We start from the raw sequence: 55,782 nt of genomic DNA on the forward strand, positions 1-55,782 counted from the left end.
CCCACATCGTGGGCATCGACCTGGGCACCAGCCACACCGTGGTGGCGCATGTGCCCGTGGGCGGTACGGCGGCCGACATCGCCTTGCTGCCCGTGGCGCAGCGTGTCTCGGCCAGCGAGGTCGCGGCCCAGGTGCTGCTGCCCTCGGCGCGCTACCAGGCGGCGCCCGGCGAACTGGGCGATGCCTGGCAGCAGCCTTGGACTGCTCTGGGCGCGGATGCGCAAGCGCCCGCCGTCAACGGCCGCTGGGCGCGTGACCTGGGCGCGGCCGTGCCGTCGCGCCTGGTGGCCAGCGCCAAAAGCTGGCTGTCGCACGCGGGCGTGGACCGCACGGCGGCCATCCTGCCCTGGGGCGCGCCCGAAGAGGTGGCCCGGCTGTCTCCGCTGCAGGCCTCGTCCAGCTACCTGGACCATGTCCGGCAGGCCTGGGACCGCACGCACCCCGGCGCGCCGCTGCGGGACCAGCTGGTCGTGCTGACCGTACCGGCCTCATTCGACGAAGGCGCGCGCGCACTCACGCTGGAGGCCGCGCAGCTGGCCGGCCTGCCTGCGGTGCAATTGCTGGAGGAACCCAAGGCCGCCTTCCACGACTGGCTGGTGCTGCAGGGCGAACGCCTGGCGGCCGAGCTGGCGCACTGCCGCCTGGTGCTGGTGGTGGATGTGGGCGGCGGCACCACCGACCTGACCCTGATCCGCGTGCAGCCCGCTGAAGCTGAAGGCCTGCCCGTGCTGACACGCACGGCCGTGGGCGAGCACCTGATGCTGGGCGGCGACAACATGGACCTGGCGCTGGCCCATCGGCTGGAGCCGCAGTTCGCCCCGCCCGGCGAGCGCCTGCCCGCCGCACGCTTCGCCCAACTGGTGCAGCGCTGCCGCATGGCCAAGGAACAGTTGCTGGCCAGCGAGGCGCCCGAGTCCGTGGCCGTGACCCTGCTGGGCGGCGGATCGAAGCTGCTGGCGCAGACGCGCACGGCCACGCTGCGCCGCGACGAGGTGCGCGAGGCCGTGGTCGAAGGCTTCATGCCGCTGGCCGGCCTGCAGGATCTGCCCACCCGGCGCCAGGGCGCTTTGCGCGGCCTGGGACTCCCATATCCTGCCGATGCGGCGATCACGCGGCACCTGGCGCAGTTCCTCGCGCAGCACGCGGCTGGGGAGTTGCCCGATGCGGTCCTGCTCAATGGTGGCGTCTTCCACGCCCATGCGCTGGCCCAGCGGCTGGTGGCGCAACTGCAGGCCTGGCGCGGCCAGCCGCTGCGCCTGCTGCACAACCCGCATCCCGACTGGGCCGTGGCACGCGGCGCGGCGGCGCATGGCCTGGCCATGCATGTCCAGAGCCGTCCGTCTGAGGATCTGCCGGAATCGGAAGATGCCCGGACTGTGCCCGCCCCGGTACCGCGCATCGGTGGTGGCTCGCCGCGCAGCTACTGGCTGGTCCTGCCCGAGAAGGCGGGTGCCGCACCACAAGGCATCTGCCTGCTGCCGCGCGGCACGGAAGAGGGCGTGCGCATCGTGCTCTCCGGCCGGCGCTTTGGGCTGCGCCTGGGCCAGGCCGTGCGCTTTTCCCTGGTGGCCAACAGCCTGGCCGCCGCGCCTGCGCAGGCCGGCCGCATCGCGGCGCTCGACGGCGAGGGCTGGGTCGAGCTGCCCGCCCTGTCCACCGTGCTGCCTGCGCCCGAGGGCAGGGACAAGGCCCAGGTCGAGGTGCAACTGCAGGCCTGCATGACCGAGGTCGGCACGCTGGAGGTGCGCTGCGTGGCCGTCGACGATGCGCAGCGCCAGTGGCTGCTGCCGTTCAGCGTGCGCGGTGCGCTGGCCGCAGATGCGCAGGACACCGGCGATCGTTCTGCCCGGCAGGGCCGGCTGGCCGACGCCGTGGCCCTGATCGAGCGCATCTTCGGCAGCCAGGCGCAGGAGGTGACGGCCAAGGAGGTCCGCCAGTTGCGCCAGTCGCTGGAGCGACGGCTGGGCCCGCGCGAGGACTGGGACCTGCCGCTGCTGCGCGCACTGTTCGACGCCCTGCTGGCCCGCGCCAGGCGCCGCCGCCGCACGGCCGAGCACGAGCGCGTCTGGCTGAACCTGGCAGGCTGGTGCCTGCGCCCCGGCGTGGGCGCCGAGCTGGACGGCTGGCGCATGCAGCAGGTCTGGCAACTGCATGACCAGGGCCTGGGCCATGGCGGCGAGGCGGCCAACCGCACCGAATGGTGGGTCTTCTGGCGCCGCGTGGCCGCGGGCCTGGATGAGGCCCGGCAGATGGAGCTGCTGGAAGAGGTTGCCGGCCACATGCAAAAGGCCGTGCAGCAGTCCACGCAGCGCAGCCAGGGCAAGTCCGCCCATGGCAGCTACGACGACATGCTGCGCCTGTTCGCCGCCATGGAGGCCGTGCCCTGGCAGTACCGCCAGGAAATGGGCCAGTGGATGCTGCAGCGGCTGAAGCACCCTGGTGAATCCGTGCAGACCTGGTGGGCCATAGGCCGGCTGGCCGCGCGCATGCCGCTGGCGGCCAACGCCCACCGCGTCATGCCGCCCGAGGCCGCGCAGGAGTTCCTGGACGCCACCCTGGCCCAGGACTGGCGCCGCAATGAAACCGCCATATTCGCCGCCGTTCAGATGGCCCGCATGACGGGCGACCGTGCGCTGGACCTGTCCGATGCCCAGCGCGCCCTGGTGCTGGAGCGGTTGCGCGGCGCCGGTGCACCACAGCGCTGGATCGACCTGGTGGAACAGGTCCAGCAGATGGACGCCCAGGATGCGAAGCGCAGCTTTGGGGATAGCCTGCCGCCTGGGCTGGTGCTGGTGGGGTGAGGGCTGTTGCCCCAAGAAGAAGGCCCCGCAGTGCGGGGCCTTCTTCTTGGGGAGGCACTGCAGCAAGTGCAGTGCGCTGTGCTTACTGCGAGTTCCAGACGTAGTAGGCGACACCTTCGTACTTGAAAACGGGATAGCTGGCGATCACGAAATCACGTTCGGCCGCGTTGACGGTGTAGAAATGCGCGCCTGTCTGCAGGTTGAAGAAGCGGAACATGGGCACGGTGCCATTGCCGGCAGCCGTCTGTGCGTACCAGGACGTGCCCTCGCTCTTGAAGCTGGGGTAGGTTGCGATCACGTAGTCACGTTCAGGCTGGCTGATGGTGAAGAAGTGTGCGCCGGAGGCCGTGTTGAAGAAACGGAAGACCGGGTCCAGGCCCTGCTGAGGCTGGGTGGACGCATAGAAGGCCACGTTCTCGTACTGGAAGGCCGGGTAGGTTGCCACCACATAGTCGCGCTCGAAAGCGCTGGCGGTATAGAAGTGAGCGCCGGTCTGGCGGTTGAAGAAGCGGTAGATGGCCGTGCGGGCCTGTCCTGTGCCGGTGTCGACGCCGCCCGTGCCCGTGTCTGCAGCAAGCCACTTCTGCACATTGGGGAAGAGCAGATCAAAGCGCCCATAGATCGAGTTGCCACCTGTGCGCGAGCAGGTCTGGTCGTCGCCTCCATAGAGCGTGCCGACCAGCAGGCCATTCAGGAACAGGCCAGAGCCGCTGCTGCCCGGCTGTGTCAGCCCCTGGTCCCAATTCACGCTGAGGTAGCCGCCATCGCGGTACCGGCAGGTCATGGTGGCATCGCTGGAGGGTTCGCAGGCCAAGGAGCGGTCATAGGTGCCGAAGCTGATCTTCTGCAGGTCGCCACGCGGGTGGTGTATGCCTACCACCTTGGCGCCACTGGTCAGGGCCTGGGTGGACCAGCCGGCAAAGACGGCGCCTGCAGGGGCGGCTTCGTTGAGCCGAAGCAAGCTGCCGTCATAGGTGGCTGTGGCGTACAGCAGGGTGGCGCCGTTGCGCAGCGTGCGCGAGGCCGACGACAGCGTGCGGCTGCCGCACGAGGGCGTGCGATAGAACCACGAAGTCTCCAGCGTGGAGGCCACGGTCTGGGTGCTGATGCAATGGTTGGCCGTGATGAAGTAGGGCGTGCCGGAGCCTGCCTTGTCGTTGATCAGCGTGCCCGAGCACACATAGCCCTGGCCGTTCTGGACATAGAACATGCGCGCCACGGCGTTGCGTTGCGCGCTGTAGGCGTCATAGCAGGTGGAGTCCAGGTGGCATGACAGGGACTCGTTGAGCTGGGCCGAGAACACGTTCTCGCCCTCCAGCGGCAGCGACAGGTTCTCGTACACGTGCATGACGCGCGGAATGGCCAGTCGCAGCGCATCGGCGGGCGTGCCGGGCGGCAGGTCGATCTCCAGGGTGACCTCGTCGCCGCCGCTGTCGGGCGTCCACCAGGTGCGGCCATCGGCGCTGGAATCGCCTGCGTCCTTGTTGGCCTGCAGCAGTTGCAACACGCGCTGGCCCGAAATTTCATAGGCACCGGCGCGGTCGCCCTGCGCATAGATGCGCAGCAGGGCGCTGCCGGGCAACTGCTCGATTTCCACACCCAGGCGAATGCCGTAGGCACCTTCGGAGCGCACGCTGACTGCGGCAATCAGCCCGCCGTCGGCCGAGGTCTGCCATTGCAGTTGTCCGCCCAGGGCCTGGGTGGTGGCGGTCTGGCTGCTGGGGCGCTGTGCGCCCACCTGCAGGGCGCCGCCCACAGCGGCCGAGGCGGCTCGCACATCCTTCCAGGTGCCCAGTTCCACGCGCAGCGGCATGGGGGTGACGGCTGCACGGGAAGCCATGCTGCGTGAAGCCAGGAACTCCCGAGGCGTATCCTGCGGCTGGACGCGCGAGTCCACGCTCATGCGAGGGATGAACTGAGGCACATCGGCGGCGCCCTCCTGCCCCCATGCCAGTCCCAGGCTGCCTGCCAGGGCGAGCGCCAGCGCGACGCTGCGCAAACCCCTGCGCGCAGTGGTGTCGAAAAGATCGGTCATGGGCTCCCTCTCAACGGATTGGTGGATATTGCGAAACCCGGGCATTTTAGGTGTTGTGTGCGTGACAGCCCGGTGACGGCACCGCCGTCCGGCGCTTCCTAGAATGGTCGCTGCGCTGCAGCGGCAGCCGGGTGCGGACACTGCGAGCGCCGTGCCTGCCCCACACATCTGCCCCCTGTCATCTACCAAGGATCTGATCCAGCATGAGCCATTCCTACTCCGACACCCAACTCCTGATCGACGGCCAATGGCAGAACGCCGCCAGCGGCAGGAAGATTCCCGTGCGCAACCCGGCCAGCGGCGAAGTCATCGGCCATGTGGCCCATGCCGACGTGGCCGACCTGGACCGTGCGCTGGCCGCAGCGCAGCGCGGTTTCGAGGTCTGGCGCAATGTCTCCGCCCATGAGCGCGGCGCCGCCATGCGCCGTGCCGCCGCCCTGCTCAAGGAGCGCGCCGACGAGATCGCCGCGCTCCTGACGCAGGAGCAGGGCAAGCCCGTGGCCGAGGCCAAGGGCGAAATCCTGGCCGGCGTGGGCATCATCGAATGGTTTGCCGACGAGGCGCTGCGCGTGTATGGCCGCATCGTGCCCTCGCGCCGCCCCGAGGTGCAGCAGCTGGTGATCAAGGAGCCCGTGGGCCCCGTGGCTGCCTTCACGCCCTGGAACTTCCCCGTCAACCAGATCGTGCGCAAGATCGGCGCGGCGCTGGCCACGGGCTGCTCCTTCCTGTGCAAGGCGCCCGAGGAAACGCCGGCTGCGCCCGCAGCCCTGTTCAAGTGCTTTGTCGATGCCGGCGTGCCGGCCGGCGTGGTGGGCCTGGTGTTCGGTGATCCGGCGCAGATTTCCTCCTACCTGATCGCCCATGCCGTGATCCGCAAGGTCACGTTCACCGGCTCCACCGCAGTGGGCAAGCAGCTGGCGGCGCTGGCAGGCCAGCACATGAAGCGCTCGACCATGGAGCTGGGCGGCCACGCGCCAGTCATCGTGGCCGAGGATGCCGACGTGGCCCTGGCCGTGAAGGCCGCAGGCGCGTCCAAGTTCCGCAACGCGGGCCAGGTCTGCATCTCGCCCACGCGCTTTCTGGTGCACAACAGCGTGCGCGAGGAATTCACGCGCGCCATGGTCGCCCATGCCGAAGCCCTCAAGGTCGGCGATGGCCTGGCACAGGGCACGCAGATGGGCCCGCTGGCCAATCCGCGCCGCGTCACGGCCTTGTCCCATCTGATCGAGGATGCGCAAAAGCAGGGCGCCAAGCTGCTCACGGGCGGTGCCTCGCTGGGCGGCGCGGGCAACTTCTTCGCTCCCACGGTGCTGGGCGACGTGCCGCTGAGCGCCGAGATCTTCAACCAGGAGCCCTTCGGCCCCGTGGCCGCCATCCGCGGCTTTGACGATCTGGGCGAGGCCATTGCCGAGGCCAACCGCCTGTCCTACGGCCTGGCGGCCTATGCGTTCACGCGCTCCATCAAGACGGCACACCAGCTGGCCCAGCAGGTCGAGACCGGCATGCTGTGGATCAACCAGCCGGCCGTGGCCTCGGCCGAGATGCCGTTCGGCGGCGTCAAGGATTCGGGCTATGGCTCCGAGGGCGGCCCCGAGGCGCTGGAGGCCTACCTGGTCGCCAAGGCCGTGTCGATCGCGGCGGTGTAAGACAGGCATCTGCCCCATGGACAAGGCCGTCCCACTCGCGTGGGACGGCCTTTGTTTTCATGGGGCGGCAACGCTCGACGTTGCGACCCCTGGTATGCGGTAGACGACGAGCACGTACTTTGAAAGGCTCTGGCGCTCAACCTCCACGCCACCCAGCCCCTGGGCAATGCGCCGGCTGGCGGTATTGGGCTCGGCCACCGGATAGCGCAAGGACTGTGGCGCAAAGGTCGCTCGGGCCCATGCTGCCAGCGCGGCCACGGCTTCGCGGCCGTAGCCCTGGCCATGCATGTCCTCGCGTATCCAGATGCCGAGTTCGGGCTCGGCATCGCGCGCGCGGTGCAGGCCCAGCAGGCCGGTGAATCGGCCTGACGTGCGCTCGCGCAGCGTGAAGTTGAAGTCCGTGCCGGCCGCGATCTCCTGCAGCCATCCGCGCCAGACAGCCTCGAACTCGGCAGGCGTCGACGCCGGCTCGAAGGACAGGTAGCGCGTCAGCGTGGGCGTGATGCAGGCAAAGGCCTCATCGGCATCGGCGGCAGTGAAGGGGCGCAGCGCCAGGCGCTGTGAGGTGATGGTGGTGTCGCTCCACGACATGGATGCTTTCCTTGCAACAGGGGGACAGAGGGCGTGGGGCGCTGCCGGCCTGGGCTGGCCATTCTGGCATGGGTCCGTGCTTCAGCCGGCGTTGCGGAAGAAGGCTTCGTGCTGCGCGATCTCGTGCGCGGCATGGCGCAGCTGGCGGGCCTGGTCGGGATGGCGTTCGGCCACGCGCTGCGCCAGCGCGCGCAAAAGCGGCGGGCACTGGCCGGGCGCCTGCTGCAGCCGCTGCAGGCGCAGCAGCGCGGCGCGCACGGCGCGGGCGGTGCCGTCGCCCAGGGCCGCTTCCCCGGACAGCTGATGCAGCGCCTGGATGGCGCGGCCCACATGCAGGGCGGCCAGGCCGCACTCCGCTGCCTGCGCACCCAGCTGCCCTCCGGCCTGCTCCGACATGCGCACCAGGCGCAGCAGCCGGTGGTACAGGCGGGCGCGCCAAATGCGGCCATCGCGCGCATGGCCCGGCGTGGCGGCCATGTCCTGCAGCTCGTGGACCATCATGGAGCGCAGGCTTTGCAGCCGGCCCTGCAGCGTGACCGGCAGGATGAAGCGGTAGGCCGCCCAGCCGGCCAGCGGCCCGGACACCACGGCCAGCCCCAGGGCCAGCGCATGGCCGAAGCTGGCCGTCTGCGGGTAGTGGGGCTGCAGCAGGAGCAGCAGCACCATGTTGCAGTCATAGCCCGAGAGCGCGGTGCGCTGGTGCGAGAACAGCAGTGCGCCCACGTAGACAAAGGGCAGCATCAGCCACACCAGGCCCGCCTGGCTGCTGGCGAACGGCCAGACCAGCCACTGGCAGGCCAGGGCCACCAGCATGCCCATGGCCTGGCCCAGGGTCACATGGCGCATGGTGGCCGACGGGTTCTCGAAGCCCGAGAACACGGTCAGCATGATGGACATGCCCAGCAGCATGTAGGCGCCGCCGCTCCAGCCCGTCACCACCCACAGCAGGCCCACGATGGCGATGGCCGCGCTGGCACGCAGCATGGCGCGGCGCGCGCCCAGCCAGTCGCTGTGCAGCACCACGGGCCATTGGCGGGCGCGGTGGCCGGGCGGCAGGGCCACGTCATGGGTGGCGGCCAGGTGGGCCTGCAGCGCAAAGCCCATCGGGGCCAGCATGTCGGCTGCGCCGGGCCAGGCCACGGCGGCCTCGCGTGCGCGCACCAGGGCCGCCGCGGCCTCGTGCAATTGCACGCGGGTCTCCAGCGCCAGGGCGGCTTCGCGCAGCGCCTGCGCTGCAGCCAGGGCCTGCGCCTCGCCAAAGGCCGCAGGCGGCTCCTGTGATGGTGCATCGCGCAGCCACAGCAGGGCCGAGATCTGGGCATTCATGAGCCGGCGCAGCGCGTGCACGGCCTCGCGCGAGCGCTGCGAACCGGCGGCGTGCGGGTCCAGCCCCTCCTCGATCACCGCCATGGCCAGCAGGCGGGCAGCGATCTCCTGCGAGCCCAGGGACGAACGGCCGCGCGCCTGCAGGCTGTCGGCCAGGTCGCGCAGCAGTTGCGCGAACAGCTGGCGCACCTCGGCATTGCCGGGAATGCCGCTGCCCTTGGGCGTGAACAGCCAGCCCACGAGCAGGGCTGCGAATACGCCGGTCAGCGCCGTGAACAGCCGGTCCCAGCCCAGGGCGAAGACCTGGTCGGGGTGGGCAAAGTCCAGCAGCGCGACCATGGCCGCCGAATAGCCGGACAGCATGGTGCCGTAGGCCACGAAGCTGCGCTGCAGATTGCCCACGCCCGCGCACAGGCCCAGCCACACGGCCAGGCCCAGCACCAGCCACAGCAGGTTTCCCTGGGCCAGCAGCACCAGGCCCACGCCCACGGCCGTGCCGGCCACGGTGCCTGCGACCCGGAAAAAGCTTTTTTCGAGCAGTTGCCCGCGCAGCGGCTGGGATGCGGCCCAGGTGGCCATGGCAGCCCACTGCGGATGCTCCAGCCCCAGCTGCCAGGCGGCCAGCAGCGCCAGGCAGGCTGCAAAGGCCGTGCGCAGATGCTGGCGCAGGCGCACGGGGTCGAAGCCCCAGCGGACCGAGGCCTGCAGCAGGCGGCCATAGGCATCGTGGAGGGCGCTCATGGCGCGCCTTCAGTGCGCAGCGCGGCCATGCGCGCCTGGATCTTGGCCATGCCGGCCAGCATGGCCTCGACCTCGGCATCGTCCAGGTCCTGCAGCATGGCCAGCTCGGCCTGCAGCATGGTGGCGCGCACGCGGTCCACGGCGCCGTTGCCTTCGTCCGTCAGGAAGATGCGCTTGCTGCGCCGGTCGCCGGGGTCGGCGCGGCGTTCCACCCAGCCGTGGCCTTCCAGAATGTCGAGCAGGCGCACCAGGCTGGAGCCGTCCAGTCCCACGCGCTCGGCCAGTTCCTTTTGCGTGACGCCGTCGCCCCAGGCGCGCAGGTGGATCAGCGGTGCCCAGGTGGCATCGGTCAGGCCGTCGGCCAGCAGTTGCTCCTCGACCTGGCGGCGCCACTGGCGTACCAGGGTGACCATGAGAAAGCCGAGGCGGGCGCGGGGAGGGGCAGAGGCAAAGGACATGCCTCGATTATCTTTGCAATGCAATTAATTTGCATTGCAAATTAATTGTGTCTGCATTTGATTCAAGGGTATTCCCTTGTTCAGGGGCGGGCAGTCCATGAAAAAGGCCCTGCAAGACGATGCTTTGCAGGGCCGGTCGATGGATGCGGACGGCTTCAAAGCAGGCCGGGCACCCAGCGGTTGAAGAGCAGGCCCGTCACCAGAAGCCATGCGAACAGCAAGGCGGCCAGCAGCAGGGGCTTCGTGCCTGCGGCACGCACGGCGCGGACATGGGTGGTCAGGCCCAGGGCCGCCATGGCCACGGCCAGCAGGGCGTTGTCCAGCTGCACGCCCACCTGCACCACGGCGGCAGGCAGCACACCCAGCGAGTTCACGCCGGCCATGGCGACGAAGCCCAGCGCGAACCAGGGAATGGTGATGCGGCGCGGCTTGCCGTCGCTCACCTGGCTGCTGCGGTTGCCGCGCGCCACCGCCATGGACAGCAGCAGCAGGAAGGGGGCCAGCATCATCACGCGCACCATCTTTGAGATCACGGCCACGTCCGCAGCTTCGGGCGCAATGGCTTCGCCGGCGGCCACGACCTGGGCCACCTCGTGCACGGTGGAGCCCACGTACAGGCCGTACTGCGCAGGCGACATGTCCAGCCAGCCGTGGGCGGCGTTCCAGTGGAACAGCGCGGGATAGAGGAAGGTGCCCACGGTGCCGAAGACCACCACGGTGGCCACGGCCACGGCCACGTCTTCGGCGCGGCCCTTGATCACGGGTTCGGTGGCCAGCACGGCAGCGGCGCCGCAGATGGAGCTGCCCGCGCCGATCAGCACCGTGGTGCGCGCATCCAGCCCGAAGACGCGGCGGCCCAGCCACTGCGCCAGCAAGAAGGTGCTGCCCAGCACCAGGGCATCGACCACCACGCCGGCCATGCCCACATGGCCTATGTCCTGGAAGGTCAGTCGCAGGCCGTAGAGCACGATGCCCGCGCGCAGCAGGCGCTGCTTGGCCAGGCCCACGCCGGCATGGCAACTGGGCGCCAGGCGCGGATAGACGGTGTTGCCGATGACCAGGCCGATGCAGATGGCCAGCGTCAGTGCACTCAGGCCCGAGCCGGCCAGCAGGGGCTGGCGTGCGCCCCAGGTGGCGGCTGCGGCAATGGCGCCGGCCAGCAGCAGGCCGGGCGCAAGCTCGGTCAACTGACGCAGCCAGCCGGACGGATGGGAGGAGCGTGGGAGGGATGTGGTGTTCATGGTGCCTGCGCGCCGCGTCAGGAGCGCGGTGCATGGGAGGCACTTTAGATTTCTTGGCTATATTCGTATAACGAATAGTTTTTGTAGCACCAACCGGGGAAACAGGTTGATGGCTCGTTCAGACTGCACGCCATGCTGCACCTCACCCTGCGCCAACTTGAAATCTTCTGCGCCGTCGCCCAGGCGGGCTCCACCGTGGCCGCGGCCGACGCCGTGGCCCTGTCGCAGTCGGCCACCAGCGCCGCGCTGCAGCAGCTGGAGCAGGCCATGGGCGCCCAGCTGTTCGAGCGCGTGGGCCGGCGGCTGGCGCTCAACGACGCGGGCCGCGCCCTGCTGCCCGAGGCACTGGCGCTGCTGGAGCAGGCCAGGGGCATAGAGCAGGCGTTTTCGGTGCGGGCCGCCAGCCTGCCCGTGCGTCTGCGCGTGGCAGCCAGCACCACCATAGGCACCTATGCGCTGCCGGCCGTGCTCGCGCACCTGGCGCGCAGCCATCCTCACCTGAGCGTGGACCTGCAGATCGCCAACACGCGCGAGGTGGGCCAGGCCGTGGAATCGCTGGACGTGGACCTGGGCCTGATCGAGGGCACCAGCCACTGGCCCGGGCTGGAGGTCGAGCCCTGGATGCGCGACGAACTCGTCATCGTGGCTGCAGCACAGGACCCGCTGGTGCAGGCTGCGGGCCAGCGCCCGCTGGGCGTGGCCGCCTTGCGCGGTGCGCGCTGGCTGCTGCGCGAGCCGGGCTCGGGCACGCGCGAGATGGTGGAGCATGCCTTGCTGCCGCATCTGCACCAGCTGCCGGCCGCCGCCACGCTGGGCAGTTCGGAGGCGATTGCGCGCTGCGTGGCCCAGGGCCTGGGCGTCAGCTGCCTGTCGCGCGTGCTGGTGCAGGCCCTGGTCGCCTCGGGAGAGCTGGCCGTGCTGCCGACCACGCTGCCGCGCATGTGGCGGGATTTCTCGCTGGTGCAGCGGGCGGGCAAGCGCCGCTCGCCGGCGCTGGCGGCCTTTGTGCAGGCCTGCCGCCAACAGGCCCAGGACTGAGGCGGGTTACTTGCCCAGCGGAATCGGCGTGCTGCGCGGCACGGGCACGGCGGTGACGCTGTTTTGCGGCGAGCCTTCGATCACGCGGTCCGAGTAGGTCATGTAGACCAGGGTGTTGCGCTGCGCATCGACCATGCGCACCACGCGCAGGCGCTTGAACAGCAGCGAGATGCGTTCGGTGAACACCTCGTCCTGCTGCTTGAGCGGGGCAGGGATCTGGATGGGGCCGGTCTGCACGCAGCTGATCGAGGCTTCGGCGCGGTCCTCGGCCAGGCCCAGGCCGCCCTTGATGCCGCCGGTCTTGGCGCGCGAGACATAGCAGGTCACGCCCGCCACCTTGGGATCGTCATAGGCATCGACCACGATCTTGTGGTCCGGGCCTATGAACTTGAACACCGTGTCCACCGCGCCGACCTGCTCGGCGCGCGCACCGCAGGCGCCCAGCAGCAGCGTGGCCAGAGCGGCCGTGAGCAAGGCCCGGCCGTTCATGTCAGGCCTCACCCGCCACATGGCGGCGAAGATGCTCCAGAGCTTCCTCGACCTGGTCCACCAGCACCAGGCACAGGTCGCCGGGCGTCAGCCGCGCCAGCGCATGGTCGATGGCGTTGAACTCACCCTGGATCTGGGTCACGTAGTCGGTGCGCGGTGCGCCTTGCAGGCCTTGCTGCAGCAGGGCCAGGACTTCACCGTCGGCGCGGCCGCGCTGGCAGGCATCCTGGTAGAGGATGACGTCGTCGAAGGCCTTGCCCAGGATCTGGGTCTGCTCGGTGATGTCCTGGTCGCGGCGGTCGCCCGCGCCGCTGATGACCACGCTGCGGCGCTGCGCGGGCATGGCGTCCACGGCCTGGACCAGGGCGCGGATGGCGTCGGGGTTGTGGCCGTAGTCGGCGATCAGCGTGGCGCCACGGTAGTCCATGACGTTGAAGCGGCCCGGCGCGTTGTCGCTGTCGTTGACGAAGCCGGCCAGGCCACGGCGGATGGTCTGCCAGGGCATGCCCACGCCCCAGGCGGCGGCGATGGAGGCCATGACGTTCTCCACCTGGAAGCTGATGGTGCCGTTGCGCGTGATGGGGATCTCGCGCAGCGCGATGGTCTCGCGCCACGAGCTTTCGGCCGCGACGATGCTGTCGCCGTCCACATAGACCACGCGGTTGCCCAGGGCACGGTGCGTGGCCATCACGGGGTGGTGGCGGTCGGCCGCGAAATAGATGACCTTGCCCGGCGAGGTGGAGGCCATGGCGGCGACCAGCGGATCGGCCGCGTTGAGCACGGCATAGCCGTCGGTGGCCACGTTCTGCACGATGACGCGCTTGAGCACGGCCACGTCTTCCACCGTGGTGATGTAGTTCAGACCCAGGTGGTCGCCCGCGCCCACGTTGGTGACCACGGCCACCTGGCAGCGGTCGAAGCCCAGGCCTTCGCGCAGGATGCCGCCGCGTGCGCATTCGAGCACGGCCGCATCGGTCTCGGGGTGGGCCAGGGCGTTGCGCGCGCTGCGCGGGCCCGAGCAGTCGCCGCTGTCGATCTGGCGGCCGTTGACGTAGACGCCGTCCGTGTTCGTCATGGCCGTGCGCCAGCCATGCGAGGTGAACAGGTGGGCGATCAGGCGCGTGGTCGTGGTCTTGCCATTGGTGCCGGTGACGGCCACCAGCGGGATGCGGCCGTCCTGGCCCGGCGCGAACAGCTCATCGACCATGGGCACGCCCACGTTGCGGGGCTTGCCGAAGGACGGCGCCAGGTGCATGCGCAGGCCCGGTGCGGCGTTGACTTCGACGATGCCGCCGTTTTGCTCTTCCAGCGGGCGCAGCATGGTCTCGCAGACCACGTCCACGCCACAGATGTGCAGGCCGATGGTCTGGGCGGCCTCCACGGCGCGCGCGGCGATGTCGGGGTGCACGTCGTCCGTCACATCGGTGGCGCTGCCGCCGGTGGACAGGTTGGCGTTGTTGCGCAGCACCACGCGCTGGCCCTGGGCCGGCACGGATTCGGGCGTGAGCCCTTCGGTGGCGATGCGCGCGATGGCGATGTCGTCCAGGCGGATCTTGGTCAGCGCCGTGCCGTGGCCCGAGCCGCGGCGCGGGTCCTGGTTGACGATGTCCACCAGCTCGCGGATGGTGTGCTGGCCGTCGCCCAGCACCTGGGGCGGCTCGCGGCGCGCAGCGGCCACCAGCTGGCCGCCGACCACCAGCAGGCGGAAGTCATGGCCGGGCAGGAAGCGCTCGACCATGATGTCGTCGCCGAATTCCGAGGCGGTGGCGAAGGCGGCCTTGAGCTGCTCGTGCGTGGTGATGTTGACCACCACGCCCTTGCCCTGGTTGCCGTCCTGGGGCTTGACCACCACGGGCAGGCCCACTTCCTGGGCCACGAGCCAAGCTTCTTCCACATCCTTGACGGGGCGGCCCAGCGGCACGGGCACGCCGGCGGCGTGCAGCAGGCGCTTGGTCAGGTCCTTGTCCTGGGCGATGGACTCGGCCACGGCGCTGGTCTGGTCCAGCTCGGCGGCCTGGATGCGGCGCGCCTTGGAGCCCCAGCCCAGCTGTACCAGCGAGCCCGAGGTCAGGCGGCGGATGGGAATGCCACGCGCCACGGCCGCATCGACGATGGAGCCGGTGGAGGGGCCGATGCGCTCGTCCTCGTCGAGTTCGCGCAGCTGGGCCACCACCTTGTCGGCGTCGAAGGGCGTGTCGGCCAGGGCCGACTGCAGCAGCTCGCCGGCCTGTTCCATGGCCAGGCGGCCGACGGCCTCTTCGGTGTACTCCACCACCACCTGGTAGGTGCCGGTCTCCACGGTTTCATGCGTGCGGCTGAAGGTCACCGGGCAGCCGGCCTGGGCCTGCAGCGACAGGGCCGCGACTTCCAGCACCTGGGCCAGCGACAGGCGCTGGTCGGCGCCGTGCGGCTGCAGCGTGCCGATCTTGGGAAAGCGCGCGCGCAGCCGGTCCTCGAAGCCGGGCAGGGCCGAGTAGTCGCACTCGCCGGGCTCGCATTGCACGATGGCTTCGATGGCGGTGCTGCGGGTCCAGAGATTGGGGCCGCGCAGGGCTCGGATGCGGGTGATCTGCATAGTGTCTTCTTTCGGAGGGCAGGCCCGCGTCGCCGGGCCTGCCTGCATGTCATCGTGTGGTCGGGCTCAGGCGGCGGTGGCTGCGGCGGCCGGCGTGTAGTCGAAGGTCTTGATGCCGGCGACGATGAGGTCGGGGGCAATGTCCATGGACCACGCGGCGGCAATGGCGGCCAGCAGGGCCGGCGTGTCCGGGCGCAGGCCGCCGGGCAGGCTCAGTGCGTCCAGCGTGCCCAGCATGCGCTCGGCAGCGCCCGTGGCCAGGATCACCTGGTTGCCGCGCACGAAGACGGCGCGGCCTTCGCTCTCGGAACGGTGGGCCGCGACCACGGGGCTGTCTGCCTGCATCGAATAGAACAGCACCTCGCCGTCGCACAGGCGGGCCAGGTCGGCCACCTGCTCGATGTCGGCATTGAGCACGCCCGCGCCTTCGTCCAGCACCACGTCGATCTGGGTGCGCATCACGCGCGTCATCTGCGACTGCTCGTGCACGTCATGGTCGGGCAACTGCTCGAAGCCGTCCATGTCGGTGACCACGCCGACCAGGCAGCGGTCGTAGGCCAGGCCTTCCTCCAGGATGGAGCGGGCCGTGGTCTGGATGACGGCGGCCTGGGCCAGGCGGTTGGTCAGCAGGCGGTGGGCACCGGCCCAGTTGGCGGTGTTGGTCTTCTGGGTCTGGCGGTTGGACAGGAACATGCCCTCGCTGCTGGCCACGCCCGTGAGCTTGCCCGACAGCTGCAGCAGCCAGCCCACCAGGCGGGCCGTGAAACCGTTGTTGCGCGTGCCGGCAATGCCCACCAGGGGGATGCGGCCTGCGCCCGTGCCCTCTTCGGTGCGCGGGAACAGGTGGTCGGCGATGGCCATGCCCACGGGGCGCGGCGCGCCGCTGGTGGGCTTCAGGTGCATCAGCAGGCCGGGGCCGGCGTTGACTTCGAGGATGGCGCCGCCCTGCTCCTTCATGGGGCGCGAGACGTCCTGCAGGATCATGTCCATGCCCGCGATGTCCAGGCCCACGATCTTGGCGGCCAGCGTGGCCATGTAGGCCACTTCGGGGTGGACCTCATCCGTGCAGTCGATGGCCATGTTGCCGTTGCGCTGCAGCAGCACGCTGGTGCCCTGGGCGGGAATGGTGTCGGGCGTGACGTTCTGGCGCTTGAGTTCCAGCTTCACGGCCGGGGCTTCGAGGTTGATCCAGTCCAGCGGGTATTCCTGCTCGGGGCCGCGGCGCGGGTCCTGGTTGACCACGGCGACCAGTTCGCGCAGCGTGGACTTGCCGTTGCCGGCCACGCTCACGGTCTCGCCACGGCAGGCCGCCACGACCTTGCCGCCCACCACCAGGATGCGGTGCTCGGTGCCGTCGATGAAGCGCTCGACGATCACGTCGGAGCCTTCGGGCTGGGCCAGCGCAAAGGCGGTCTTGATGTCGGCCTCGTCGCGCAGGTCCAGCGTCACGCCACGCGCGTGGTTGCCGTCCGAGGGCTTGACGGTGACGGGAAAGCCGATGTCCTGCGCCACTTCCCAGGCTTCCTCGGGGCTGTTGACGATCTGGCCTTCGGGCACGGGCACACCGCAGGCGGCCAGCAGGCGCTTGGTGAAGTCCTTGTCCTGGGCAATGCCTTCGGCAATGGCGCTGGTCTGGTCGCTCTCGGCGGTCCAGATGCGGCGCTGCGCGGCGCCATAGCCGAGCTGCACGAGGTTGCCGTCATTGAGGCGGATGTGGGGAATGCGGCGCTCGCCGGCGGCATCGACGATGCAGCCCGTGCTCGGGCCCAGGTAGCGGTCGTTGATCTCGGTCTTGATGGCCTTGACGGCGGCCTTCAGGTCGAAGGGCTCGTCGTTGATGGCGGCCATGATCAGCCGGTGGCCGTAGGCCAGGGCCGTGCGCGCCACGGTTTCCTCGGGGCAGCGGAAGACCATGCGGTAGATGCCGCGCTGGGAAATCTCGCGCGTCTGGCCGAACTCGGCCGGCATGCCCGCCAGGTTCAGCAGCTCGATGATGATGTGCTCCAGCACATGGCCGCACCAGGTGCCGCCTTCCAGGCGCTGGATGAAGCCGCCGCGCTCGCCCACGCCGCAGTGGTGCTCGATCAGGTCGGGCAGCCAGGCCGTAAGGCGCTCGTTGAAACCGTCAAGCTTGTTCGAGGGATAGTCCTCCAGCTCACCAAGATCCAGCCAGACCTCCAGCACGGGACGGTAGGTCCAGACGCTGGGTCCACGCAGGTAGGTGGTGCGCAAGAGTTGGATGTCTTTGAATTTCGCCATGTCGATCAACGGGTAAGCGTGAGCGACGACCCGGGTGCGGATCGCCGGAGAATGGGAGAGGATTGTGCGCTCAGAAAGCCCATGCGCAGTGCTGTCAGCCTAAACCAGGGTTGGCGCGTTGAGCAGGGTATGCCGTGCAAAGCGCGGGATATCCACCGGGGAGCTGCGGTTGCCCGCATGACACCAGGAGCCGCCAGGGGCGGGAAAAACAACTCAACATGCAAGAACACCATTCTGTGGACGTTTCGGCCTTCCTTGCCAGCCCCCGCGGGGCTGGGCTGCGAGCCAGGCTCGCTTCCAATGAAAACGTGCTGGCCCTCGTCCCGGTTGACCTGACCCTCGATATGCGCTTCGGCGAAGGCTGGGTTGTGCTGACCAACCAGCGGCTCCTCGCCTGTGATCCTGCAGATCAGCAGTGGAGTGAGTGGGTACTATCCATTGATCAGAATCTGCGCACGCTGGACCACGGCGGCGTGGGCAACCTCGAACTGCACGGCCCTGCGGCGCGGCTGGCGCTGTGGCGCTTCACGCTGCGCCACCAGGCGGCCGTGCTGCGCCTGCTGCAGCAGTTCGACCACGAGCGCGAGCGCCTGGCACGCGGCGAGGACTTCGCCGAGCCCGAGGACGACGTGCCCCGCTGCCCGGCCTGCCAGGCCGAGCTGCCGCCCGAGGCCGACGAATGCCCGGCCTGCGCGCGCCAGCAGGGCCCGCAGACCTCCACCTGGGTGCTGCTGCGCCTGTGGCGCTTTGCCCATCCCTACCGGCACCAGCTGCTGCTGGGCTTTTTGCTGACCCTGGCCTCCACGGGCGCCACCCTGGTGGCGCCTTACCTGACGATTCCCATCGTGGACAAGATCCTGATCCCGTTCCAGAACGGGCAGCAGATCGACAGCAGCCTCGTGGTCTTCTACCTGAGCGGGCTGCTTGCGGCGGCGCTGGTGGCCTGGGGCCTGGGCTGGGCGCGCACCTTCGTGCTGGCCAAGGTCTCCGAGCGCATTGGCTCGGATCTGCGCACCACCACCTACAACCACCTGTTGACGCTGTCGCTGGACTACTACGGCAGCAAGCGCACGGGCGACCTGATGGCGCGCATCGGGGCGGAAACAGATCGCATCAATTTGTTTCTATCCTTGAATGCACTGGATTTCGCCACCGACGTGCTGATGATCGTGATGACCTCGGTCATCCTGTTCTCCATCAATCCGTGGCTGGCCCTGGTCACCCTGGTGCCGCTGCCCTTCATCGCCTGGATGATCCATCTGGTGCGTGACCGCCTGCGCACGGGCTTCGAGAAGATCGACCGCGTCTGGTCCGAAGTGACCAATGTGCTGGCCGACACCATCCCCGGCATCCGCGTGGTCAAGGCCTTCGCCCAGGAAAAGCGCGAGGCCGACCGCTTCGCCCAGGCCAACCTGGTCAACCTGCAGGCCAACGACAAGGTCAACAAGACCTGGTCGCTGTTCACGCCCACGGTGACGCTGCTGACCGAGATCGGCCTGCTGGTGGTCTGGGGCTTCGGCATCTGGCTGGTGGCTGGCGGCCAGATCACGGTCGGTATCCTGACGGCCTTCATCGCCTACATCGGCCGCTTCTACAGCCGCCTGGACTCGATGAGCCGCATCGTCTCGGTCACGCAGAAGGCGGCGGCCGGCGCCAAGCGAATCTTCGACATCCTCGACCACGTGAGCAACGTGCCCGACCCGGTCAACCCGGTCAAGCTGCCGCGCGTGCAGGGCGCCATCACGCTGGACAACCTGAGCTTCCGCTACGGCAGCCGCGCCGTGATCAAGAACCTGGACCTGCAGATTCGTCCGGGTGAAATGATCGGTCTGGTCGGCCACAGCGGCTCGGGCAAGAGCACCCTGGTCAACCTGATCAGCCGTTTCTATGACGTGAGCGAGGGCTCCATCCAGCTCGACGGCGTGGACATCCGCAGGCTCAAGGTCTCGGACTTCCGCAGCAACATCGGTCTGGTGCTGCAGGAGCCCTTCCTGTTCTTCGGCACCATTGCCGAGAACATCGCCTACGGCAAGCCCGATGCCACGCGCGAGGAAATCGTGGCGGCGGCCCGTGCTGCCCACGCCCATGAATTCATCCTGCGCCTGCCGCATGGCTACGACTCCCTGGTGGGCGAGCGCGGCCAGGGCCTGTCGGGCGGCGAGCGCCAGCGCATCTCCATTGCGCGCGCACTGCTGATCGACCCGCGCATCCTGATCCTGGACGAGGCCACCTCGGCCGTGGACACCGAGACCGAGAAGGAAATCCAGAAGGCGCTGGACAACCTGGTGCAGGGCCGCACGACGATTGCCATTGCCCACCGCCTGTCCACGCTGCGCAAGGCCGACCGCCTCGTGGTCATGGACCGGGGCGAGATCGTGGAAGTGGGTCCGCACGACGAGCTGATGGAAAAGCAGGGCGCCTACTGGCGCCTGTACCAGGCCCAGGCGCGGCGCGCCGAAGAGGATGCCCAGGCCGCAGGCCTGACCCTGGCCGCAACCACCATCGAGGAATAAGCCATGTCCAACGCCCAACATTCCGCTGCCGGCGCCGATTTGAGCGGTGTGCGCATGGAGCGCAACGCCCATGGCCGCCTGGTGCTGATCCTGGCCGACGGCACGCGCCACGAATCCGTGGTGCCCGTGCGCGCCTTTCCCATTGCCGCGCCGCTGGAAGGCCTGTCCCTGGTCTCCGTCGATGGCAAGGAGGCGCTGTGGGTGGACCACATGGACCACCTGCCGGCGCAGGCCCGCACGCTGATCGAGGAAGACCTGGCCGTGCGCGAGTTCGTGCCCGTCATCCAGCGCATCCACAAGGTGTCCGGCTTTTCCACGCCCAGCACCTGGGACCTGGAGACCGACCGGGGCCCCGTGCAGCTCGTGCTCAAGGCCGAGGAGGACATCCGGCGCCTGTCGGGCCGCACGCATCTGATGATCACCAGCCAGGACGGCGTGCAGTTCAGCGTGCCCGACAGCACGGCGCTGGACCGCACCTCGCGCAAGCTGCTGGAGCGCTTCCTCTAGCGCCTGGTCGGGGTGAATAAGGGGTTTACCCTTGGTTTGAGGCAGGCCGAAGCGTCTTGCAAAAAAAGCGCTTCAGTTCTTTCAGCTTCTGTCGATGATGAGGCGACGGCGGGAAATTCCCGCCCACAGCACACATCCAGCAAGAGGGTCGAGCCATGCCAATTCCACCTGTTGACCGATCACCCATACCGTGGCGCCCGCAAAGCGCCGATCTGTACTCCACCGGTGCGTCGGGCGCGGTGCCCGTGCGTCCTGTGAACGCCACCAACGCCGTCGAATCCACGGACCGCATCGGCGAGGGCCGGGTGGTGCGCGATCCTGAAAAGCCGTCCGTGGTGGACCAGGAAAACCGCGACTGGACGCTGGCCGAAGAGATCAAGCAGAAGGAAGAGGTCGAGGAGCCGCCCAAGGAGCCGATCTCCAAGCAGCTCATCGAGTTCATCCAGTCCATGTGGCGTGCCAGCGCCATGGCGGTGGAGCAGGCCCAGGAGGTCAGCAAGGCCGACGATGTGGCCCGCAACAAGATGCAGGTGCGCGACGAACCGTTGACCTATTCGGAACCCAAGGTCAAGCGTACCGGCGGTCTTTGAGTGTCAGGGGCGCGGCAAGAAGGCTCAGTCCTTTGAGCCTTCGCCTTCCTTCTTGTCCCTGGCGGCGGGTGCGGCTGCAGCATGCTCGGCTGCCGCACGCTCGGCGGCCTTTGCCTCTTCGGCCTGCGCCTTGGCCTTTGCCTTGTCGCGTTCGGCGCGGTACTTGACGGCAAAGGCCTGCACTTCCGCATAGGAGACGTAGCCGTCCTTGTCGGTGTCGGCCTCGTCGAAGGCCGCCGACAGGCGCGGGAACAGCGCCACTTCGGCACGGCTGAGCTTGCCGTCCTTGTTGAAGTCCAGCATCTTGAATTCACGCTGGGCCTTGATCTCCCCCTTGGTCAGCGGCGCCGGGCTGGCCGTTGCCTGCTCGGTGGCTGCGTTTTCTGCCGCCTGCGCGCGCGCGGCGGGCAGCATGAAGGCGCTGGTCAGCAGCACGACGACGGCGGCCTGCAGCAGCGGTGGCCGGCGCAGCAGGGCAGAGCGGTTCATGACGGGAAAATGCATGGGCTTTATTTGGGCACGGAACCGGCATTTGCAAGCACGGCCGGCCCGCCCTTTGCAATTGTTTACTTCGGCGGATCGGCGTCCGGATTGGAGATGCCGCTGCTCACATGGCCTGCCGGCACATGGCGCGCGGCCGAGTTGACGTGGCCGGTCTGGTCGTCGAAGAAGAAGTCCGGCTCGAACTCGCGCAGGAACGGGCCCTTTTCCAGGCCACCGAGGAACATGGCCTCGTCCACCGCAATGCCCCATTCCAGCAGCGTGCGGATGGCGCGCTCGTGCGCCGGTGCGCTGCGCGCCGTCACCAGGGCCGTGCGAATGCGCATGGTCTGGGACGAGTCCGCCTGCTGCTGCAGCCGGTGCAGCGCCACCAGCAGCGGCTTGAACGGCCCTTCCGCCAGCGGCGTGGCGGCATGGGAGACCTCGTGGCGCAGAAAGGCCGGCAGCCCGCCTTGCTGGTAGACGCGTTCGGCCTCGTCGGAGAACAGCACGGCATCGCCGTCGAAGGCGATGCGCACCTCCTGCGGATAGCGGTCGCCTGCCGGCGTGGAATCGACCATCACGCGTGCGGCAGGAAAGCCGATGGACAGCGCCCTGCGCACATCGACCTCGTTGGCCGAGAGAAACAGGTGGGCGCCCAGCGGCCGCAGGTAGGAAAACGGATCGCGCCCGCGCGTGAACACGCCGCGCTCTATGTGCATGTCGGCCGCCTTGGCAGAGGCAAAGACCCGCATGCCGCTGGCCGGGTCGTTGCGCGAGAGCATCATCACCTCCACGCGCTGCACCTCGGGCGTATTGAAGGCCAGCAGCTTGCGCACCAGCGGGAAGGCGATGCCCGGGCGTGCGGGCTGGTGCACCAGGTCCAGCTGGCGGCGCATGTAGGCCTGCTCGTCACCGGCGTCGAACAGCCGGTTCTCCTCCTCGAAGTCGAACAGCGCCCGCGAGGAGATGGCGACGACCAGCTTGTCTTGCAGGGTCACGGACATGGCTTGGCGCTTTTCGCTATTTGACGAACTGGTTGAGCTGGATGATGGGCATGAGCACGGCCAGCACGATCAGGGCCACGACCATGCCCATGGCCACGATCAGCAGCGGCTCCAGGATGGTGGCCAGGTGCATGGCGCGGCGCTGCACCTCGGTGGACAGCTGGTTGGCCGCGCGCTGCAGCATCACGGGCAGCTGGCCGGTCTGCTCGCCCAGGCGGGCAAACATGGAGATCAGGCCCGGGAAGCGCTTTTTCTGCGCCAGGGCCGAGGCCAGCGGCGCGCCCTCGCGCACCAGGGCCAGCGCGTCCATGGCGTCGGCACGCAGCGCGCGGTTGCCCAGCGTTTCGGCTGCGGCCTGCAAGGCCTTGAGAATGGGCACGCCTGCGCCCGCCAGCATGGCCAGCGTGCCGGCAAAGCGTGCCGCATTGTAGTTGCGCGCCAGCCGGCCGATCAGCGGCAGGCGCAGCCACCAGGCGTCGAAGCGCTCGCGCAGCACGGGGTTCTTCATGGACAGCCGGAATCCCACGGCGCCCAGCACCAGGGCGATCAGCGCGGCCCAGCCATAGCTGCGCACGAAGTCGCTGAGCGCCAGCATGGCCACGGTAAGCCAGGGCAGGGCGCGCTTGGTGCCGGCGAACACGCTGGCCACCTGGGGCACCACGTAGCTGACCAGGAACAGCACGATGACGATGGCCACCAGGGTCACGATGGCCGGGTACAGGGCTGCGCCAATGAGCTTGGACTGCAGGGCCTGGCGCGATTCCAGATCGTCGGCCAGCCGCTCCAGCACCGGGCCCAGGCTGCCGCTGGCCTCGCCGGCGCCGATCACGGCGCAGTAGATGTCGGAGAACTCGCGCGGATGCTGGGCCAGGGCGCGGGCAAAGGTGGAGCCTGCGTTGACCTCGGCGCGCAGCGCGGCCACGAGGTGGTGCTGGCGCGGGTCGTCGGCTTCTTCGGACAGCGCGGCCAGTGCGCGCTCTATGGGCAGGCCTGATCCGACCAGCCCCGCCATCTGGCGCGTCCAAACGGTCAGCCCCGTGGAGCCAAGGACGGGGCGGGTCAGCCAGCGCGAGGCGCCGCCCTGCGGGCCGGACGCGGAACCCGAGGCCACGATCTCCACGGCCATGGGCACCAGGGCCTGGGCCCGCAGCTGGCTGCGCGCGGCACGCGCGTTGTCGGCTTCGATCGTGCCCTTGCGGGTCTGACCTTGTGCATCCAGGGCTTCGAAGGAAAAGGCAGGCATGCGCGGCGGGAGTCGGGAAGGGCTGGGGAAGGGATGGCGTTCAGGAAACGCCAGGCGGCGATCCAACCCCCGATGGTAGCCGCTGCCGGTGACGGCTGGATGGCGAGGCCGCCGCCGCGGTCGGCGGCAGCCCCTGCCTGGCCCTTATGCCGGCTGGGCCGCGAGGTCCGCTTCGTTGAGCTGGATGGAGCGCAGCGAGGCCGGGCGTTCCATCAGCGGCTGGCCGTAGTCGCTGAACTCGGGCAGCGCGGGCAGCAGCTTCATCATCGTGCCCCAGCGCAGGTAGCTGGCCATGAGCACGTCGGCGGCGGTGAACTGGTCGCCGCACAGGTAGCGCCTGCCGGCCACGGCCTGGCGCAGCGTCTGCACCACGTCGTCATAGCGGCCATAGCCGGCGGACATGGCCTGGTCGGCCGTCTGCTGCTCCAGGTGGCCCTGGCTCTTGGCAGTTATCAAGGCGTCGACGGGGCCGGCCAGGAAGAACATCCAGCGGTGGTAGACGCCGCGCAGCGGGCTGTCCACGGCCGGCGCGAGCCTTCGTTCGGGGAAGATGTCGGCCAGATAGGCAAGGATGGCGGCCTGTTCGGTGATCACGGTCTCGCCGTGCACCAGCGCGGGGACCTTGCCCATGGGATTGATGGCCAGGTAGTCGGCAGCCTTCATGGTGCTGCCGTATTCCAACCGCACGGGCTCATAGCGGGCGCCGCATTCCTCCAGCATCCAGCGCGCGATGACGGCGCGCGAGCGGGGGTGGAAGTAAAAGCGCAGCGGCTTGATCGAGTCGTTCATGAAGGCTCCCAGTGGTTTGAATGCATGGCGAGAAGGCCATGGGAGCGACTGTAGGAGGCCATGCTGACAGTTTTTGTCAGCAGTGGTGTCAGCGGACCGTGTAGCCCAGTTGCCGCGACCAGCGTTCGATCAGGCCGCTGCGGTGGTCGGGATAGCGTTCCTGCAGATCGGTGACGGAGCGCACGCGGTCGGCGCGGAAATGGCGGAAGTCCTGGCGCAGTTCGCACCAGGCCGCAAGAATGCGCCGCTGATCGAAGAAAGCCATGGCAAAAGGCCAGATCTGGCGCTCGGTCGGCTGGCCCTTCTCATCCGTGTAGTGCAGCTGCACCCGGTGCTGGCGCCGTATCGCCAGGCGCAGCGCGGTCTGCCAGGGCTCGGTCACGGACTCGTGGCAGATGGGCGGCACCAGCAGGCCGCTGGTGTCCACCTCGATGCGCAGCTCCAGCGGCAGCGCGCTGCGTATGCGGTCCAGCGCGGCGGTGGCGGCCTGAGCGAGCTCGGGGTCGGCCTGGCGGCTGGCCCAGCGCGCGCCCAGCAGCAGGGCTTCCAGCTCATCGGGCGTGAACATCAGCGGCGGCAGCAGAAAGCCGGGCCGCATCTCATAGCCCACACCCGGGTCGCCCGCAATCGCTGCACCCTGCTCGCGCAGGGTGGCAATGTCGCGGTACAGGGTGCGCAGGCTCACGTCCAGCTGCCGGGCCAGCACCGGCCCGGCCTGGGGCAGGCGCGCGCGGCGCAGCAGGTCGATCAGCTGCAGCAGCCGGGCGGAGCGGCTCATGCCTTCAGCGGCCCATGACGCCGGCCGTGATCTCCAGCGAGCGCAGGCGCAGGTCGCGGTCATACACGTCGCTGACCAGGATCAGCTCGTCGGCCTCGGTGTCGGCCTGCAGCTTCTGCAGGCGCGTGCGCACCTTGTCAGGGCCGCCGATGGAGGCCACGGCCAGGAAGTCGCCGATGGCGCGGCGCTCCTGCTCGCCGAGCTGGGCCGCATAGTTCTCGATGGGGCGCGGCAGCAGTCCGCGCCGGCCCGTGATGATGCCCAGCACGCGCTGGTAGGTGCTGCTGGCCAGGTACTCGGCCTCGTCATCAGTGGGCGCGGCGATCACGGGTGCGCCGACGATCACGTAGGGCTTGGCCAGTTGGGCCGACGGCTTGAACAGGCTGCGGTACAGCTGCACGGCCTGGTAGAGCATGCGCGGCGCGAAGTGCGAGGCAAAGGCGTAGGGCAGGCCCAGGTGGGCGGCCAGCTGGGCCGAGAACAGGCTGGAGCCCAGCAGCCAGATCGGCACGTTGGTGCCCGCGCCGGGCGTGGCCACCAGCTTTTGCTCGGGCGTGGCCGGGCCCAGCAGGCGCTGCAGCTCCATCACGTCGCGCGGGAAGTCTTCCTCGGTCTCGACGCGGTCGCGGCGCAGGGCGCGCATGGTGGCGCCATCGGTGCCGGGCGCACGGCCCAGGCCCAGGTCGATGCGGTCCGGGTACAGCTCGGCCAGCGTGCCGAAGGCTTCGGCCACCACCAGCGGGGCATGGTTGGGCAGCATGATGCCGCCCGAGCCCACACGGATCTTCGAGGTGCCGCCTGCGATGTGGCCGATCAGCACGGCCGTGGCCGAGCTGGCGATGCCGGGCATGTTGTGGTGCTCGGCCAGCCAGTAGCGCTCGAATCCCAGTTCCTCGGCCTTGCGGGCCGTGGCCAGCGCAATGTCCAGGGCCTCGGCGACGGTGCCGCCTTCGCGCACGGCCACGAGGTCGAGCATGGACAGACGGACTTCATTGAATGATGTCATGGCAGGTTCCAACTTCCAGTTCACGGTGGGTGGGGGCGGCGCGGGCCTTGCCGCGCCAGGGCATTCCTGGTGCGCGTTCGCGCACTCAGTTTCTTCTGGACATTTCCCGCGCGCAGGTGATGCCCAGCACCACGCACCAGACCAGGGGGAGGATGGCAGCCGCCAGATGGTTCTCGCCCTGCTGGATGGCCAGCCAGGACAGCGGCAGCGCCACCAGCGCCGACAGGCGGATGACGCGGCGCAGCTGGCTGGTGGACAGCCGGGACTTGAACCACCACAGGGCGATGTAGCTGATCAGGCTCAGCGTGGCGACCCACAGGAACAGGTCGCCGCCATAGGGAGCGCTCCAGGCGCGTAGGGATTCCAACATGCCGACCATTGTGGCAAACGGGGATGCCCCGTGCTGCGCAGGGTCGGGCGTGGCCGCCTGCGCCTAGTCGCGCGTGACGCGCAGCACTTCCTCGGGCGTGGTGATGCCCTCGCGCACCAGGCGCTCGCCATCGTCGCGCATCAGGCGCATGCCCGAGGCCAGCGCGGTGTCGCGGATCTCGGCCTCGCTGGCCTGGCGGTGGATCTGCGCGCGGATGGTGTCGTCCACCACCAGCATCTCGAAGATGCCGGTGCGCCCCCGGTAGCCGCTGGGCTCGGTGGTGTCGATCTTGCGCACCAGGCGCTGTGCCAGCACGCCCAGCAGGGAGGACGACAGCAGGAACGGCTCCACGCCCATGTCGATCAGGCGGGTGACGGCGCTGGATGCGTCGTTGGTGTGCAGCGTGGCCAGCACCAGGTGGCCCGTCAGCGAGGCCTGGATGGCGATCTGCGCGGTCTCGAAGTCGCGGATTTCACCGATCATGATCACGTCCGGGTCCTGGCGCAGGATGGCGCGCAGGGCCTTGGCGAAGGTCAGCTCGATCTTGGCGTTGACCTGGGTCTGCCCCACGCCGGCCAGCTCGTACTCGATGGGGTCTTCCACCGTCATGATGTTGCTGTGGCTGGCGTCCATGCGCGACAGCGCCGCGTACAGCGTGGTGGTCTTGCCCGAGCCCGTGGGGCCTGTGACCAGCACGATGCCGTGGGGCTGCGCCGTCATGTGGGTGAACCGCCTCAGCGTCTCGCCCTGCATGCCCACGGCCTCCAGGCTGAGCTTGCTCTCGCTCTTGTCCAGCAGGCGCAGCACGGCGCGCTCGCCATGGGCGCTGGGCAGGGTGGAGACGCGCACGTCGATGGCGCGCGTACCCAGGCGCAGGCTGATGCGGCCGTCCTGGGGCAGCCGCTTTTCGGCGATGTCCAGGTCGGCCATGATCTTCAGGCGCGAGATCAGCGCCGCGTGCAGGGCCCGGTTGGGCTGCACGACCTCGCGCAGGTCGCCGTCCACGCGAAAGCGCACGCTGGAGTGGCGCTCGTAGGGCTCGATGTGGATGTCGCTGGCGCCGTCGCGCGCGGCCTGCGTGAGCAGGGCGTTGAGCATGCGGATGATGGGTGCGTCGTCCGCAGTCTCCAGCAAGTCCTCGACGGCGGGCAGCTCCTGCATCATGCGCGAGAGGTCGGCGTCGGACTCGACCTCGCTGACCACCAGGGCCGCGCTGGACTCGCCCTGCGAATAGGCGGCGCTGATGCGGTGCGCCAGCGTGCCCGCATCCAGCATCTGCCAGCGCTGCACCGCATGCTTGCGCTGGACTTCGGACAGGGCCTGCCAGTCGGGCGAGGGGCCGTGCCAGAGCAGGGGCTCGTGGCCGTCGTCCTCGATCAGCAGCTGGCTGGTGCGCGCAAACGAATAGGGCAGGGGATAGCGCATGGGGCCTTCCTGCCTCAGAGCGCGCCGGGGGCTGCCGGCACGGCGGGAGCGGCGGGCTGCGGCTGGGGGAAGTCGATCAGCTCGGGCTTTGCGCCCGGCACGTTGACGATGGCGGCCGGGTTGGTGAACGAGCCGGGGTCCGGCTGCGGCGTCAGCGTGGGCAGCACGGGCGCGGCGTTGACCGAGCGCAGCAGGGCGCTGGGCTCGGGCTGCAGGCTCTGTTGCTGCGCGCGGATGGCTTCGTAGCGCTCGGAAGAGACCTGATTGGTCGCAGTCGCATCGCGCATCACCACGGGGCGCAGGAAGACCATCAGGTTGGTCTTGTTGCGCTTGCGGTTGGTGTTGCGGAACAGGTTGCCGACCACGGGGATGTCGCCCAGCAGAGGCACCCGGTCCTCGGCCTGGGAGTAGTTGTCGTCGATCAGACCGCCGAGCACGACGATGTTGCCGTCCTCGACCAGCACGTTGGACTCGATGGAGCGCTTGTTGGTGGTCAGGCCGTTGGTGTCCTTGCGCGTGGACTCGTCCACCGAGGAGACTTCCTGGAACACGGCCAGCTTCACCGTGCCGTTCTCGTTGATCTGCGGGCGCACGCGCAGCATCAGACCCACGTCCTTGCGCTCCACCGTGGTGAACGGGTTGACCGTGCCGCCCGTGGAGTTGCTGGCGTAGGAGCCCGTGACCATGGGCACGTTCTGGCCCACGATGATGCGCGCCTCCTCGTTGTCCAGCGTCATCAGGTTGGGCGTGGACAGGATGTTGGCGTCGCCGCTGTTCTGCAGGAAGTTGGCCAGAAAGCCCAGAGTGTCCTTGCCGTTGACGCGCTGCGTGAAGCCGAGGTTGGTGCCCCTCAGGCTGGTCAGCGTGTCGCCCGTGATGGCGCTGCCGTCGAGGCCTCCATCCTTGACCAGGCCGAGCAGGTTCAGGATGTTGGCGCCCGCCACATTGGAGTTCGTGCCCAGGGTGCCGATCACACGGCCGTTGTTGCTGAGCATGGCCTGCCACTGGATGCCGAACTGGGCCAGCCGGTTGTCCTTGATTTCGACGATCAGGCTTTCGATCAGCACCTGGGCGCGGCGGCCGTCGAGCTTGTCGATCACGGCGCGCAGTTGGCGATAGACGGGCGGCGGGGCCGTGATGATCAGCGAATTGGTCGAAGGATCGGCCTGGATCATGCCGCCCGTGGAGGGTTGCTGGGCCACGCCCAGCGCGCCGCCCCCGCCGCCGCTGCCCAGGCCCGAGGACGAGCCCATGCCCATGGATGCCGTGCCGCTGGAGTCCCGCGAGACCACGGGCTGCGAGGTGGGAATGGAGGACATGCCGCCGCCCTGCGGCGTGGTGCCGCCCGCACCGGGCTGGCCGCTGGCCGTGCCCGCGGCCGTGGCCTGGGCGCCTATGGCCGCGCGCAAGGTGGCTGCCAGCGCCACGGCGTCGGCGTTCTTCAGATAGACCACATGGATGTTGCCCTGGTCGCCGCCGCCGTTCATGGCGGGCTGGTCCAGCCGCGCGATCAGCGAGCGCACCTGGGCCAGGCGTGCGGGGTTGGCCGCGCGCAGCACGATGGAGTTGCTGCGCGGCTCGGCCATCAGCGAGGTCTTGAAGGCGTTGTCGCTCTGGCCCGGAATATTGGCGCCGCCGGCGGTCACGGTGAGGCCGCCGGGGCTGGCCGTGCCGCCTTCGATCAGGCGCGAGACCAGGGCCACCATGTCGGTGGCCACGGCATGGCGCAGGGGAATGATTTCGACATCGGTGGCGTTGGACACATCCATGGTCGCCACGATGCGCGAGATGCGCTGCAGGTTGTCTGCGTAGTCGGTGATGACCAGTGAGTTGTTGCCCGGGTTGACGTTGATGGTGTTGTTGGGGCTGATCAGCGGGCGCAGCACGGGCACCAGGTTGGCCGCGTTCTCGTAGTTGAGCTTGAAGATCTGGGTGACGATCTGGCTGCCCGCGCTGCTGCGGCTCGCGCCCACGGCCACTTCGCTGGCCTGCAGCTTGGCGTCGGCCTCGGGGATGACCTTGTACAGGCCGGCCGATTCGACAATGGTGAAGCCCTGCAGGCGCAGCGCGGCCAGGAACTGCTGGTAGGCGGTGGCAGGCGGCACGGGCCTGTCGGTCAGCAGCGTGATCTGGCCCTTGACGCGCGGATCGACCACCACGTTGCGATTGGTGATGGCGCCGATGGCGCGCGAGACGGCCTCGATGTCGGCGCCCGAGAAATTCAGTGTCACAGGCTCGCCGGGGCGCAGGCTGGGCGTGGTGCCGGCCGGTGCATTGGTCTGCTGGGCCTGGGCGGTGCCAGCGGTGCAGGCCAGCATGGCGCTGACGGCCAGCGTGTGCAGGGTGTTGCGCCAGAACGGGGTCGTGTGCTGCTGAGTCATGGATCAACCAAAGGAAATGATGGACCGGGGCCCCTGGCGCCGTCCCAGAATGTTGAGCAGGTTGGACAGCGCGGTTTCGCGCTCCGGGCTGGCCGAGGCCTCGCCCTGGAAATGCAGCCGCTGGCCCACCCATTGGCCCTGGCCGCTCAGGCGCAGGTCACCGGTCAGGGTACTGAGCTGCAGTTGCGGGCTGTCGCCCCCGAGGATGTCCAGCCGGTAGCTGCCCAGCGGGCGCAGCGGTGACAGGCGTGAGGATACGGCCAGCGCCTCCAGGCGCGTGCTGCCTTCGCTGCGCCAGCGGCCCGATTGCCACAGCAGCTGCAGTTGCAGGGCCTGCGTGGCCAGCCGCAGCTGGCCTTGCAGGTCCACCGTGTTCCATGGCGTGCCCAGGCCGGACAGCAGGGAGGCGGGCCAGCGCGTGTCGCTGTCATGCACCACGGCGCTCAGGCCCTGCCAGCGGGGCAGCAGGTCAAGCACCACGGGCGTGGGTGTGCAGCATTCGCTGCGCAGTTGTATGCGGGCGCCGTCCAGGCGCGGGCGCAGCGTCCATTCCAGCCGTGTGGGCAGGGCTGTGCGGTCGCGGCTGCCGGCGCCTCCGGTGAAGACCAGGGAGGCCGAGCCATTCCACAGCGTGCCGCGCGGCTGCTGCAGCAGCACCTGGCCCTGCGTGGCCGAATCCACGCCGCGCGCCAGCCAGGCGGCGGGCGCCCAGACGACGGTGGTGGCCACCAGGCCGCACAGGGCACCGGCCAGCGCCCAGCCGCGCGGTGCGCGCAGGGCCGGCTGGGTGCGGGGCTTGCGTTGCATGCTCAAGGCGCCCGCGACGGATCGACGGGCAGGTCCAGCACCAGGCTGCCGTCCCAGCGCACGGCATCGGCAGCGCCTGCGCCTGCTGCGCCGGAGGCGGCGGCAGTGCTTGCAGATGCACTGCGGGCCAGCTTCATCTCGGCCGGAACGGCGTGGGTGTTGCTGCGGACCTGGGCCAGCCAGCGCGCCAGTGCGGCGGCGGGTGCGGCCTTGAGCGTGATCTGTGCGCGGTCGCCCATCCAGTTCAATTGGGCGGAGGCGCCCAGTTCGGCGGACAGCGAGCTTTGCAGCAGCGCCTTGGCATCGCCGACCACGGGGCGTGCGTTGCCGCGCAGCTGCTCGGCCTCGGCCTGCAGCAGCTGCATCTGGCGCAACTGGCGGTCGGCCTGGGCATGGCGTTCGGGCGCGGTGCGCAGGCTGTGCAGGGCGGGGGCCAGGGCCACCCACCACAGCAGGGCCAGTGCCACCACGCCACCGGCCAGCAGGGTCATGTTCTGTTCACGCGGCGCCAGGGCATTCCAGCGCGCGCGCAGGGGTGCCAGGCTTTGGCGGGATGCGCGCATGTTCATGGCCGGGCCTCCTGGGCAAGCAGCAGGTCGGCGCCGTCGCGCTGCAGTCGCAGGCCGCTGCCGGCCAGATGTTGTTGTGCCTGCTCCAGTGCCTCGGCCTCCAGGGAGACGCCCTTGAGGCGCAGCTGCCGGTCCTGGTAGTCCATGGCCTGGGGCAACTGTCCAGCGGGCAGGGCCCGGGATGCGGCGGCCAGCAGGGGCTCCAGGTCGCCCTGAGTCAGCGCGCCGGCGGTCTGGCGCAGCGTGGCGACTTCGCGCTGCATTTGAACGGGCGCGTCGACGATGACGGGCACGCGGGGGAAGCTGGTGGCCAGCGTGGAGCGCACCTGGACCTGCTTGGCTGCGATGGCGCGGTTCTCGGTCCAGGCCCAGGCATTGAGGCCCACTACCTGGGCCAGCAGGGCGAGCACGGCGCCCCAGCGCGCGGCCTTCCATTGCGGCGCGCGCAGAAAGCTTTGCCAGCCGTCGAGCATGCGCCGCCGTGTGCGGCTGCCGCCGCCCAGGTCGAGGTCGAACTGGGCCAGATCCCAGCTTTGTGCGCGGGCCGCCAGGCCGCGCTGGGCGTCCGTCAGCAGGCTGACGGGGCGCTGCAGGGCCTCGGCGGCGCGGGCCAGCGCCGGGTCGGCCTGGATCGGGGTGTCGGGGGGCAGGGCCTGAAGCAGGGCTGCCAGCATGGCAGGGTCGGCACTGTCGGTGCGCAGCGGCAGGCAGGCCAGCGAGTCCATGCCCTGCGGGGCGGTGCTCAGCCCGGTGGCCAGCAGCCAGGCCGATTCGGGTGAGCCCACGGCCCAGAGCTGGGGCGTGGCCTGGGGCGGACATTCCGGCACGATGCGGCCCACGGGCCGCCCTGCGGATTCCAGGGCCTGAAGGTGGGCATGGAGCCAGGCCTTGTTGCAGGCGGCAACCCAGCAGGGCTCGCCTGCGCGTGCCTGCGGCTGCAGGGCCAGGTGCAATTGGGAGGGCTCGTCGAGCAGACGCTCTTCCAGCAGCCCGTCGAGCACGGCGCGCAGGCGCACATGTCCACGCCGGCTTCCCGTAGGCACGCCATGGGGGAGGCTGACCAGATGCCAGGACAAGGTCTGGTGCGGCACCACGGCAACCGTCTGGCCGGTGCGGCCAGGATCGGGCAGCAGGCCTGCGGCGGCGTGGCCATGCCGGTCGGCGCGCAGGCCGTCACTGCTGAGTGCGTAGGCGTATTCGCCAGCGGGGCCCGCAGGCAGATGAAGAATCAAGGTGCTCATGGGCGGAAGCGGGCATTGTAGGGGGCGAGTGTGACAGCCATCTGTCATGGCGCGGGAGCTTCGGGCAATCCCCAGTCCCCCCTCTCACGCCAGATGGTAGTGACTGTCATGTTGTTGCGACGCAACATGGAGCGTTCGCTGGCCACGATCTCGCCCAGGCGCATGCGGCCACGCGCCTCGAAGAAGCTGGTGGCCACCGACAGGTTCTGTCCTTCGAATTTCTGCGGCAGGCCCAGCGCGTTGGAGGCATCGGCCAGGCTGCGCAGCGGGCGCGATGCGCGCAACTGCACCAGCTGGCTGGCCTGGGACCAGGTCAGGTCCTCCACGCTGGCCCAGATGACTTCGGCGCTGGCGGTGTTGAGGTTGACGGGCGTGTTCTCGGGCAGCAGGGTGATGTAGGGCTCCAGGCGCGCGACGACCTCGGGCGGCAGGCCCAGCCAGCCGAACTGGCGCAGCGTGCGCGGCATCAGTAACTGCGCGCCCTCGCCAGGGGTGGCGGCTGCGCGCAGGGCCTGGACGATCTGCGTGGCATAGGCAGGGGGCAGGTTCAGGCGCTCCAGCAGGCGGGACAGCGGGCGCAGGGTTTCGGGCTTGTCGGGGGCGCTCAGCAGGTTGCGCAGGTTCAGGCGCGACTGCAGGTCGATGATCTGGCCCGAGAGAAAGGCGTCCTGCATGTCGGCCATGCCGTCATCGACCTGGCTGACGTTGTTCTGCGCCGCCAGGAAGGTGGACAGGCGCGCCTCCTGCAGCGGCACGGCCCAGGGTTCGGCCAGATGGTCCACCTGCAGGCTGGTGCGCGCATCCTCGGCCAGCACCACGCGCGACCAGTCCAGCGCACCCAGCAGGATCCAGGCGGCCTGCATGCGGTTGCGCTCGGCGGTCTCGACCTCCACGCTGCGCCACTGCTGCCACAGCGCGGTGGCGGCGAACGTGGCCACCAGGGTCACCGTGAGCATGGCGGCCAGCAGGGCCACGCCACGGTGGCGGCGGCGGCCGGGCAGGGGGCGGGGTGCGCGCATCATGATCGGCTGTTGGAGCGCAAGGGGTTGACCCAGTCCATGGTGACGCGGCCAGGAATGGCGCTGTCGGGCGGCAGGGTCAGTTCGACGCGGATGCCGTCGGGAATCGTGGGCAGCTGCGCGCTGCCGTTGGTGCCGCCGGACGGCGGGTTGACCGTGCCCGTGCCGTTGTCCGAGCCGCTGGACTGCGGATTGCTCCAGGCGTTGTCGCGGTAGTAGTACAGGCGCCATTGGTCCAGGGGCGTCAGCACGGTTTCGCGCCGGCGCTGGTCGTCCGAGGGGTTGCGCCCCCATTGCGATCCCTGGTTCCAGGCATCGCGCCACTGTGCGCGCGTGCGCAGCGGCGGCGACTGCCAGCGCAGCCACTGGTCGCGCCCTGCCGTCTGGCGGCGCGCCCAGGCGACGACCACGGCGCCGTCGTCCACGGCGGCGCTGCTCTTGCGGGTCATGCGCAGCACCTGGCCGTCCCAGTCGATGACCTGCGTGTTTTCAAGCGGCATCAGCGCTTCGAGGTCGGCATTCCATTGGGCGATGACGGTCTGCAGCACCATCTGCTGCTCGTTGCGGGCGCGAATGGTCTCCTGCGAGCGCACCATGCTGTCCAGCCCGCGCCAGCTCACCAGGGCCAGCAGGGCCATGACGGCGATGGCCACCATCAGCTCCACCAGGGTGAAGCCGTGCGTGCGGGAAGGGTGGCGCAAGCGCATTCAGAAGCGTCCCACGATGGTGGATACGCGCAGCACGGGGTGCTCTGCCGTGACCACCAGGGCATCGACACGGCGGAAGCTGGGATTGGGCGTGGGCCGCACGCTGAGCCGGACCTGCAGTTGCCGGCCGCCCTGCTCGCAAGTCAGGCTGTTGTCGCCCACGGGCGGCATCTGGCGCGACAGGCGCATGCGCACCAGCTCGTTTTGCGCGCACAGCTGGGCCAGCAGCACCTCGGACTGGCGCTCGGCATTGAGTGTCAGGGCCGATGTGGCCTGCAGACCGGCCATGAGCGCAATGCCCACGATGCCCAGGGCCACCAGCACCTCGATCAGCGTGAAGCCGCGTGCCGGGCGCCTGGGGGCACCGTGCTTTCGGCTCAGTCCGTGGAGGGCTGTCATGGCAGGGACTGCACGGCAAAGGGCCGCAGTCCATCCGTGGCCACGCGCAGCGGCGGGCTGGTGGAGTCGCGCAGCGTCAGCGTGACGGACTGGGGCGGAATCAGTGGCTCGGGGCCCAGCACCAGCGGCGTGGCCGGCTGCGCCTGCACACCGGGCTGCAGCCATTGGGAAGGCAATTGCGCGCTGGCCGGCAGTCCTTCGAAACGAAAGCCCTGCGGCATGGGCCGCCAGCGCACGGGCACGCCGTTGGCACGGGCCTGGGCGCGGGCCGACTCCAGCAGCGCGGCCAGGCGTTCGGCCTCGCGCTCCAGCTGTGCCTGTCCGCTGTCGCGCAGCGACAGGCTCACGCCTGCGGCGGCAATCGCCATGATGCTGATGACGACCATCAGCTCCAGCAGGGTGAAGCCGCGCGAAGGGGTGGACAGGGAGGTGGGAACGGTCTGGCGGGGCATGAGAGCAGGCAGGCCCGCCGGGAGTGCGGGCCTGTGGTGCGGTGCGGCGCGGCCCCTGCGGGCCGTCGCCCGGGCCATCGACTTATTGCCAGCTGCCGATGTCGGCATCCTTGCCCTCTCCGCCGGCCTGGCCGTCGGCGCCAAAGGACATGATGTCGATGGGGCCCTTGATGCCAGGATTCAGGTACTGGTAGGGGCGGCCCCAGGGATCGTTGGGCAGCTTTTCCAGGTAGGGCTTCCAGTTGTTGGGCAGCGGTCCGCTCGTGGGGCGGACGATCAGGGCCTGCAGGCCCTGCTCCGCCGTGGGGTAGCGCTGGTTGTCCAGGCGATAGAGCTTGAGCGCCTGGGAGATGTTGGTGATGTCGGTGCGTGCAGCCGTGACGCGGGCATCGTCGGCGCGGTCCAGCACATTGGGCACGATCAGGGCCGCCAGCACGCCGATGATGACCAGGACCACCATCAGCTCGATCAGCGTGAAGCCGCGCTGGACGGCAGTGCGCAGGGCAGGCAACGGATGGCGGGGAAGGCTGGTCATGGAACGGTGCAGCAAATTGGACATATCGCTCCATCATAATCGCGCGATGGTGACACTTTCATTGAACCGCGGCCAGGCCCGGACCTGGCATGTCAAGGCGGCCACATTCGTGCTCTGGCTGCTGGCTGCCGGCGTCGTGGCTTTCTGGGCCATGCGCCTGGGCAACGGCGGCTCGGGAGCGCCCGTGCCACCTGCGCCCGCCGAGCCCTTGCAGGTCGATGCGCCCGCGCTGGCGCAGGCGCTGGGAGGCGTGGCAGCCGCGCAGGGCGCCGTCGCCCCCGCTGCAGCGCCTGTGGTCTCGCGCTATGCGCTGGTCGGTGTGCTGGCCGGGCGCGACAGCGGCGGCGGCGCGGCGGTCATCGCCGTGGGCAACCAGCCGGCCAAGCCCTTCCGCGTGGGGCGCGCCGTGGAAGACGGCGTGGTGCTGCAGTCGGTGTCGGGCCGCGAGGCGCGCCTAGGGCCCAGGGTCGATGGCCCGGCTTCCATCACGCTGCAGATTCCCCTGCCCGACAAGCGCTGATCCCGGTCAACGCGGCAACGGCAGGTCCAGCACCAGCCAGCCGCCAAAGTCAGGCGCGGGCAGCGTCCATTGGGCCGCCCGGGGCAGGGCGCTGCCTTCGCGCATCAGCCATTGCACGCAGCGCGCCACGCCGGCATGGGTGATCCAGACGGTGTCGCGTGCGGTGCCATCGCCCACCGAACCCCTGCTCGCCTGCTGCAAGGCCTCATCCACCCTGCGCAGCATGGTCGACAGGGACTCTCCCCGGCCCGGCGCGTGCCCGGCAAGGTCTGCCGCCCAGGCATCGATGGCGCCGCGGTCCAGCGCATCCCAGGGCTGGCCTTCCCACTCGCCGAAATCCATCTCCAGCAGGCGGCTGTCCGCCGCCGATGCCAGGCCGGGCCGCAGTGCCTGCAGGGCCCGGGCCAATTGACGGCATCGGCGCAGGGGCGAATGCACCAGCTGGCAATCCGCAGGCAGGGCGAGATGCAGGGCCTGCGCCGCATCGGCCGTGGCCTGGGCGTCGGCTTGCATGTCGAGTCGGCCATAGCAGATGCCGGGCGCCACCAGGGGGCGAGCATGGCGTACCAGCCAAAGGCGTGGCGCCGGGTTGGCGCAGACGGAGTTCATGGCACGCGCACCAGTACGGCGGCGGCTCCCAGCAGCATGGCCAGTTCACAAACCTGCTGGGCAGCGCCCAGGCAATCTCCCGTCATGCCGCCCAGCCGGCGGCGCAGCCAGCGCACCATGGCGGCCGTGGCCAGGGCTCCGGGCAGAACCAGGCCGATGACGAGCGGCAGGCCCGCCAGCCAGCCTGTCAGCGCCAGGGCGGGCAGGCACCAGAGGATTGCCGCGACCAGGCCCCTGGCAGCCAATGGCCGACCCGCGGCGTGCAAGGCCTTGGAGTGGGCGGCCTGGCCCACATAGGGAAGGCATTGCATGAGGGCCAGCGGCGCCATGCGCGACAGCACATGGATGCTGCACAGCAGCAAGGCCGCCCATTGCACGCGGATGTCGACCAGCAGCGCGACCAGGGATAGCTTGGCCAGCAGCGCCATCACCAGGGCCATGGCACCGTAGGCGCCCAGGCGCGAATCCTTCATGATTTCCAGCGCGCGCTCGGGCGGGACAAAGCCGCCCAGGCCGTCGGCCACATCGGCCAATCCGTCTTCGTGCAGTCCCCCGGTCAGCCACAGCGTGGCCACGGTGGAAAGAACGGCGGCAACCAGCGGCATCCAGGGGCTGGGTGCCAGCAGCCAGCCCGTTGCCATCAGGCACGCTGCGCCCCATGCGCCCACCAGCCAGCCGACGCCGGGCAGATGGGCAACGCTGGCGTGCTGCAGCTGGGGGCTCCAGCCAGCCCAGGCGGCCAGCCGCCCCGTGACCGGGATGCGGCTGAAGAACTGGACGGCCAGGACAAAGTGGCGAAGCGGCTGCATGGGCGTGTCAGTGCCGGCCAGCCAGGTCCGTCACTTGAGGAAAAGCTGGTAGGCCGGGTTGGCGGTTTCCTCGACCCAGGGGTAGCCAAGATTGCTCAGGAAGGCGTCGAATTTCTTGCCATCCTTGGCGGGCACCTGCATGCCGACCAGGATGCGGCCGTAGTCGGCGCCCTGGTTGCGGTAGTGGAACAGCGAGATGTTCCAGGTCGGCGCCATCAGGCTGAGGAACTTGAACAATGCGCCGGGGCGCTCGGGGAAGACAAAGCGCAGCAGGCGTTCTTCCTGCGCCAGCGGCGAATGGCCGCCGACCATGTGGCGCAGATGCTCCTTGGCCATGTCGTCGAAGGTCAGGTCCAGCGCCTCGAAGCCCTGCTTCTCGAAGTTCCTGGCGATCTTCTCGGACTCGCCGCGTGCCGCCGTGGTCAGGCCCACGAAGACGTGGGCCTTGTTCTCGTGGCTGATGCGGTAGTTGAATTCGGTCACGTTGCGCGGGCCGCCGGGCAGCTTGCCCACGGCTTCGCAAAAGCGCTTGAAGCTGCCGCGCTCCTCGGGGATGGTCACGGCGAAAAGGGCCTCGCGCTCCTCGCCCACCTCGGCCCGCTCGGCCACGAAGCGCAGCCGGTCGAAGTTCATGTTGGCGCCGCACAGGATGGCGGCATAGGTCTCGCCCTTGGTCTTGTGCTTGGCAACGTACTGCTTGATGGCCGCCACGGCCAGGGCGCCGGACGGCTCGACGATGGAGCGCGTGTCCACGAAGATGTCCTTGATCGCGGCGCAGACGGCGTCGGTATCGACCACCACGTAGTCGTCCACCAGGCCCTGGGCGATGCGGAAGGTTTCCTCGCCCACCAGCTTGACGGCCGTGCCGTCGGCGAACAGGCCCACGTCGGCCAGCTCCACGCGGTGGCCGGCGCGCACGGACTGCAGCATGGCGTCCGAATCCTTGGTGTGCACGCCGATCACCTTCACGTCGGGGCGCACGGCCTTGATGTAGTTGGCCACGCCCGAGATCAGGCCGCCGCCGCCGATGGCGACAAAGACTGCGTCCAGGCGCGGGCTGCCCAGCTTTTGCAGCTGGCTCAGCATTTCCATGGCAATCGTGCCCTGGCCGGCGATCACGTAGGGATCGTCGAAGGGGTGCACAAAGGTCAGGCCCTTTTCCTTTTGCAGCTTGACGGCGTGCTTGTAGGCGTCGGAATAGCTTTCGCCGGCCAGTTCCACCTCGCCGCCCAGCGCCTGCACCGCATCGATCTTGACCTGGGGCGTGGTGGTCGGCATCACGATCACGGCACGGCAGCCGAGCTTGCGTGCGCCCAGGGCCACGCCTTGCGCATGGTTGCCGGCCGAGGCGCAGATCACGCCCTTTTCCAGCTGCTCGGCCGACAGGTGCGCCATCTTGTTATAGGCGCCGCGCAGTTTGAAGCTGAACACCGGCTGCTGGTCCTCGCGCTTGAGCAGCACCTTGTTGTGCAGGCGGCGGCTCAGCGCCTTGGCGGGCTCCAGGTCCGACTCCACGGCCACGTCATAGACGCGCGCGGTAAGGATCTTGGTCAGGTAGTCGGCAGGGGTCAGGGGGTGGTTCATCGTCGGCGAAAGGCTGGAGAGCAGCAGGCCGGGAGGCGGCCCGTCGGTGTCAGGCGGCCATCATAGGCGCTTGTGAATCATGCTGCAGTGCAGCGTCCTGCACAGGCCGGGAGCGACGAAACCAAAAAAAAGCCCCAGGCTGTAAAGCCGGGGGCTGAATCCACCAATAGAGGAGGTGGAGGAGACAACTGGTGCGATGCAGAGCGAAGTTGGTTCACAATCTGCAGTCCATCTGGAGGGGTGTCCGGGTTAACCCTTCAGATAACGCTTGGGTGCATTGTATGCACGGCAGGTGCTGCGTTGCAACAAAATCAGGGTTTTTGTGTAGTTGATGCAAAATAGCAACAGTTTTTTGAGGACGCAACAATGGAATGCACAGTGAGTTGGACAGGCGGCACGACCGGCATGCGCTCGGGCATGGGCTTCGTGGCGGAAACGGGCAGCGGCCACGTGGTCAATATGGATGGGGCGCCGGATGCGGCCAACCCCGCCAACGGAGGGCAGAACCAGGCACCCCGCCCCATGGAGATGCTGCTGGCCGGCGCCGGTGGCTGCACGGCCTATGACGTGGTGCTGATCCTCAAGCGCGGCAGGCATGCCGTCAAAGGCTGCAGCGTCAAGCTCACCTCGGAGCGCGCCGATGCGGACCCCAAGGTGTTCACCAAGATCCACATGCAGTTCACCGTCAGCGGTACGGGCCTGCCCACGGGGGCGGTGGAGCGCGCCATCGCCATGAGCCATGACAAATACTGCTCGGCCACCATCATGCTGGGCAAGACGGCCGAGATCACCACGGGATTCGACATCGTCGAGGCCTGATGCCGCCGATGGCTGGGCTTGCGCCTCGGCGCCCCTCCTGAAATGAAGAAAGCGGGCAAGGCCCGCTTTTTTTGGATGGAATGCTGCTTCAGATGTTTCCGAAGGTTCAGATGCGGTGGGCGGTTGTCGTCATCACCTTGGCTGCCAGGCGCATCAAGGCGCGGGCGGGAGGCGGCAATTGCAGGGCTCCGGCTTCGCGCGCAGCGGCGGCATGGCGTTCCTCGTCATCCTTCATGCGGGCCACCACGGCCAGCGAGGCGCGGTCTTCCTCGGGCAACAGGCCCAGATGGCTTTCCAGATGGGCGGACACCTGCTCCTCCGTCTCCACCACAAACCCCAGGCTGGCCGCGTCGCTGATCTTGGCGGCCACCACGCCAATGGCGAAGGCGCCGGCAAACCACAGCGGGTTCAGCAGGCTGGGCCGGTCGCCCAGGGCGTTGAGCCGGTCGCGGGTCCATGCCAGGTGGTCGGTCTCCTCGCGCGCTGCCTCCAGCAGGTGCTCGCGCAGCACCATGTCGCGCGTCACCATGGCCTGGGCGTTGTACAGCGCCTGGGCGCAGACCTCTCCGACGTGATTGACGCGCATCAAGGCGCCCGACAGCCGACGCTGTGCCTCGGTCAGCTCTCCCTCCGCGATGCCGGCGGCCGGGGAGCGTTCGGCGGCGGAAGGCTGTGCAAACAGGGTGCGAAGCGCCGCATCGGCGGCAGTCAGTATCTTGTCCATGGGCGGTCCCTAGAGCGGAAAATCTTGGCAAATTCAGGGTCTGAACGGTACACCAGGACGCCATGCCCTCTCTTTGTGCAAGCGCAACAAGGCCGGCGCGATGTTCGGGTTGGGCCTGATTGTGTTGGCTTGCAGGTTTGTTGCGGCAGTGCAACGAAAAACGGGGGGTAATGCCCGTTTGTGGGTGAATTTCTTTGCATGGGCAGCGGTGGTCTGGTGCAATAGGCCCTAACTTCCCCACCAGGAGGTTGGCGCGGGAAACCGGTGGAGCATCAGGCCAAGCCTCTCTTCCTCACGACCGGCGCCCTTCTAAACCTTGGAGTAACTCGTAATGAAAAAATCTCTGATTGCCCTGGCAGTGCTGGCTGCTTCCGGCGCCGCAATGGCTCAATCCTCCGTGACCCTGTTCGGTATCGTCGACACTGGCGTTGCCTACGTGAACAAGGACGCAGCTGGCGACAGCCGTTACGGCCTGGGCACCAGCGGCGCTTCCACGAGCCGTCTGGGCCTGCGCGGCACGGAAGACCTGGGTGGTGGTCTGAAGGCTGGCTTCTGGCTGGAAGGCGAAATCTTCGGTGACGATGGCAACGCCAGCGGCTTCAACTTCAAGCGTCGTTCGACCGTGAGCCTGTCGGGCAACTTCGGTGAAGTGCGCCTGGGCCGTGACCAAGTCCCGACCTTCCAAAAGCTGACCTCCTACGACCTGTTCAGCGCCACCGGTATCGGCCAATTCATGGGCTTCCGTAACTGGGCAGCTGGCCAAGGCGCCGACGACAACGGCATCCGCGCTAACAACCTGATCTCGTACTACACCCCCAACTTCGGCGGTTTCAACGCCGGCTTTGGCTACGCTTTCGACGAAAAGCAAACCATCGGTACTGCTGACAGCGTCGGCCGTTACATCGGCGGTTACGTTGCATACGACAACGGCCCCCTGAGCGCCAGCCTGGGCCTGGCCCAGCAAAAGACTGCCGTTGGCGGCCTGGCTACCGACCGTGACGAAATCACCCTGGGTGCTTCGTACAACTTCGGCGTTGCCAAGCTGAGCGGCCTGCTGCAACAGACCAAGTTCAAGCGTGACATCGGCGGCGACATCAAGACCAACTCCTACATGCTGGGCGCTTCGGCTCCCGTCGGCGGCGTGGGCGAAGTCAAGCTGCAATACGCTCTGTACGACCAAAAGGCCATCGACTCCAAGGCTCACCAGATCACTCTGGGCTACGTCCACAACCTGTCCAAGCGCACCGCTCTGTACGGCAACCTGGCATTCCTGAAGAACAAGGATGCTTCGACCCTGGGCCTGCAAGCCAAGGGCGTGTACGCTGGTGGCGTGCAAGCTGGCGAAAGCCAGACTGGCGTGCAAGTCGGCATCCGCCACGCTTTCTAATGAACGGCTGGCGTAAGCCAGTTGCCATTTGAAGCAAAAAAGAGCCAGTCTTCGGACTGGCTCTTTTGTTTTGTGCTAGGGAAAGACCTGTGTTGTGCTTGTGCCAACGGTGACGAGGCGGGAAAAGCGTTTCTAGAATGAAATTTCCACCAACCAATCGTTAACAAGAGAGAGACAACACAATGAATTCTTCATTCGTGAAAAAGAGCGTGGCACTGGCGGTGTTGGCAGCAACGGCACCCTTGGCAGCATTCGCCCAGCAAAGCAGCGTGCAGCTGTACGGCATCGTCGATGCCGGCGTGCGCCACACCACCAATGAAGGCCCGACCAAGAGCGGCAAGACCCAGATGATCGGCGGCGGCATGTCGCAAAGCCGCTGGGGCATCAACATCACCGAGGACCTGGGCGGCGGTCTGGCAGCCATTGCCAACCTGGAAGCCCGTTTCCTCACCGACACCGGCGAGCAGGCTGCAGCCAGCTACTTCCAGCAATCCTGGGTGGGCCTGCGCAGCAAGAGCTTCGGCCAGATCACCCTGGGTCGTCAGTACAACATGCTGTTCGACCTGGTGACCTCCACCTATGCCTCCTTCCCGTACTCGCCGTACATGGAGGCCTACAAGCCTGAAATCGGCATGTCCATGGGCGCGCGCGCCAGCAACATGGTCAAGTACCTGGCCGAGTTCGGCCCCGTGCGCGGTGCCCTGCAGTATTCGTTCGACGAGAACAACACCTTCGACAAGGTCGGCACCGGCGTGGCCCCTGGTGGCGCCATCAAGACGGCCGGCGGCTATCTGCGTTATTCGCAAAGCGGCATCTCCGCAGGCGCCGGCTACCTGGGCACCACGCTGCCGGCCGGCACCAAGGTCGATGCCTATACCCTGGGCGGCTCGTACCGTGTGGGTCCCTGGTACGTCAACCTGGGCTACGGCCTGAACAAGCGCAAGGACGCATTCCCGGCGGCAACCGCAGGCGGTGGATTCGACCAGGCCATCCTCAATTCCTTCTGGACGGGCTCGTCCAACGGCGGCTTCGTGGCCGGCGACGCCAACAAGCGCCAGATGTACAAGATGGGCTTCGGCTACCAGATCACGCCCCAGATCAATGTGGGCGCGCATTACTACCATGCCAAGCAGTCGGGCTCGGGCACGGGTAATTTCAATGGCAAGGCAGACTTCCTGGTGGCGGTGGTCGACTACGCCTTCTCCAAGCGTACCGATGCCTATGTGGCCCTGGACCACACCAAGACCAGCGGTGGCTCGGGCGTGATGCTGGACGCCAATGGCGCCACCAAGCGCACGGGCTTCACCGTCGGCCTGCGCCATCGCTTCTGAGCACGCAGCGTCTGCGCAACGAAAGGCCTCCTTCGGGAGGCCTTTTTGTTTCCTGTCGATGGGCTGACGGTGGGCGGGCGCGATTTCCTGCGTTAAGGTAATGCGCAGGCCAACGAAGCGAAAGAACCAAGGCTATGGAAGCCACTCGATACAAGGCAGGCGGTCGGGCCTTTGCCCAGATCGCCCAGTACCACCCGGAGCTGACGGCGCTGCGCCGCGAGCTGCATGCGCATCCGGAGCTGGGATTCGAGGAGCGCTTCACGGCGGCGCGCGTCAAGGAGGCCTTGCGCCAGTGCGGTGTGGACGAGATCCATGAGGGCCTGGGCACCACGGGCCTGGTGGCCGTGATCCGCGGGCAGGGCCACAGTTCGGGCGCCATGGTTGGCCTGCGTGCCGACATGGACGCACTGCCCATGGTCGAGCACAACGAATTTCCCTGGAAGTCCGGCAAGCAGGGGCTGATGCACGGCTGCGGGCATGACGGCCATACGACCATGCTGGTGGGCGCCGCCCGCTACCTGGCCGCGACGCGGCGCTTCGATGGCTCGGCCGTGCTGGTCTTTCAGCCCGCCGAGGAAGGGCGCGGCGGCGCACGGGCCATGATTGCCGATGGTCTTTTCGACCGCTTTCCGATGCAGGCCGTGTATGCCATGCACAACTGGCCCGCCATGCGTGCGGGCACGGTGGGCATCAACATGGGCGCGATGATGGCGGCTGCCGACCGCATCACCATCGAGATCACGGGGCGCGGCGGCCATGGTGCGCATCCCTACCAGACGGTGGACGTAGTGCTGGCGGCTGCGCACATCACCACGGCGGTGCAGAGCATCGTCTCGCGCAATGTGCGCGCCATCGACAGTGCCGTCATCAGCCTGTGCGCCGTGCAGGCCGGGGACCTGGGCGCCTTCAGCGTGATGCCGGGCACGGCAACGCTGGTGGGAACCGTGCGGACCTTCGACCCCGCCGTGCAGGACCGTGTCGAGCAGCGCCTGCAGGAGTTGTGCAGCGCGGTGGCGCTGGGGCTGGGTGCCACGGCCAAGGTCAACTACGAGCGCATCTATCCCGCCACCATCAACTCCCCCACGGAAGCCGCCTTTGCTGCCGATGTGGCCCAGTCGCTGGTGGGGGTGGAGAACCTGGACCGGCAGCTGGAGCCCAGCATGGGGGCCGAGGACTTTTCGTTCATGCTGCAGCACAAGCCCGGTGCCTACCTGCGCCTGGGGCAATCCACGGGCGCCCAGCCCGGGGTGCCGCTGCACAGCAGCCGGTATGACTTCAACGACGAAGTGCTGCCGCTGGGCGCTGCCCTGCACGCCAGCCTGATCGAGCAGGCCATGCCGCTGCATTCGCAGGACGTATAGCGCAGGCGGAGCGGGTCAACGGGCCTGGCTCTCGGGCGCAAGAAGGTGGGCCTGCACCGTTTTCAGAATTTCGTCGGACAAGGCTGGATTGGCTGCGACCGTGGCGCGTGCCAGGACCAGGGCGCCCACCATGCTGCTGAGCATGGCCATGGCCTGGGCGCGCTGTGTGGCATCGGGTGCCTGATCGTCGCCAAGTGTGCCTATCACGCGCGCAAATCTGCCGATGTTGCGTTCCACCCCTTCGGCGAACACCGCTGAAAGATCACCGCCTGCCCGGGCCACGTCCACGGCCAGCGCGGCAGCGGGGCAGCCCTCGCCGGGGCTGTCGCGGTGCTGCGGCGACAGATAGGACTGCACGCGCGCGGCAAGGCTGTCGGCCTGTTCACCCTGCAGGCCGTCCAGCGGCGCGATGGACCAGTCGAAGGCGCGTGCGCAGGCCTCGCGCACCAGCGCATCCTTGGATTCGAAGTGGCGATAGAGCCCGCCGTGCGTGAGCCCCGCGCCGCGCGTCACCTCGGCCACGCCGACGCCGTCCAGCCCGTGCTCGCGGTACAGCCGTGCGGCGGCTTCGAGGATGTCCTGCCGGTTCTGCGCGGCCTGGGCTTTCGTGACTTTCATGTGCGCTGTCCAATGATTGTGGTCGTTATCAAAACACGTTTATGATGACGGTCATCATCATAAATCAGCCCCTGCCATGGCCTGTGCGCCATGTTCTGCAGGGGCTGTGCACTCTACAGGGAAGAACCGATGAATGCCTGTTCACTTCTGCGCAGCCTGTTGCCTGGGCCCGCTCCGACCTCCGCACGGTGTGCCGGGAGCGGCTCATGAATACGGCCCATACGGCGCATACGTCCCAGACGTCCCAGACGTCCCATACGGCGGCCCACCTGCCTCGCCGCGTGGTCATCACGGGCATGGGCATGGTCTCGCCGCTGGGGCGGGGCACTGAATTGGCCTGGCGCCGGCTGCTGTCCGGCGCATCGGGCCTGAGCCGGCTGCCCGAGGATCTGGCGCCCGATGTGCCGGGCCAGGTGGCAGGCCAGGTGCCCGACCTGGCCCGGGACCCGGAAGGCGGCTGGGACATCGATGCCGTGGTCTCACCCAAGGACCAGCGCAAGATGGACCGCTTCATTCCGCTGGCGCTGGACGCTTCGGACCAGGCCCTGGCCCAGGCCGGCTGGCAGCCGACCAGCGAGCAGGAACGCACGCGCACGGCCTGCATCATTGCCTCGGGCATCGGCGGCTTTGGCGCCATTGCCCAGGCCGTGCGCACCACGGACAGCCGGGGGGTGTCGCGTCTGTCGCCCTTCACCGTGCCGTCTTTTCTGGTCAATCTCGCGGCCGGGCATGTGTCGATACGGCATGGACTCAAGGGCCCGCTGGGTGCGCCGGTCACGGCCTGCGCGGCCAGCGTTCAGGCGGTGGGCGACGGCCTGCGCATGATCCGTTCGGGCGAGGCCGATGTGGCGCTGTGCGGCGGCGCCGAGGCAGCCATCGACCGCGTGAGCCTGGGTGCGTTCGCGGCGGCCAAGGCCCTTTCCACGGGATACAACGACCGCCCCGAAGAGGCCTCGCGCCCCTTCGACACAGGCCGCGACGGCTTTGTCATGGGCGAGGGCGCGGGCGCCCTGGTGCTGGAGGGGCTGGACCACGCCCTGGCGCGCGGCGCCGTGCCGCTGGCCGAAGTGGTGGGCTACGGCACCAGCGCCGATGCCTATCACATCACCTCGGGGCCGGAAGATGGCGACGGCGCGCGCCGCAGCATGGCTCAAGCGCTGGCCATGGCCGGACTGTCGCCGGATCAGTTGCAGTACCTCAATGCCCACGCCACCTCCACGCCCGTGGGCGACCGCGGCGAGCTGGCGGCCATGCGCTCCCTGTTTGGCGAGGGCAGCGGCGTGGCGATCAGCTCCACCAAGTCGGCCACGGGCCATCTGCTGGGCGCGGCGGGCGCGGTGGCGGCCATCTTCACGGTGCTGGCGCTGCGCGACCAGATGGCGCCGGCCACGCGCAATCTCGTGGAGCCCGATCCCCTGGCCCAGGGGCTGGACCTGATCGCCGGCGCGGCAAGGCCCTGGGCCATGGAGCATGCCCTGGTCAACGGTTTCGGCTTTGGCGGTGTCAACGCCTCGCTGGTGCTCCGGCGCTGGCAGGGCTGAACGAGGCGGGTGGGCCTGGGGGCCGGTGCTACGTGTAGCGCTTGGCCCGCAGGTTGTTCTTCATCTGCTCCAGCGCAGGCTGCAGGGCCGGGCCGATGCGCAGCGCCACGCAGGTGGCCAGCACGTCGATGACCAGCAGGTGCAGCAGGCGCGACACCATGGGGCTGTAGCGGTCGTAGCCCTCGGGATGGTCGGCGGCCAGATGGATGTGGCAGGCCGAGGCCAGGGGCGAGCCGCTGGCGGTGATGGCAATCGTGGTGGCGCCGTTCTTGCGCGCGATGTCGGCGGCGTCCATCAGGTCGCGCGTGCGGCCCGAGTTGGAGATGATCACCGCGCAATCGCCGGGTCCCAGCAGGGTGGCGCTCATCACCTGCATGTGGCCGTCGCTGGTGGCCAGGCTGGTCACGCCCAGGCGAAAGAACTTGTGCTGTGCATCCTGCGCCACGATGCCCGAATTGCCTGCGCCGTAGAACTCGATGCGCCGCCCCGTCTGCCAGGTCGAGGCGATGGCCTGCGCCGCCTGCTCTATGGCCGTGGTGCTGGCGGCATTGCGGTATTGCAGGAAGGCGGCCACGGCGTTGTCCACCACCTTGACCATCACGTCGCTGGTCTTGTCGTCGGTGTCCACGCTGCGGTGGATGAAGGGCACGCCCTCGCTGACGCTGCCGGCCAGCTTGAGCTTGAAGTCGGCCAGGCCGTCGTAGCCCATGCTGCGGCAAAAGCGCACCACCGTCGGCTTGCTGACATGGGCACGCTCGGCCAGTTCGCGCACCGGCTGCCGTGCGAAGGCCCGAGGATCGGCCAGCACCAGGCGGGCCACGCGTTGTTCGGCGGGAGCAAGCGAGGGCAGCGAGGCGGTGATGCGGTCCAGCATTAGGCGGTGGGCGTTGTTCTGTGGGTAAAGGGAAGCGGTTGCCGCAAGGCAGGTCCAGCGCGCATTTTGCATGAGCGGCAGCCTTCGCTTACTTTCCTGACGCCGATGCAAACCATGCGGGCGCATACACTTGGAGGATTTGCCGGTACAACCGCACCGCCCTGGTGCGATGCCGCCCCTCGCCAGGCTCCCGCCCAAAGGATGTTCCATGAACCAGCTTGATGCGCTTCGACAGTACACGACCGTGGTGGCCGATACCGGCGACTTCCACCAACTGGCCCAGTTCCAGCCGCGGGATGCGACCACCAATCCCTCGCTCATCCTCAAGGCGGTGCAAAAGCCCGAGTACGCACCGCTGATGCGTGCCACCGTGGCCCAGTACAAGGGCCGCAGCCTCGACGAGGTCATGGACCGCATGCTGGTGCGCTTCGGCTGCGAGATCCTGAACACCATTCCGGGCCGTGTCTCCACTGAAGTCGATGCGCGCCTGTCCTTCAATACCTCGGCCACCGTGGCACGTGCCGAGCGCCTGATCGAGCTGTACCAGGCCGAAGGCGTGCACATCGACCGCGTGCTCATCAAGATCGCCTCCACCTGGGAAGGCATCGAGGCGGCGCGCCAGCTGGAGCTGCGCGGCATCCACACCAACCTCACGCTGCTGTTCTCGTTCTGCCAGGCCGTGGCCTGCGGCCAGGCCAAGGTGCAGCTGATCTCTCCCTTCGTGGGCCGCATCTACGACTGGTACAAGAAGCAGGCCGGCGCTCAGTGGGACGAGGCCGCCATGGCCGGCGCCAACGACCCCGGCGTGCGTTCCGTGCGCGCCATCTACGAGCACTACAAGCACTTCGGCATCGCCACCGAGGTCATGGGCGCGAGCTTTCGCAACACGGGCCAGATCGTGGCACTGGCCGGCTGTGACCTGTTGACCATCGCCCCCGAACTGCTGGCCCAGCTGGGCGCCAGCGATGCGCCCCTGTCGCGCGCCCTGGACCCCGAGGCGGCGCGGACCCTGGAGCTCGATCCCGTGCACTACGACGAGGCCGGGTTCCGCCTGGCCCTCAACGAGGACGCCATGGGCACCGAAAAGCTGGCCGAAGGCATTCGCGCCTTTGCTGCCGACACGCGCAAGCTCGAAGCATTGATGCAGCAGGCCGCAGACTGATTGGATGAAGATCTTGCCCGTTCTGTGCAATACCCTGCCGGCATGGCCGGCACTTGAAAGCCATTTCCACGAAGACATCCAGACCCTGGATCTGCGCCAGGCCTTTGCCGCGGACGCGGGCCGGCTGGACGCGCTGAGCCAGCAGGCGCCCCATGTCTTTGCCGACCTGTCCAAGAACCTCTGGACCGAGCGCACCGAAGAGCTGCTGCGCGAGCTGGCGCAGCAGGCCGGCGTGCTGGCCCAGCGCGACGCCATGCTGGCCGGCGAGCCCGTCAACTGCACCGAGGGCCGTGCCGTCATGCACTGGCTGCTGCGCATGCCGCGCGACGGCGGCCAGCTGCGCCACTGCGCCACCGTGCAGCAGTGGCAGCCGGCCATGCACGAGGCGCTGGGCCAGGTGCACGAGACGCTGGACGCCATGCTGGCCCTGGCCGAGCAGGTGCGTGGCGACGAGGGCATCACCGACATCGTGAACATCGGCATCGGCGGCTCGCACCTGGGCCCCGAAGTGGTGGTCAATGCGCTGGAGGACTGGGTCGATGCGGGCAAGAATTTCCATTTCGTCTCCAACGTCGATGGCCATGAGCTCGGCCATGTGCTGCGCCGCGTGCGCCCGCACAGCACGCTGTTCCTGATCGCCTCCAAATCCTTCACCACGGCCGAGACCATGCTCAACGCGCACTCGGCGCGCCGGTGGTTCCTGGAGCAGGGCGGCAGCGAGGACCCGCAGGCCGCGTGCTCCATCGACCGGCACTTCGTGGCGCTCACCACCAATGTGCAGGCCGCAGCCGACTTCGGCATCCGCCGCACGCTGGGTTTCTGGGACTGGGTGGGCGGGCGTTTTTCGCTGTGGTCGGCCATTGGCCTGCCGGTGGCCATCGCCATTGGCGCGGCGCAGTTCCGTGCGCTGCTGGACGGCGCGCATGCCATGGATGCGCATTTCTTTTCCTCGGGCGTGGAGGGCAACCTGCCGCTGCGCCTGGGCCTGCTGGACGTCTGGTACCGCGATTTCTGCGGCTTCTCCAGCCGCTGCATTGCCCCCTACAGCCATGGCCTGCGGCGGCTGACCGCCTACCTGCAGCAGCTGGAGATGGAGAGCAACGGCAAGGGCGTGACGCGCGACGGGCAGACACTGCCCGTGCGCACGGCGCCCGTGATCTGGGGCGAGCCCGGCACCAATGGCCAGCATGCCTTCTTCCAGATGCTGCACCAAGGCCAGGACGTGATTCCCGTGGAGTTCATCGCGCTGCGCGACGGCGGCAAATACCTGGGCGCCCACCACCAGAGCCTGGTCGTCAACGCCATTGCCCAGGCCCAGGCCCTGATGGAGGGGCGCCACGGCGAAGAAGGGGCAGAGCGCCATTGCGCGGGCAACCGGCCCAGCAGCTTCCTGCTGCTGCAGCAGCTGGACCCGGCATCGCTGGGCGCCCTGATCGCGCTGTACGAGCACCGTGTCTTCTCCGCCGGTGCGGTCTGGGGCATCAACAGCTTCGACCAGTGGGGCGTGGAGCTGGGCAAGCACCTGGCGCGCCAGCTGCATGCGCGCCAGGACAGTGGCGACTGGCAGGGCGTCGATGCCTCGACGCAGGGCCTCATGCACCGGCTTGCGGCAGGGTCGGCCGGCTGACCGGGCGCGGCGGGCCTGGGGCCACCGCGGCGCACCAGCAGGGTGCCGGGTCATGTGGGTGGAGCATGACCTTCTTCCATTTCATCGTTATGCACAGGCGCCTGATTGCTCGATAGTTGATGCAATCGCCTTGACGGCGGCCCTGCCTGGAGGCAGCCGGTGACGGCGGCACGGCAGGGTGGAGGCGCAGCGCGCCTTCGGACCTGCAACAACTATCCAAGGAGACCCTCGATGCGATTCGTACTGGCCCATGTGGCGATGGCATGTGTGGTGGCGGCAACTGGCGCTGCCCATGCACAGGAGGCGGCCGGCACGCTGGACAAGATCCAGAGCACAGGCAAGGTGGTGATGGGCGTGCGCGAAAGCTCGGCGCCCATGGCCTATGCCTTCGGCACCACGCAGAAGTACGTGGGCTACCACGTCGAGCTGTGCGAGAAGGTGCTGGCTCAGATCGTGCCCAAGGCCAAGATCGAGTACATGGCCCTGACCTCGCAGAACACCATGCCCCTGGTGCAGAACGGCACCGTGGACATCGGCTGCGGCCCGACCACGAACAACCTCGCGCGCCAAAAGCAGGTGGCCTTTGCCGTGACCACCTATGTGAGCCAGGTGCGCATGGCCGTGCGCGCCGACTCGGGCATCACCTCCTTCAAGCAGCTCGACGGCAAGCCCGTGGCGGCCTCGGCCGGCACGACCGCCGTGCAGCTGCTGCGCAAGTACGGGCGCGACAATGGCGTGAACCTGCCCACCTCGCTGGGCAAGGACCATTTCGAGAGCTTTCTGATGCTCGAATCGGGCCGTGCCGATGCCTTCGTGCTGGACGACAACCTGCTGGCCGGCGTCATCGCCAACTCCAAGAACCCTGCAGGCTTCAAGATCGTGGGCGAGGTGCTGGGCTCCGAGCCCATCGCCATCCTGTTCCGCCGCGATGATCCCGCCTTCAAGAAGGCCGTGGACGACGTGCTGGTGGGCATGATGGCCTCGGGCGAAGTGGCGAAGATCTACGACAAGTGGTTCGTGCAGCCCATTCCGCCCAAGAATGCCCCGCTGAACCTGCCCATGAGCGACCTGCTCAAGCAGCTGCTGCAAAAGCCCAACGACAAGCCGCTGGAATCCTACGCGCAGCAGTGATTGCGGGCTGAGTCCAGCTCCATCACCGCCCGCGCCAGCGCCTGGATGCCGGCATCGATCTGATCGATGGCAATGGAGGACAGGCGCAGCCGGAAAAAGGGGCAGGGCTGGCGCGGCGTCGCAAAGAACGCGCTGCCTGCCTCGATCAGCACGCCGTGGCGGCGCGCCACGGCGGCCAGCGCATCGGCGTCCAGCCACGCCGGTGCCTGCACCCACAGCGATGCGCCGCCCTGGGGCTGGCGGAAGATGAAATCCGGCAGGTGCGCGCGCAGCGAGCGGTCCACCTGCGCCACGCGTTCCAGCATGGCCTGGTTCACGCGGCGCGCATGGGCCTCATGGTGGCCCAGCGACAGGAACAGCGCATAGGCGTGCTGCAGAAAGGCGCTGGGGTGGCGCACCATGGCATGGCGCAGCACGCGCAACTCGTCGATCAGCGCGCGCGGCGCAACGATATAGCCCAGCCGCAGCGCGGGCGACAGGCTCTTGGACAGCGAACCCACATAGATCACACGCCCGCCCTTGTCCAGGCTCTTGAGCGCGGGCATGGGCGTGCCCTGGTAGAGGTTCTCTGCCTCGTAGTCGTCCTCGATGATCACGAAATCGCCCTGCTCGGCGCGGCGCAGCAGCTGCTCGCGCCGCTGCAGGCTCAGCGTCACGGTGGTGGGGCTCTGGTGCGAGGGCGTGACGAACAGATAGTCCAGCGGCGGCAGGCCATCGACCACCACGCCTTCCTCGTCCACGGCCACGGGCACCCAGTGGGGGCGGCGCAGCGAAAAGGTGTTGCGCGCATGCGGGTGGCCCGGCTCCTCGAAGCCCAGGCGCTGCGAGGGGGCCAGCAGCGCGTCGGCCAGCAGGTAGAAGGCCTGCTGCGCGCCCACGGTGACCAGGATCTCTTCCTTGAGCGCGAACACCCCGCGCCGGGGCAGCAGGCGCAGGCGGATCTGCTCGATCAGGTCGGGCACATCGTCGGTCTCGAAGTCCGGCGTCCACTGCGGCAGCTGGGCGCGCGCCAGGCTGCGCGTGCAGCATTCCCGGAAGCCTTCGGTGGGAAACAGCGCGGGATCGTGCATGCCGTAGACGAAGGGGTAGGGGTACTCGCGCCACTGCAGCGGCTTGGACAGCGTGTGCCTGTCCGTCAGCGAGCGCAGCACGCGTGCAGACCAGTCCGGTGCGGGCTCCCCGGGACTTGTCGCAGGCAGGGCCACGGCGCCGTCCACACCAGCCAGGCGCGAATCCCGGGCCACGAACACGCCGCTGCGCGGGCGGGCTTCCAGAAAGCCTTCATCCACGAGCTGCTCGTAGACCGTGGTCACGGTATTGCGCGACACCTCCAGCAGGCGCGACAGCTCGCGCGAGGGCGGCATGGCCGCGCCGGGCGGCAGGCGGCCTTCGAGGATGGGCTGGACCAGGGCCAGGCGCAGGCGGTCCTTCAGGGGAAGGCCGGGCTGCTCGGGCAGCGCGAACAGGCGGGCCCACTGGTGGCGTGGGTCTGTGGCGGAAGGGGTGCTCATGGCGCAACGGAGGCAATCGGGGGGCGTTCTTGGCGCGACCGGGCAGAGGGCGCGCGGTCGGCGCCATGTTGCGGTGCGGGTGCGGGCAAGTAAAGGTTTGGGCCGGCCGACGCGGGTAAACACCGGGCCTCTGGCTCCTACGTTTGGACGGCTGTGGCCCCCGCGGCCCGCGCCCTTGTTGCGTATTCTGGATTGAAGGCAGCGAGCCGCGCGGCCTGGCGATCCAACGAGGGAGACAGTCCATGCACACCATCACTTTCCGACGCCGCGCCCTGGCGGCCCTGGCCCTGGCCGGCGCGCTGGCGGGCCTGGCGGCCACGCCGCTGCAGGCCCAGGAGCCGCAGCGCGGCGGCACCCTGATCGTGGGCAGCACCCAGGTGCCACGGCACCTGAACGGCGCCGTGCAATCGGGCATTGCCACGGCCATGCCTTCCACCCAGCTGTTCGCCAGCCCGCTGCGCTTCGATGACCAGTGGAAGCCCCAGCCCTACCTGGCCGAGTCCTGGAAGCTGGCCGAGGACGGCAAGTCGCTGACCCTGAACCTGCGCAGGAATGCCGTGTTCCATGACGGCAAGCCCATCACCTCGGCCGACGTGGCCTTCTCCATCATGGCCATCAAGGCCAACCATCCGTTCCAGACCATGCTGGGACCCGTGGAGAAGGTGGACACGCCCGACCCCTACACGGCCATCATCCGCATGAGCGCGCCGCATCCGGCCATCCTGCTGGCCATGAACCCGGCGCTGGCGCCCATACTGCCCAGGCACATCTATGGCGATGGTGCCGACCTCAAGACCCATGCGCGCAACAGCGCCGACGTGGTGGGCTCGGGGCCGTTCAAGCTGACCGAGTTCCGCGCGGGCCAGCGCATCGTGATGGAGCGCTTCGACAAGTTCTTCCTGCCCGGCCGGCCCTATCTGGACAAGCTGGTCTTCAACATCGTGCCCGACTCCTCCAGCCTGCTGCTGAGCCTGGAGCGCGGCGACGTGCAGATGGTGCCCTACCTGCAGGCCTCCATCGACCTGAAGCGCCTGTCCACCAATCCCCAGATCACGCTGACCGGCAAGGGCTTCGAGGGCATAGGCTCGATCAACTGGCTGGCCATCAACACCGACAGGAAGCCGCTGGACGATGTGCGCGTGCGCAAGGCCATTGCGCATGCCATCGACAAGAACTTCATCACCAAGGCGCTGATGGGCGGCTTCGCCACCGTGGCCGACGGCCCCATCGTGGCGGCCAGCCCCTTTGCCTCGGCCGACCTGGTGCGCTATCCGCTGGACCTCAAGAAGTCGGCGGCTCTGCTGGACGAGGCCGGCCTCAAGCCCGGGGCCAACGGAGAGCGCTTCAAGATCACCATCGACTACCTGCCGGGCACGGACGAGCAGCAAAAGAACGTGGCCGAGTACGTGCGCGCCCAGCTCAAGAAGGTGGGCATCGCGGTCGAGGTGCGGGCCTCGGCCGACTTCCCGGCCTGGGCCCGGCGCCTGGCCACGCATGACTTCGACCTGTCCATGGACATCGTCTTCAACTGGGGTGATCCGGTCATCGGCGTGCACCGTAGCTACCTGTCCACCAACATCAAGCCCGTGGTCTGGACCAACACCCAGTCCTACCGCAATCCCAAGGTGGACGAGCTGCTGAACACGGCCAGCGGCACGCTGGACACGGCCGAGCGCAAGCAGCTCTATGCGGCCTTCCAGAAGACCGTGACGGACGAGCTGCCGGTGATCTTCATCAACAACTCGCCCTACCACACGGCTGCGCGCAAGAACGTGGGCAACCTGCCGACCACGGTCTGGGGGCCGGCCTCGCCCTACGACGAGATCTTTCTGAAGTAGTCGGGGAGGTGCAGTCCATGGCTTTTCTTCGCACACTCCTCAAGCGGCTGCTGCAGGGCCTGGCGCTGGTGCTGGCCGTGGTGGTGCTGAACTTCATGCTGGTGCATGCGGCGCCCGGCGATCCCGTGGAGACCATTGCCGGCGCCAGCGGCGGCATGGAGCCCGAGCTCATGGCCGAGCTGCGCACACGCTACGGGCTGGACCGGCCGCTGCCCGTGCAGCTGGGCATCTACCTGGCGCGCGTGGCCAGCGGGGATCTGGGCTACTCCTACTTCTTCAACCTGCCGGTGGCGCAGATGATTGCCGAGCGCGTGCCCG

49 protein-coding genes (1 of these 49 only partly in view) are annotated in these 55,782 nt (G+C 68.5%); 17 read left to right on the top strand and 32 right to left on the bottom strand.

Annotated elements, in window-relative coordinates:
* Window positions 1-2,801: Hsp70 family protein (locus BW39_RS12570; RefSeq protein WP_043822056.1), on the top strand; the 2,801-nt coding region annotated here is incomplete at its 5' end.
* 82 nt (window positions 2,802-2,883) lie between these two features.
* On the opposite strand, the gene BW39_RS12575 is transcribed toward BW39_RS12570, so the two are convergent.
* On the bottom strand, window positions 2,884-4,836 hold the full coding sequence (locus tag BW39_RS12575) for a trypsin-like serine protease (RefSeq protein WP_043822058.1): 1,953 nt from the start codon (window positions 4,834-4,836) through the stop codon (window positions 2,884-2,886).
* A gap of 203 nt (window positions 4,837-5,039) precedes the next feature.
* Between BW39_RS12575 and BW39_RS12580 the strand changes: the two genes are divergently transcribed.
* Window positions 5,040-6,482, top strand: coding sequence for an NAD-dependent succinate-semialdehyde dehydrogenase (locus BW39_RS12580; protein WP_043822060.1), 1,443 nt, complete (start codon window positions 5,040-5,042; stop codon window positions 6,480-6,482).
* A gap of 57 nt (window positions 6,483-6,539) precedes the next feature.
* Here the strand turns inward: BW39_RS12580 and BW39_RS12585 are convergent, their stop codons facing one another.
* The 4 genes from BW39_RS12585 to BW39_RS12600 all read right to left on the bottom strand — a co-directional run bounded on the left by BW39_RS12585 (window position 6,540) and on the right by BW39_RS12600 (window position 10,839).
* Window positions 6,540-7,073: a GNAT family N-acetyltransferase gene (locus BW39_RS12585; protein ID WP_043822061.1), complete on the bottom strand. Its 534-nt coding sequence runs from the start codon at window positions 7,071-7,073 to the stop codon at window positions 6,540-6,542.
* Window positions 7,074-7,154: 81 nt separating this feature from the next.
* Entirely contained in the window at window positions 7,155-9,140 is a 1,986-nt protein-coding gene (locus tag BW39_RS12590) for an FUSC family protein (RefSeq protein ID WP_043822063.1), read from the bottom strand.
* The gene (locus BW39_RS12595) at window positions 9,137-9,598 is read right to left on the bottom strand and encodes a MarR family winged helix-turn-helix transcriptional regulator (RefSeq protein WP_012207511.1); all 462 of its coding nucleotides are present in this window, start codon (window positions 9,596-9,598) and stop codon (window positions 9,137-9,139) included. The genes BW39_RS12590 and BW39_RS12595 overlap by 4 nt, the downstream gene beginning before the upstream one ends.
* Before the next feature lie 155 nt (window positions 9,599-9,753).
* On the bottom strand, window positions 9,754-10,839 hold the full coding sequence (locus BW39_RS12600; protein WP_043822064.1) for a YeiH family protein: 1,086 nt from the start codon (window positions 10,837-10,839) through the stop codon (window positions 9,754-9,756).
* Window positions 10,840-10,971: 132 nt separating this feature from the next.
* Between BW39_RS12600 and BW39_RS12605 the strand changes: the two genes are divergently transcribed.
* Complete coding sequence (locus BW39_RS12605; protein WP_043822067.1) at window positions 10,972-11,877, top strand: LysR family transcriptional regulator; 906 nt, start codon at window positions 10,972-10,974, stop codon at window positions 11,875-11,877.
* A 6-nt stretch (window positions 11,878-11,883) separates the two neighbouring features.
* On the opposite strand, the gene BW39_RS12610 is transcribed toward BW39_RS12605, so the two are convergent.
* The 3 genes from BW39_RS12610 to BW39_RS12620 form a co-directional block, all read right to left on the bottom strand.
* Complete coding sequence (locus BW39_RS12610; RefSeq protein ID WP_013800639.1) at window positions 11,884-12,366, bottom strand: CreA family protein; 483 nt, start codon at window positions 12,364-12,366, stop codon at window positions 11,884-11,886.
* 1 nt (window position 12,367) lies between these two features.
* Entirely contained in the window at window positions 12,368-14,941 is a 2,574-nt protein-coding gene (gene cphA / locus BW39_RS12615; protein ID WP_043822069.1) for a cyanophycin synthetase, read from the bottom strand.
* A 66-nt stretch (window positions 14,942-15,007) separates the two neighbouring features.
* Entirely contained in the window at window positions 15,008-17,200 is a 2,193-nt protein-coding gene (locus BW39_RS12620; protein WP_043822328.1) for a cyanophycin synthetase, read from the bottom strand.
* A 218-nt stretch (window positions 17,201-17,418) separates the two neighbouring features.
* On the opposite strand from BW39_RS12620, the gene BW39_RS12625 reads away from it, so the two are divergent.
* The 3 genes from BW39_RS12625 (at window position 17,419) to BW39_RS12635 (ending at window position 20,810) form a co-directional block, all read left to right on the top strand.
* Window positions 17,419-19,713, top strand: a complete 2,295-nt coding sequence (locus BW39_RS12625; RefSeq protein ID WP_013800642.1) for a cyanophycin metabolism-associated ABC transporter — start codon at window positions 17,419-17,421, stop codon at window positions 19,711-19,713.
* A 3-nt stretch (window positions 19,714-19,716) separates the two neighbouring features.
* Complete coding sequence (locus tag BW39_RS12630; protein WP_013800643.1) at window positions 19,717-20,220, top strand: cyanophycin metabolism-associated DUF1854 family protein; 504 nt, start codon at window positions 19,717-19,719, stop codon at window positions 20,218-20,220.
* Between the two features lie 155 nt (window positions 20,221-20,375).
* Complete coding sequence (locus tag BW39_RS12635; RefSeq protein ID WP_012207503.1) at window positions 20,376-20,810, top strand: hypothetical protein; 435 nt, start codon at window positions 20,376-20,378, stop codon at window positions 20,808-20,810.
* Window positions 20,811-20,834: 24 nt separating this feature from the next.
* Here the strand turns inward: BW39_RS12635 and BW39_RS12640 are convergent, their stop codons facing one another.
* From BW39_RS12640 to gspG, 17 genes are all read right to left on the bottom strand, one after another.
* Window positions 20,835-21,314 carry an EF-hand domain-containing protein gene (locus BW39_RS12640; protein WP_043822071.1) on the bottom strand — a complete coding sequence of 160 codons (480 nt, stop codon included), beginning with the start codon at window positions 21,312-21,314 and terminating at the stop codon, window positions 20,835-20,837.
* Window positions 21,315-21,376: 62 nt separating this feature from the next.
* Complete coding sequence (locus BW39_RS12645; protein WP_043822074.1) at window positions 21,377-22,297, bottom strand: 5'-nucleotidase; 921 nt, start codon at window positions 22,295-22,297, stop codon at window positions 21,377-21,379.
* A 16-nt stretch (window positions 22,298-22,313) separates the two neighbouring features.
* A complete protein-coding gene (gene gspF / locus BW39_RS12650) occupies window positions 22,314-23,540 on the bottom strand; it encodes a type II secretion system inner membrane protein GspF (RefSeq protein ID WP_016448742.1) in 1,227 nt (408 codons plus the stop codon).
* Between the two features lie 144 nt (window positions 23,541-23,684).
* Window positions 23,685-24,329: a glutathione S-transferase family protein gene (locus tag BW39_RS12655; RefSeq protein ID WP_043822076.1), complete on the bottom strand. Its 645-nt coding sequence runs from the start codon at window positions 24,327-24,329 to the stop codon at window positions 23,685-23,687.
* A gap of 88 nt (window positions 24,330-24,417) precedes the next feature.
* Window positions 24,418-25,107 (bottom strand): helix-turn-helix transcriptional regulator, encoded by a 690-nt coding sequence (locus BW39_RS12660; RefSeq protein WP_043822078.1) that lies wholly within the window; start codon window positions 25,105-25,107, stop codon window positions 24,418-24,420.
* A 4-nt stretch (window positions 25,108-25,111) separates the two neighbouring features.
* Window positions 25,112-26,113, bottom strand: coding sequence for an LLM class flavin-dependent oxidoreductase (locus BW39_RS12665; protein ID WP_043822080.1), 1,002 nt, complete (start codon window positions 26,111-26,113; stop codon window positions 25,112-25,114).
* An 85-nt stretch (window positions 26,114-26,198) separates the two neighbouring features.
* Complete coding sequence (locus tag BW39_RS12670; RefSeq protein WP_223275171.1) at window positions 26,199-26,483, bottom strand: hypothetical protein; 285 nt, start codon at window positions 26,481-26,483, stop codon at window positions 26,199-26,201.
* A gap of 63 nt (window positions 26,484-26,546) precedes the next feature.
* Window positions 26,547-27,908 carry a GspE/PulE family protein gene (locus tag BW39_RS12675; RefSeq protein WP_013800651.1) on the bottom strand — a complete coding sequence of 454 codons (1,362 nt, stop codon included), beginning with the start codon at window positions 27,906-27,908 and terminating at the stop codon, window positions 26,547-26,549.
* A 14-nt stretch (window positions 27,909-27,922) separates the two neighbouring features.
* Window positions 27,923-30,289 carry a type II secretion system secretin GspD gene (gene gspD / locus BW39_RS12680; RefSeq protein ID WP_043822082.1) on the bottom strand — a complete coding sequence of 789 codons (2,367 nt, stop codon included), beginning with the start codon at window positions 30,287-30,289 and terminating at the stop codon, window positions 27,923-27,925.
* A gap of 3 nt (window positions 30,290-30,292) precedes the next feature.
* On the bottom strand, window positions 30,293-31,096 hold the full coding sequence (gene gspN, locus BW39_RS12685) for a type II secretion system protein N (protein ID WP_012207493.1): 804 nt from the start codon (window positions 31,094-31,096) through the stop codon (window positions 30,293-30,295).
* 2 nt (window positions 31,097-31,098) lie between these two features.
* Window positions 31,099-31,665, bottom strand: a complete 567-nt coding sequence (gene gspM / locus BW39_RS12690; RefSeq protein WP_043822084.1) for a type II secretion system protein GspM — start codon at window positions 31,663-31,665, stop codon at window positions 31,099-31,101.
* Window positions 31,662-32,906, bottom strand: coding sequence for a type II secretion system protein GspL (gene gspL / locus BW39_RS12695; RefSeq protein WP_043822086.1), 1,245 nt, complete (start codon window positions 32,904-32,906; stop codon window positions 31,662-31,664). Before gspL ends, gspM begins: the two co-directional genes overlap by 4 nt.
* A gap of 44 nt (window positions 32,907-32,950) precedes the next feature.
* Window positions 32,951-33,928 carry a type II secretion system minor pseudopilin GspK gene (gene gspK / locus BW39_RS12700; protein ID WP_043822088.1) on the bottom strand — a complete coding sequence of 326 codons (978 nt, stop codon included), beginning with the start codon at window positions 33,926-33,928 and terminating at the stop codon, window positions 32,951-32,953.
* A complete protein-coding gene (locus tag BW39_RS12705; protein WP_043822089.1) occupies window positions 33,925-34,632 on the bottom strand; it encodes a prepilin-type N-terminal cleavage/methylation domain-containing protein in 708 nt (235 codons plus the stop codon). The genes gspK and BW39_RS12705 overlap by 4 nt, the downstream gene beginning before the upstream one ends.
* Window positions 34,633-35,031 carry a type II secretion system minor pseudopilin GspI gene (gene gspI / locus BW39_RS12710; protein ID WP_043822090.1) on the bottom strand — a complete coding sequence of 133 codons (399 nt, stop codon included), beginning with the start codon at window positions 35,029-35,031 and terminating at the stop codon, window positions 34,633-34,635.
* On the bottom strand, window positions 35,028-35,483 hold the full coding sequence (locus BW39_RS29785; protein WP_052155327.1) for a GspH/FimT family pseudopilin: 456 nt from the start codon (window positions 35,481-35,483) through the stop codon (window positions 35,028-35,030). The genes gspI and BW39_RS29785 overlap by 4 nt, the downstream gene beginning before the upstream one ends.
* A gap of 82 nt (window positions 35,484-35,565) precedes the next feature.
* A complete protein-coding gene (gspG, locus tag BW39_RS12715) occupies window positions 35,566-36,042 on the bottom strand; it encodes a type II secretion system major pseudopilin GspG (RefSeq protein WP_043822093.1) in 477 nt (158 codons plus the stop codon).
* Window positions 36,043-36,064: 22 nt separating this feature from the next.
* Here gspG and BW39_RS12720 point away from each other — a divergent pair, with 22 nt between their 5' ends.
* The gene (locus BW39_RS12720) at window positions 36,065-36,538 is read left to right on the top strand and encodes a type II secretion system protein N (RefSeq protein ID WP_043822095.1); all 474 of its coding nucleotides are present in this window, start codon (window positions 36,065-36,067) and stop codon (window positions 36,536-36,538) included.
* Window positions 36,539-36,544: 6 nt separating this feature from the next.
* Here the strand turns inward: BW39_RS12720 and BW39_RS12725 are convergent, their stop codons facing one another.
* From BW39_RS12725 to ilvA, 3 genes are read right to left on the bottom strand one after another with little or no spacing between them, the layout of a single operon-like run.
* Window positions 36,545-37,147 (bottom strand): histidine phosphatase family protein, encoded by a 603-nt coding sequence (locus BW39_RS12725; RefSeq protein WP_043822098.1) that lies wholly within the window; start codon window positions 37,145-37,147, stop codon window positions 36,545-36,547.
* The gene (locus BW39_RS12730) at window positions 37,144-37,956 is read right to left on the bottom strand and encodes an adenosylcobinamide-GDP ribazoletransferase (protein WP_043822100.1); all 813 of its coding nucleotides are present in this window, start codon (window positions 37,954-37,956) and stop codon (window positions 37,144-37,146) included. The genes BW39_RS12725 and BW39_RS12730 overlap by 4 nt, the downstream gene beginning before the upstream one ends.
* A gap of 30 nt (window positions 37,957-37,986) precedes the next feature.
* Window positions 37,987-39,540, bottom strand: a complete 1,554-nt coding sequence (gene ilvA / locus BW39_RS12735; protein WP_013800662.1) for a threonine ammonia-lyase, biosynthetic — start codon at window positions 39,538-39,540, stop codon at window positions 37,987-37,989.
* A 366-nt stretch (window positions 39,541-39,906) separates the two neighbouring features.
* On the opposite strand from ilvA, the gene BW39_RS12740 reads away from it, so the two are divergent.
* Entirely contained in the window at window positions 39,907-40,359 is a 453-nt protein-coding gene (locus BW39_RS12740) for an OsmC family protein (RefSeq protein ID WP_012207481.1), read from the top strand.
* A gap of 106 nt (window positions 40,360-40,465) precedes the next feature.
* Here the strand turns inward: BW39_RS12740 and coq7 are convergent, their stop codons facing one another.
* Window positions 40,466-41,083 carry a 2-polyprenyl-3-methyl-6-methoxy-1,4-benzoquinone monooxygenase gene (gene coq7 / locus BW39_RS12745; RefSeq protein WP_012207480.1) on the bottom strand — a complete coding sequence of 206 codons (618 nt, stop codon included), beginning with the start codon at window positions 41,081-41,083 and terminating at the stop codon, window positions 40,466-40,468.
* A gap of 331 nt (window positions 41,084-41,414) precedes the next feature.
* Here coq7 and BW39_RS12750 point away from each other — a divergent pair, with 331 nt between their 5' ends.
* The 3 genes from BW39_RS12750 to BW39_RS12760 all read left to right on the top strand — a co-directional run bounded on the left by BW39_RS12750 (window position 41,415) and on the right by BW39_RS12760 (window position 45,162).
* Window positions 41,415-42,470, top strand: coding sequence for a porin (locus BW39_RS12750; protein WP_043822102.1), 1,056 nt, complete (start codon window positions 41,415-41,417; stop codon window positions 42,468-42,470).
* Window positions 42,471-42,652: 182 nt separating this feature from the next.
* A complete protein-coding gene (locus tag BW39_RS12755) occupies window positions 42,653-43,801 on the top strand; it encodes a porin (RefSeq protein WP_043822103.1) in 1,149 nt (382 codons plus the stop codon).
* 134 nt (window positions 43,802-43,935) lie between these two features.
* Window positions 43,936-45,162 carry a M20 aminoacylase family protein gene (locus BW39_RS12760; protein ID WP_012207476.1) on the top strand — a complete coding sequence of 409 codons (1,227 nt, stop codon included), beginning with the start codon at window positions 43,936-43,938 and terminating at the stop codon, window positions 45,160-45,162.
* 15 nt (window positions 45,163-45,177) lie between these two features.
* Here the strand turns inward: BW39_RS12760 and BW39_RS12765 are convergent, their stop codons facing one another.
* A complete protein-coding gene (locus tag BW39_RS12765) occupies window positions 45,178-45,780 on the bottom strand; it encodes a TetR/AcrR family transcriptional regulator (protein WP_043822104.1) in 603 nt (200 codons plus the stop codon).
* 206 nt (window positions 45,781-45,986) lie between these two features.
* Between BW39_RS12765 and fabF the strand changes: the two genes are divergently transcribed.
* On the top strand, window positions 45,987-47,321 hold the full coding sequence (gene fabF / locus BW39_RS12770; RefSeq protein WP_081816193.1) for a beta-ketoacyl-ACP synthase II: 1,335 nt from the start codon (window positions 45,987-45,989) through the stop codon (window positions 47,319-47,321).
* 28 nt (window positions 47,322-47,349) lie between these two features.
* Here fabF and BW39_RS12775 read toward each other — a convergent pair whose 3' ends face one another.
* Window positions 47,350-48,195: a MurR/RpiR family transcriptional regulator gene (locus tag BW39_RS12775; RefSeq protein WP_016448717.1), complete on the bottom strand. Its 846-nt coding sequence runs from the start codon at window positions 48,193-48,195 to the stop codon at window positions 47,350-47,352.
* Window positions 48,196-48,403: 208 nt separating this feature from the next.
* Between BW39_RS12775 and tal the strand changes: the two genes are divergently transcribed.
* From tal to BW39_RS12790, 3 genes are all read left to right on the top strand, one after another.
* Window positions 48,404-49,357 carry a transaldolase gene (tal, locus tag BW39_RS12780; RefSeq protein WP_012207472.1) on the top strand — a complete coding sequence of 318 codons (954 nt, stop codon included), beginning with the start codon at window positions 48,404-48,406 and terminating at the stop codon, window positions 49,355-49,357.
* 4 nt (window positions 49,358-49,361) lie between these two features.
* On the top strand, window positions 49,362-50,984 hold the full coding sequence (gene pgi, locus BW39_RS12785; RefSeq protein WP_043822106.1) for a glucose-6-phosphate isomerase: 1,623 nt from the start codon (window positions 49,362-49,364) through the stop codon (window positions 50,982-50,984).
* Window positions 50,985-51,215: 231 nt separating this feature from the next.
* Window positions 51,216-52,115 carry a transporter substrate-binding domain-containing protein gene (locus tag BW39_RS12790; RefSeq protein WP_012207470.1) on the top strand — a complete coding sequence of 300 codons (900 nt, stop codon included), beginning with the start codon at window positions 51,216-51,218 and terminating at the stop codon, window positions 52,113-52,115.
* Here the strand turns inward: BW39_RS12790 and pdxR are convergent.
* Window positions 52,100-53,626: a MocR-like pyridoxine biosynthesis transcription factor PdxR gene (gene pdxR, locus BW39_RS12795; RefSeq protein WP_043822107.1), complete on the bottom strand. Its 1,527-nt coding sequence runs from the start codon at window positions 53,624-53,626 to the stop codon at window positions 52,100-52,102. The two genes, BW39_RS12790 and pdxR, sit on opposite strands and share 16 nt — an antisense overlap.
* A gap of 242 nt (window positions 53,627-53,868) precedes the next feature.
* Here pdxR and BW39_RS12800 point away from each other — a divergent pair, with 242 nt between their 5' ends.
* Both BW39_RS12800 and BW39_RS12805 read left to right on the top strand, forming a co-directional pair.
* Window positions 53,869-55,464, top strand: a complete 1,596-nt coding sequence (locus tag BW39_RS12800; protein ID WP_043822108.1) for an ABC transporter substrate-binding protein — start codon at window positions 53,869-53,871, stop codon at window positions 55,462-55,464.
* Window positions 55,465-55,481: 17 nt separating this feature from the next.
* Window positions 55,482-55,782 carry the beginning of an ABC transporter permease gene (locus BW39_RS12805; protein ID WP_012207467.1) on the top strand. The gene runs 677 nt beyond the window's last position, so only the first 301 of its 978 coding nucleotides appear in the window; it begins with the start codon at window positions 55,482-55,484; its stop codon lies off the right edge, out of view.

The sequence above is a fragment of the Delftia sp. RIT313 genome, from assembly GCF_000632165.1.
In the GTDB taxonomy this organism is placed as follows: domain Bacteria; phylum Pseudomonadota; class Gammaproteobacteria; order Burkholderiales; family Burkholderiaceae_C; genus Comamonas; species Comamonas acidovorans.

What these genes read in the sequence shown, in the direction of transcription:
- BW39_RS12575 (WP_043822058.1), bottom strand. Translation starts at nt 4,836, where the DNA reads ATGACCGATCTTTTCGACACCACTGCGCGCAGGGGTTTGCGCAGCGTC.
- BW39_RS12580 (WP_043822060.1), top strand. Translation starts at nt 5,040, where the DNA reads ATGAGCCATTCCTACTCCGACACCCAACTCCTGATCGACGGCCAATGG.
- BW39_RS12585 (WP_043822061.1), bottom strand. Translation starts at nt 7,073, where the DNA reads ATGTCGTGGAGCGACACCACCATCACCTCACAGCGCCTGGCGCTGCGC.
- BW39_RS12590 (WP_043822063.1), bottom strand. Translation starts at nt 9,140, where the DNA reads ATGAGCGCCCTCCACGATGCCTATGGCCGCCTGCTGCAGGCCTCGGTC.
- BW39_RS12595 (WP_012207511.1), bottom strand. Translation starts at nt 9,598, where the DNA reads ATGTCCTTTGCCTCTGCCCCTCCCCGCGCCCGCCTCGGCTTTCTCATG.
- BW39_RS12600 (WP_043822064.1), bottom strand. Translation starts at nt 10,839, where the DNA reads ATGAACACCACATCCCTCCCACGCTCCTCCCATCCGTCCGGCTGGCTG.
- BW39_RS12605 (WP_043822067.1), top strand. Translation starts at nt 10,972, where the DNA reads ATGCTGCACCTCACCCTGCGCCAACTTGAAATCTTCTGCGCCGTCGCC.
- BW39_RS12610 (WP_013800639.1), bottom strand. Translation starts at nt 12,366, where the DNA reads ATGAACGGCCGGGCCTTGCTCACGGCCGCTCTGGCCACGCTGCTGCTG.
- cphA (WP_043822069.1), bottom strand. Translation starts at nt 14,941, where the DNA reads ATGCAGATCACCCGCATCCGAGCCCTGCGCGGCCCCAATCTCTGGACC.
- BW39_RS12620 (WP_043822328.1), bottom strand. Translation starts at nt 17,200, where the DNA reads ATGGCGAAATTCAAAGACATCCAACTCTTGCGCACCACCTACCTGCGT.
- BW39_RS12625 (WP_013800642.1), top strand. Translation starts at nt 17,419, where the DNA reads ATGCAAGAACACCATTCTGTGGACGTTTCGGCCTTCCTTGCCAGCCCC.
- BW39_RS12630 (WP_013800643.1), top strand. Translation starts at nt 19,717, where the DNA reads ATGTCCAACGCCCAACATTCCGCTGCCGGCGCCGATTTGAGCGGTGTG.
- BW39_RS12635 (WP_012207503.1), top strand. Translation starts at nt 20,376, where the DNA reads ATGCCAATTCCACCTGTTGACCGATCACCCATACCGTGGCGCCCGCAA.
- BW39_RS12640 (WP_043822071.1), bottom strand. Translation starts at nt 21,314, where the DNA reads ATGCATTTTCCCGTCATGAACCGCTCTGCCCTGCTGCGCCGGCCACCG.
- BW39_RS12645 (WP_043822074.1), bottom strand. Translation starts at nt 22,297, where the DNA reads ATGTCCGTGACCCTGCAAGACAAGCTGGTCGTCGCCATCTCCTCGCGG.
- gspF (WP_016448742.1), bottom strand. Translation starts at nt 23,540, where the DNA reads ATGCCTGCCTTTTCCTTCGAAGCCCTGGATGCACAAGGTCAGACCCGC.
- BW39_RS12655 (WP_043822076.1), bottom strand. Translation starts at nt 24,329, where the DNA reads ATGAACGACTCGATCAAGCCGCTGCGCTTTTACTTCCACCCCCGCTCG.
- BW39_RS12660 (WP_043822078.1), bottom strand. Translation starts at nt 25,107, where the DNA reads ATGAGCCGCTCCGCCCGGCTGCTGCAGCTGATCGACCTGCTGCGCCGC.
- BW39_RS12665 (WP_043822080.1), bottom strand. Translation starts at nt 26,113, where the DNA reads ATGACATCATTCAATGAAGTCCGTCTGTCCATGCTCGACCTCGTGGCC.
- BW39_RS12670 (WP_223275171.1), bottom strand. Translation starts at nt 26,483, where the DNA reads ATGTTGGAATCCCTACGCGCCTGGAGCGCTCCCTATGGCGGCGACCTG.
- BW39_RS12675 (WP_013800651.1), bottom strand. Translation starts at nt 27,908, where the DNA reads ATGCGCTATCCCCTGCCCTATTCGTTTGCGCGCACCAGCCAGCTGCTG.
- gspD (WP_043822082.1), bottom strand. Translation starts at nt 30,289, where the DNA reads ATGACTCAGCAGCACACGACCCCGTTCTGGCGCAACACCCTGCACACG.
- gspN (WP_012207493.1), bottom strand. Translation starts at nt 31,096, where the DNA reads ATGCAACGCAAGCCCCGCACCCAGCCGGCCCTGCGCGCACCGCGCGGC.
- gspM (WP_043822084.1), bottom strand. Translation starts at nt 31,665, where the DNA reads ATGAACATGCGCGCATCCCGCCAAAGCCTGGCACCCCTGCGCGCGCGC.
- gspL (WP_043822086.1), bottom strand. Translation starts at nt 32,906, where the DNA reads ATGAGCACCTTGATTCTTCATCTGCCTGCGGGCCCCGCTGGCGAATAC.
- gspK (WP_043822088.1), bottom strand. Translation starts at nt 33,928, where the DNA reads ATGATGCGCGCACCCCGCCCCCTGCCCGGCCGCCGCCGCCACCGTGGC.
- BW39_RS12705 (WP_043822089.1), bottom strand. Translation starts at nt 34,632, where the DNA reads ATGCGCTTGCGCCACCCTTCCCGCACGCACGGCTTCACCCTGGTGGAG.
- gspI (WP_043822090.1), bottom strand. Translation starts at nt 35,031, where the DNA reads ATGACAGCCCTCCACGGACTGAGCCGAAAGCACGGTGCCCCCAGGCGC.
- BW39_RS29785 (WP_052155327.1), bottom strand. Translation starts at nt 35,483, where the DNA reads ATGCCCCGCCAGACCGTTCCCACCTCCCTGTCCACCCCTTCGCGCGGC.
- gspG (WP_043822093.1), bottom strand. Translation starts at nt 36,042, where the DNA reads ATGTCCAATTTGCTGCACCGTTCCATGACCAGCCTTCCCCGCCATCCG.
- BW39_RS12720 (WP_043822095.1), top strand. Translation starts at nt 36,065, where the DNA reads ATGGTGACACTTTCATTGAACCGCGGCCAGGCCCGGACCTGGCATGTC.
- BW39_RS12725 (WP_043822098.1), bottom strand. Translation starts at nt 37,147, where the DNA reads ATGAACTCCGTCTGCGCCAACCCGGCGCCACGCCTTTGGCTGGTACGC.
- BW39_RS12730 (WP_043822100.1), bottom strand. Translation starts at nt 37,956, where the DNA reads ATGCAGCCGCTTCGCCACTTTGTCCTGGCCGTCCAGTTCTTCAGCCGC.
- ilvA (WP_013800662.1), bottom strand. Translation starts at nt 39,540, where the DNA reads ATGAACCACCCCCTGACCCCTGCCGACTACCTGACCAAGATCCTTACC.
- BW39_RS12740 (WP_012207481.1), top strand. Translation starts at nt 39,907, where the DNA reads ATGGAATGCACAGTGAGTTGGACAGGCGGCACGACCGGCATGCGCTCG.
- coq7 (WP_012207480.1), bottom strand. Translation starts at nt 41,083, where the DNA reads ATGGACAAGATACTGACTGCCGCCGATGCGGCGCTTCGCACCCTGTTT.
- BW39_RS12750 (WP_043822102.1), top strand. Translation starts at nt 41,415, where the DNA reads ATGAAAAAATCTCTGATTGCCCTGGCAGTGCTGGCTGCTTCCGGCGCC.
- BW39_RS12755 (WP_043822103.1), top strand. Translation starts at nt 42,653, where the DNA reads ATGAATTCTTCATTCGTGAAAAAGAGCGTGGCACTGGCGGTGTTGGCA.
- BW39_RS12760 (WP_012207476.1), top strand. Translation starts at nt 43,936, where the DNA reads ATGGAAGCCACTCGATACAAGGCAGGCGGTCGGGCCTTTGCCCAGATC.
- BW39_RS12765 (WP_043822104.1), bottom strand. Translation starts at nt 45,780, where the DNA reads ATGAAAGTCACGAAAGCCCAGGCCGCGCAGAACCGGCAGGACATCCTC.
- fabF (WP_081816193.1), top strand. Translation starts at nt 45,987, where the DNA reads ATGAATACGGCCCATACGGCGCATACGTCCCAGACGTCCCAGACGTCC.
- BW39_RS12775 (WP_016448717.1), bottom strand. Translation starts at nt 48,195, where the DNA reads ATGCTGGACCGCATCACCGCCTCGCTGCCCTCGCTTGCTCCCGCCGAA.
- tal (WP_012207472.1), top strand. Translation starts at nt 48,404, where the DNA reads ATGAACCAGCTTGATGCGCTTCGACAGTACACGACCGTGGTGGCCGAT.
- pgi (WP_043822106.1), top strand. Translation starts at nt 49,362, where the DNA reads ATGAAGATCTTGCCCGTTCTGTGCAATACCCTGCCGGCATGGCCGGCA.
- BW39_RS12790 (WP_012207470.1), top strand. Translation starts at nt 51,216, where the DNA reads ATGCGATTCGTACTGGCCCATGTGGCGATGGCATGTGTGGTGGCGGCA.
- pdxR (WP_043822107.1), bottom strand. Translation starts at nt 53,626, where the DNA reads ATGAGCACCCCTTCCGCCACAGACCCACGCCACCAGTGGGCCCGCCTG.
- BW39_RS12800 (WP_043822108.1), top strand. Translation starts at nt 53,869, where the DNA reads ATGCACACCATCACTTTCCGACGCCGCGCCCTGGCGGCCCTGGCCCTG.